Raw genomic sequence first — 56,768 nt, 5'->3', positions numbered from 1 at the left:
AAGACGAGGCGTTTGACTTGGTTCGGCGCAAATACTCGTGCTGCCTCGCGCACTGCCAACTCAAGATTCGTGCTCCCTGCATCATCCGACAATGACGATAACGGGGAATCAGCTTGCCCACTGATCGCCACTTCAACGGCTTCCAGATCGTCAAAGGCAACTGTCGAGGCACCGAAGGTCATAGCCTGCCAGTGATCGGGCTGGCCCTCAAGGGTCGACGCCGAGATCCACTGCGAGGCCGTTACAGCTGATGCTGGGGATACACTGGCCGACTGATCAAGTAAATAGACCACCGATAGCCAACGCCCGGAACGTTCCCATGTCGGTTGCATCAGAGCAAAAATAAGTAACAGTAATACGGTTGAGCGCACAACCGTCTGCAGAGCCCGTTGGTGCGCTGTGAATCCAGTGAACGATCGCCGCTGGACCCACCAGACTGTTGGTATTAGCACCAATAGAACGATCGGCCAGTAATACTCGACGGCAATATTCATGATTCACTCAGTGTTCAGGCTAACGGAGCTCATCCAAGCAGTATCACACGGTGATTCGTCGATGGTAAGTCCACCACTCAAAAACGACCAGAACCAAGGCAAGGCCGAGTAGATACTTCCACAGTTCACCTGATAGCCTCCACCCGGTCTCCCAAGCGATATTTTCTCGGCCCGTTAGAGTGACACCGTTGACGTCTGAAAGGCCTGCCGGTAAATTCACCGCCACGTAAGTGCGGGCTGCGCCGGCTGACGCCACGTAGAGTCCAGGCACAGGTGCCTCAAATGACGTGCTATCAAGCCTTGACCAGGTCGTGAGATCCACTCCGTTGATTGTCGCGACCGTCGCATCTGATAGCGGCACATCCACTGTACCGACCGATCGCCGAAGTGGTAGCCTGTCCCCCATAAACCAAGTCAACACATTCTGCATAAAAATCGGGAAACTTGGATGCATTGGGAAGTCCGAATCGTCGAGTGCAAAGTTGACCGCAACCCACTTTGGCACAGCCGAGTTGACAACAACCAGAGGTGTCTGGCCACCCGACGCCAGAATCCGAGTGGTTGGAGAGGTCGAAGCGAATTCGAGGTGTCGTGCGTCGGTAATCCGCACATCAAGCATGGAGACATGTTCCAAAATTGGATGGGCTTCATCCCAATTCGTCACCTCTATCGCCGACGCACGAAGCGGCGGCGTAAGGTCGGATGCAGCTAGCCACGGCCGTCCAGGCGGGCGAAACAACAAAGCAGGGTGCCTCGGCTGGATACTTGGCGCGAATTCGTCAAAGACGTAGAGGTCGACCGCCTCGTTACCGTTGTAAACATCAGGGCTGATCACACGAAGATCGACTCGCCCATCAAGTCCGAGTAGCGTTTCGAGAAATTCATTACCCGCGGTAACCAAGGCAACGGTTGTATCTCGCAGTGGTGGAAGGTAATCAATCGCTTCATCGTCGACAGAAAGCACATCCTCATCAGTCGTGACTCTGGCGCGGATTACACCCACCGGATTTCCGCTCAACGCAACCGTGCGCATAATCGTATCTCGTCCGTTGACCGTAACATTCTCGATGAAGCCTACTTCGCTACTATCCTCAATCGTCAGACGGATGAACTTCGATTCCAGAGAGTGATTCGCAATAACAAACCGCCCATCATAGCCCTCGCGCTCACCGGCACGCGCGACCACCGTGAAGTCGGCGATCGCTACATTGTCAGCTGGCTCAAAGACAGACAACACACGGGCTGTCCGCGGTAAATCAAGTGTAGCGATTCCGTCGGAGACAACGATCACTTCACGACCTGACACGTCCACCTGAGGAAAGACGGGCCTGATGGCTAACGGCGTCATTCGTTCAAGCGCGGCACCGAGCTGCACCCTGTCAGCGGTCATCGCCGTTGCCACCCGGCCGGACGTATCGGCCAACAGGAAACGGTCGTTCCCACCGGCACTCTCGATCAGTCGTGTTGCTGCATCACGAGCATGGTCCCAGCGAGACTGGTTGTCAGCGGTTCGAGCGGCCATTGTGATTGACGTATCCAATACGATTACAGCCTCGCGCGGTGCTCCGGTGATTGCACCCGCCTCGGGCCGACCGAGCGCTAGAGCAATGAGTAACGCGATGGTCAGCGCCAGCAACAGCGAGAGCAAGCGTCTCAGACGTTCAAGCAGTGAGCGATGCTGCCTGTCCTGAAGGACCCTCTCCCACAATAGCAATGACGCCACAGCGACCCGTGGATGCCTGAGCTTCAGGAAGAACAATACGATCACGGTGGCAGCCGTTAGACCACAGAGCAACGCCACCTGCAACGAGGTCAGCGCTAAGAACGTCACGTTAGGAACCTGTTCTGACGGAATACCTGCAGAATCACGTCCTCAAACGGTACTTCAGTCTGGGTGCGCACATAGCCGAACTGATACTTGGCACAGAATCCTTCGACTTCGCCGCAGAACTCCGCGTAGATATGTTGATAAGCGTTAAGTAGGGAGGGAGTAGCTGCGATGTCGTGCGTTGAACCAGTCTCAACATCCACCAATTGCAAATCACCCCTCAATTCAGGCTCGCTGTCGGCTTGGCTGACAACATGAATAGCGAAAATGTCGTGGTGCGAGAAGCGTAGCAGGTTTAGTCCAGTTTCAAAGCCGTGCGGATCGAGAAAATCCGAGATAACAACGCTAATGCCACGCGGCCGCTTGCTGCGACAGAATTTCTCAAACGCAGCCTTCGCGTCGGTCGTGCCACCTGATGCGAGCTGCCCAAGAAATTTGAACACCTTGAAAATCTGACCCTTGCCGCGTTGCGACGACAGTTCTCGACCCAGGTGATCTGTATAGGGAGTCAAGGTGACGCGGTCGAGATGAGCCAGCCCGATATAGCAAAGTGCGGCCGCTACCTGACAGGCGTAGGCTAGTTTGGTCGGCCGGCCATCGGCCATCGATCGGCTGCAGTCAATGAATAGATAAATTGGAAGGTCCTGCTCCTCTTCGAAGAGCCTAAGTAGGAGCTTCTCGAGACGCTGGTAGGCACGCCAGTCAACCCGTCGGAAATCGTCACCGGGCGAATACGCTCGGTGGTCAGCGAACTCGAGACCCGAACCGCGTTTCTTGGCACGGCGCTCTGCGCGGAACTGGCCAGCAAATGCCCGCTTGGACACGATGTGCAAGTATTCGAGTTTCTTTAGAAACTCGCCGTCGAATAATTCGTCTTCCGTAGCCATCGAAGACTCCTGTTGGAGTCCGTTCCGGTGCCCTTATGGGGAATTCGGTACGACCAGCAGCCGACGCGTCATTCAGTCGGCTCTGGCGTGTTCGTGAGCACTTCCTCGAGGATTGTGTCCGGGTCGATTTGCTCGGCTTCACCTTCGAAATTCAAGAGTACGCGGTGGCGCAGTGCCGGCAGTAACATGGCACGGATGTCCTCACACGACACGTGGACGCGGTCGGCTAACAGTGCTCGGATCTTGCCTCCAACAACGAGCGCTTGTGCACCCCGCGGGCTGGCACCGTAGCGGACGTAACGGTTGACAATCGGCTGCGCGTAGGGTGATTCAGGGTGTGTCGCCAACGTCAGTCGGATCGCATAGTCCTGAATCGGCCTGGCAATCGGCACCTCACGCGAAGTCCGTCGCATCTCCATCAATTGATCGCCAGTCAGTACGCGTTCCACATCGGGTTCGTCGAACTGGGTAGTGCGATTGAGGATTTCGTGAAGGCTTTCCGTGTCTGGATACCCGACCCTCAACTTCATAAAGAAGCGGTCGAGTTGTGCTTCGGGAAGAGGATAGGTTCCTTCCATCTCAAGAGGGTTCTGGGTTGCAAGCACGAAGAAGGGCAATACCAGTTTGTAGGTCTGCCTTCCGACTGACACGCTCTTCTCTTGCATCGCCTCAAGCAGCGCGGACTGGGTCTTCGGTGTTGCCCTGTTGATCTCGTCAGCTAGCACGATGTTGGCAAATAGTGGGCCCTGTTGAAACTCGAGGAACTTCTCACCCTGCTCGCCCTCCTGCACGACGTTGGTACCGATGATGTCGGCTGGCATCAGGTCAGGGGTAAACTGAACACGAGAGAACTTTAGGTGCAACACATCACTTAGCGTATGCACTAGTTTCGTCTTGCCCAGACCAGGGATCCCTTCAAGTAGGACGTGACCGTCCGCCAGTAAACTAATGAGGGTTCCCTGAACGATTTCCTCATAGCCCACGATCCGCTTACCGATTTCTTCAGTAGCGAGCGCAAAGTTTTGCTGGAACTGTGCAATTTGCTGGTCGATTTCAGTAATCATGTCGTCCGCGTGGCCCGACGGCCTGAAAATAACGTTTGACGAGTTCTCGGTATGACGGTGGGATTGTATCCGCATTGAGCAGATCGGCCTCACCGTAAGTGACATCTGGCTCGACAGGTTCGTATTCCAGACTAGACTCTTCTGCCTGACTCGGCTCGTCAATCAGCTGCTCACCCGGGTCGTCACCTGACTGGGGCGCAAGCTCCATGACTTCGGGTAGAAGCTCAACTTCCAGTGTAGTCGGCGTACCGTACTCGATTTCGTCGCCCATACCGGGGGCCGACAGGTCACCCTGGCCCTGCTCGGCCGATTGTGCCCCACCTTCGGCAGCCTGCATCGACAGTGAATCCGGATCTTGGGTTCCCGGTTGCGGCATTCCAGCTGCGGCCTGATCCCCAGAAGCCATTTCATCTGTGGCAGCCTGAAGCTGGTTCGAATCATCACTGAGCGCCTGCTGCAACTGTTCGAGGCCTTGGGCCGCAGCTTCGCGAATCTCTTGGCCCTGCTGCTGTTGAGCAAGTTGCTCTAACTCCTGCGCAAGGTTCTCCATCGCCTGCTGGGCCTGCTCTTCGTCACCTTTCGCCAGTTGCTCGGCCACATCGGCGAGATTCTCAGCCAGTTCCTCGAATTCGTCTTCCGCCTGCTCGGCTATTTGTTTAAGCACGGCCTGAAGTTGCTCCCGCTCTGCGTCGGACATTTCAGCAGACAAGTTACGTAATTCTTCAGCCACACGATCTAAATCTCGATCAGACAGCGCATCAATGAGCGACTCCGCATCGGTCGACGTGAGCGCTTCGGCCATGCTGTCTATCAAGTCGTTCAGCTCGGTTGAGTCGAGCGTATCGAGCATTGTCTCGAGTTTTTCAAGTTCAGCCAGCGCTTGTTCCCGCGTGAGCAACCCCCGCTGAAGCTCGGCGAGAGCCTCTCGCATCTCGGATGGAAGCTCCGCATCCTGTAAAGCTGCAGCTTCAGCTAGCATCCGTTCGACCTCTGTCAGTAACATCTGGTCAGCGTCGGTGAACTCCACCACGGGAGGTGGTCCTGCCTCCAACCAGCTTCGTGTCCACGACAAGGGCAGCAGGTTAAGCACCATGAGCAGCGCCAGTAATCCAACCGTTGTTCGCACGCGAGGCGGCATCGACCAGGCATACAGTTGATCAACCTTGAGGTCATCCGCTGTGACAGCAGCGCGGTGTAGCTGCAAATTAATCCAACCTGAGGACCGGCCCTCACGATGAAACCAGTATGCCGTCGTCAACTCATCGTGCAAGTCAGCCTGACGGTCTACAGACTCGGCGGCGCCCAGTAAAGTACCCTTCCGAAGAATCACTGTGACACCGTAGACCGCCACCCCGAGCAACCACAGTCCTACGAGTACAGCCACAGTCATCCAGCTCATTGCAACGAAACGGTAAATCACGCTGACCGAGACCGGAAGGATGAGTGACAAGGTAAACCCATGAAGAAGCTCACGCATCACTCGGGCTTGACGTAGCCGCCTAGCGATGCGAGTCAACGCATGAACAACGCGCTCTCGGTCGGCGACCTGGCTATGATTATCGGACATCAAAGGGCTACCTAACGATACTCGATCTCGACCCGACCGGAAACGGAGCCGTTTACCTCGACGGGGTCGCCAGCCGATTGTTCATGGCACATAGGCGATGACGTCGATTTCCACTTTCATGTCTGGCACCGGTAAAGCCGCGACTTGGACGGTTGTCCGAGCAGGTCGGTGGCAACCAAACATTCGCTCATAGCCAGCGTTCATCTTTTTGAACTCGCTAATATCCGTTAAGTAGACACCGCATCGAAGGACGTAATCCAAACCGGATCCTGACGCCTCTAAAATCGCCTGAACGTTCTTGAGCACCTGTTCGGTCTGCATTTCAGTGTCAGCTGACGCGATCTTTCCCGCCGCCGGGTCCACGGCACCTTGTCCAGACACGAACACGAGCCGCTCAAAGCTAACACCAGGCGAGTACGGACCGGCCGGCTTAGGAAAATGCTCACCGGTGATCAGAGTGTGAGTGCAACGGTCGCCCGTCATTATTCCTCCTCCCTCCCTCGTTGTTTCTTTATTCGCATGATTCATAGTCGGTTAGCGGCAACTGACTCATCGGCACCTCCGGCAGAACTGGTCCCCAAGCCTGCCGATAGGCTTCGAACGATAGCAAGCTCTTAACGTCTCTTTGGTCAAACCAGAGACGATTGATGGCAAGGTGCTGTGTTCGGTGAGCTCGAAGCGCCGCTACCTTCCGGTCGCGCCATCGGGCGATGTCAAACAGGAAATCAATACCGGGGTTCCGTGCAAGGTCGGCCTGTCGTGCTAACTCCCACGGTGGCACAGGCGGCGTCCACAGTAAACGATCCACAGAATGTGGCTGCCCATTACTCGGCCACCTGGCATCAGCGGCAGCAGCGATCGCGTCGGAAGTGAAGCGGCTGATTGCAACGTGGTCGGGGTGTTGGTTTAAGCCGTTCGGATCGAAAGTGATGACGATGTGTGGGCGGAACGCCCTCAGCAACGCCACAAGATCGGCACGGATCAGTTCCGGCGCCACTTCGGCAAGTGCCTTGTCCTGGTAATCCAAGACGCTGACTTCATGAATGCCAAGAATCTCGGCCGCTGCACGGAGTTCACGCTCGCGGGTTGCCGGAAGCTCATCACGCGTGCAGACAGGTGGCTCACCCATCTTCCCAGCTTGGCCACGGGTCGCGGTCACTAGTGCTAGGCGAGCACCTGCCTCCGCACACTGACACGCGACACCCGCTCCGGTGAAGGTCTCGTCATCGGGATGTGCAAAGCTAAATAGGACCCGTGCAGCGCTCATGGCGAACCAAAGGATGGCTTGCGCGCGACAACCGCTGCAACCATCCGACCATCGCGCTCACCCTCATACTTCCGGAGAATCTCTAGTGGTCTCACAAGCTTCTGTAGTTCGTTAGGCTTCAGAAGGAACTCTGGATTCTTCGGATGTCCTCGCTCAGCCTGGTCAATAGTGAAAGTCTCATAGAGAAGTATTCCCCCAGGCTTAAGCGCGTCACAGATTGCGGGAAAAAGTGGGCGATGTAAGTAACGGGTAACCACGATGAGGTTATAGACCGTATTACCCAAGTCAACCGAACCACTCTCTAGGTCAACTACTTCTACATTGACCTGAAGACCTAGACACCTCGCGACTCCCCGAAGATGCTCAATCACCTCTGCGTTCCGATCGATGCCACGGACTTGCCACCCAGCGGCTGCCAGCGTCAGCACGTGCCGTCCACGCCCGCAGGCTAGGTCGAGGGCAAGTCCGCCTCCATGCAGGAAATCGCTATTCTCGAGTAGCCATTCTGACGGCCCAGCAATCGGCTGCAAATCGTACGCACGCCTACCACGCCACGTGGACATGCCGCCAGATAAGTTGAGTACCTGTTTATATCCGCACCGCAATAACACCTGCGCGGCGTGTTGACTCCGAACGCCGTGCTCACAATAGACCAGGACGGGTTTGTCATCGTGCGGCACGACAGCCGGTGCCGCCGCGACGAGTTCTACGGGGAGAAGCAAAGCCTCGGGAATATGTCCGAGCGATGTGAATTCCTGTGGTGTGCGAACATCAAGGAGATGGATCTCACCCTCACTGATCAACTGCTCGGCCTCAGCAGCGTCGACGTGGCGCGGACCTGACGTTGTCGACTTAGGCTCGTCGGGCATTGTCATCCTTCAATCACCCAGCATATCTCACGCCAACCAGCTAGACGAAGGCCGGCGCGATCATCCTAAATTGACGCTTCGTCGGGTTCTCTCCCGATAATTTTTCAGTTATTGCACACACTCATATCGCTTGTTAATCTCATCGGTATGCGCGTCGAGATAACGCTCTTGTTTGGACTGATCGGTCTGACCATCACCACGATTGGTGCCCAGCAGCAGGTACCGCTGTTCAGGTCAGGCACCAACATTGTGCCTTTGTACGTAACGGTCACCGATGGCAACGACCGACTAGTAGCCAACCTCGTAAAAGAGGACTTTGAGATCTACGACAACGAGGTTCGACAGGAAATCGTCGTGTTTCGTAACGACGTTCAACCCATCTCGGTTGTCGTTATGCTCGACACAAGTGCCAGCATGACCGGCAAGCTCAAGCTGCTGATGGCAGGTGCGGAGCAATTCTTCATCCGAATGTTACCGGGCGACCGAGGACGGGTCGGAGCGTTCAACGACAAAGTAGAACTTACCTCGGAGTTTACCGGTGACCGCGATCATCTCATTGCCGAATTAGACACACTCGACTTTGGAAACCCAACCCGCCTGTACGACGCCATCGCCACCAGCCTCGACGCACTGCAAGGAATTCAAGGACGCCGCGTCATTCTTGTTTTCACCGACGGCGACGACACAAGCAGCACCGCTGATTCCGATGACGTGCTCGAGCGCGCAGTCGTGGAAGAAGTGATGGTCTATGCTATCGGTCTCAGGGTGGAATATTTTAATGGTAGACGCATGGTGCGTAGCCGACCCGATCGCAACTTGAGGAAGTACGCTCAAGAAACAGGCGGTGGCTACTTCGAGTTGCGCAGCGATGACGACCTCGGCTCCACATTTACACGTGTCGCTCAAGAGTTACACAGCCAGTATGTAATCGGCTTCACGCCAGCCGAGCTTGACGGTAGGCCGCACATGCTTGAAGTGCGCCTTGGACGACCCGGTCTGACAGCGCGCGCGCGCCGGAGTTATATCGCCAGCGCCGAAGATCTCTCTGGAACGCCCTAGGTAAACATCTGGCGTTGGCTCGTCATGACGAACGGTGTACTGGCGTCCGCGCCCTATGGTCTCCCGCCCGAGAGGGCGAGGATAATCTCAACCACATCGCCGTTGGTAAGAACCCGTTCCTCGACACGGTGTAACACTACCTCGTCATTCACCGAAAAATTCAGCATCGAATCGTCCCACTGGGCGGGGAAACCAGGCAGCTGTCGTCTGAGAACCAGGACAAGTTCCGCAATGTTTTCTACTGGCTCGGTGATGGTGAGCCTGTCTTGTCCGCTCGTCTGTAACGTCGTCGGTAGACGTACTGTGATCGACATCACTACGCTGGACCAGAAAGCACTGATTCCAACTCTTGCCGCCATGCCTTAGCTGGCACACCCTCGTCACTGAGACCCGATATCGCGTAAAAGCGCGATAGCATGGCATCGAATTCCAGTCGGTCGATTTTTTCGGTCTTGTACGCGCCCACTGTAATCTCTTCGTCGAACCATCGATCGGGCAGCGTATCATCGCTCCGCCGCACGCCGAGCCGATGGTTAATAAGCCGCTCAACGCCCATGATGTTGAGACCAACACGGTCAAGTGCACCAGCGTCAAATTCCAGTCCGGTCACGTTGGCGATCTGACTAGAAAATTCCTCAAGACCGGGTAGCGACGGGCTATTGAAGAGTTTCGTAGTGAATCGGCACATCCCGACAGCATCCCCCACACCATAGACGTTCTCGCACACCCGAACTGCCCATTCCTTCGTCTCGTAGCTGTTCGGCTTGGCCGAGACCGGCCCGCCGTAAAGCTTCGCTTTGTAGCCAGAGTCGTCGTTAATGCGAGCGTTAATCTCTAAAGTGACCCTGTTCCGGAGGTGATCCATGCCACGGGTCGAAACCGCCAGACCCAGTGCGAATGCTTTTAAAATCCGCGCATCGTGTGGGTCAGATTGCATCAGCCCTTTAACCGCCATTCGATACCTGCCCGCTTCAGTTGAATAGTGCCCGCGCTCGATGGCGCGCGTGCTATCAGCGAGCACGTTTCCAAAGCCCTCACGGTGTGACATGGCAAAGAGTAGGCGTTCCACAAGTTCGGCGTCGCCCCACGTGAGCTCAAGACCACCGGTATCACTCTTGGAAACGATCCCGCGCTGATACAGTTCCATCGCCCAAGCAATGGCTGATCCGGTCGAAGCCGTGTCCAACCCAAGGTCGTTGCAAATATTGTTGAGCCGGATCACCGGCTCGACCTGGTCGATACCAACATTTGGTCCGAATTTACCCAGCGTCACGTACTCAGGACCGTCACCCCGCCCGTACCGATCGGTATTGTCATCGTTGAGTTGGTTCAGCGGGCGGCAGTTGACCGGACAGCGGAAGCAGCCAGCCATACCAGGACGGAACGGAGTGATGTTTTCGGCGTCGAGACGATCGGTCCAGGTTGTTTCTTGATTATTTTTCGTCCCCATCGCCCCAAGAACCCGACTGGGTCGATAAAGAAACGGCGTTCCAATCGTCCGCAGCGCGTTCTTGACAACCGACGTGTCCAGTAGCTTGGTCGCAATCTCCTTGTTGTATTGCTTGTAAGGCTGTGCTGTTTCAAAATCGTGGGTCTGCCCCTGAACAACAACTGCCTTCATCTTGAGCGAGCCCATCTTCGCGCCTGGACCACCACGAGCGTAGCAAGCCTTCGGTCCAGCCATAATCGCGCTGGTCAGTGCCTGATTCTCGCCAGCTCGGGTGATATTTGCCATCGCAAGGTCCCGCGTCCAAGTGCCGTCAAAATCAGCAGCGATGCGATCACGCATGTCGATATTGTCGAGTCCAAGATATGGCGTTGCATCGCGGAACTCTACACGCCCGTCACCAAGCCAGAGCACGGTCCATGCGTCCGCCCGGCCATAGATAACAAGATGGTCAATCCCGTTCATCTTCAAGAAAGACGGAAAGTAATCGCCCGCGTTGCTGTCCATCAACACGCCTGATTCGGGAGACCATGACGTTACGTTCCCCCTGGCCGCGCTTGGCACAATCCCGGTCAAAACACCCGAACCGAAGATGAGTGGCACCGACGGGTCACTGGGGTCGAGCGACTCATCAAGCAAGCGATACAGATAGAACATGTTGGCACCGCGCCCCGCGAGGAATGTCTCGATAATTCGCCTCGGTGTATACGCCTGCCTTACCTGTCGCCGCGCCAAGTCAACAAAAAGGGTCGCGCCCTGGGTAGGAAACTGTGGGTTCGGTGGTAGCTCAGTTAAGAGCCGCGCGACGCGATCTTCAATGGGCACTAGGCCGTACGGTAGCACACTTCGCCAACCGAAATTGTGTGCCAACGACACGAGCGAAATCAGAGAAGAAAGCCCTCTCTTAGCGGGTCTTCGTCGTCGATTAGGAAGGTATGCTCACCCGTGATCCAAGCTTCGCCTTCGATCTCAGGCACGATGGCAGAATGGTCACCGACCTGTGAACGCCCCACGATTCGGCCCTGGAATTGCGTGCCGAGGAGACTCTCGTGCGTGAAGGGTCGGTCGGCCGCAAGTAGTTGCATGGCGTCAAGCACCGCCATCACGGCGCAGGTGCCACTGCCGCAAGGCGAACGATCAACTTGGGCGTCGGCAAAGACCGTCACATTACGCAAGTCAGCCCCTGGAGCGTCCGCCATACCGGTGAAGATCGTCCCATAAATTCCCGTTAATCCTTCATCGACCGGATGCACAATGACCGCCTGGGATTCAACTGAGCGCTTAATTAACATGCCAACGTCCCGCAACGAGCCTAAGTCACCAGCACCGATTCTTAGACCGGCCGCCTCGGCATCCACGATGGCATAGAAAGCGCCACCGAAAGCAACATCGACGGGCACTTCGCGGTTTCCAAGCTTTACAGTCAACCCTGGGTGTAAGACAAACGATGGCACGTTGACGAACGTGACCCGCTCAACGCGCGGAACGCCGTCACGTTCAGTCACGGCCGCACGCGCCCGGATAGGCCCAGCCGGTGAGTCGAGCACAACCTCTGTTTTGCTGTCAGGTAAGTGCAGGAGCCCACGTTCAAGCGCGATCGTAACAACGGCTAGAATACCGTGGCCGCACATCGTGCTGTAACCCTCGTTGTGCATGAAGAGAACACCAGCATGTGAGCCGGAGGTTACCGGTTCGGTAAGTACGGCGCCGTACATGTCGAGGTGCCCACGGGGCTCGAACATGAGTGCACGTCGGAGCGCGTCATGATGTTCCATAACCCAGGATCGCTTCTCAAGCATCGTCCGACCAACAGGGCTCGGATATCCTTCGACGATTAAACGCAGTGGCTCACCTGCGGCGTGGGCGTCGATCGTACGGAGGCGATGGATCATCTCGCTATTAAAGTGGCTTCGGTTGCGGCTAGCAGTAAGACGATTATAAGCTCCCACATGACACTACTCGCACCGATGCCACTAATTCTCAATAGTTCTGACGTCCGCGCCCTTGTCACAATCCCCGACCTGGTGCCACTAATGGAGCGGACCTTGGCCCAATTCTCGCAGGGCAAGGTTGAACAACCGCTCCGCAACGTATTTAGCATCGGTCCTGACAAGGCCTATTGCGGCGTGATGCCAGCGGCCCTCTCGAACCCAGCTGCGGTGGGCACCAAACTGGTCACGATCTTCGAGCACAATCACCTGCACGGCCTTCCCTCACACCTCGCCACCGTCGTGCTGCTCAACCCTGAGACCGGTGCACTTCTGGCCGTGCTAGACGGAACCTACATCACTGAGGCGCGGACTGCGGCTGCCTCGGCAATGGCCGCGCAGCATCTCGAAGTTCCAACCGACGGACACAAGCTGGCAATCGTCGGATCCGGGGTGCAGGCACGGAGTCATCTCGACGCGTTCGTCCACGCGCTCTCCGTTAGAGACGTACGGGTTTGGAGTCCGACCGAAAGCCACCGCCGGCGATTCGTGAACACGATGTCTACATCCACGGACGTCCCGCTTGCGGCAACATCCTCCGCTGAAGAAGCGATTCGTGGCGCAACCTTAATCGTTCTTGCCACGTCGTCTACCGAGTCTGTCGTCGAAAACGACTGGGTGGCGGACGGTGCCCACGTAACCTCCATTGGCGCTCCAATCCCTCATCAGCGGGAGATGGACCCACGACTGGTCGCGCGTGCACGGGTTATCGTTGATTCCAGAATCGGAGCTCTCGCTGAGTCCGGCGATATCGTTCAAGGAATTGCAGACGGATTCTTTAGTGAGAACCACCTTGTGGCCGAGATTGGCGAGGTCGTAAGCGGACAGAATCAGGGTCGGACCCACCCCGGAGAAGTGACCATTTTCAAGTCACTAGGCATGGCCGTCGAGGACGTCGCCACAGCCCACCTCGCCTACACCCGTGCCGTCGAACAAGGACGGGGAACGGTCATAAAGTTGTAGAGCAACCCTTTTCGTGCTTACTCCACAGTTCGAACGGAACTTCGCGATGATTGACGTTTACAGCCGCCGGTCGGGCATGATCATCGTTCGCCACATGTGAGACGACGGACTGTTATCCCATCCGAGACCTTCCTTCGGCTGCTTAAAGTGGCGTCCCATGACGTCGATGAACGGTTCGATCGACACCTTGGCATTCGGATCAAACGCATAGAGATCGTTCACGGTTACGAGCCGCGATAGTGTTTTCCTCTCGAGAAACGCGCCCACAATTGAACCAAATCACATCGAAGACGATTGCGCCATCCCGTTTTCCTGGGTTACGCGACCAGCCGACCTCGGAGACAGCCACGATTTTCGTTCCGCACTACTATCTACTGGACCGCACCATCGCGCCGCCACCGGACACTACAGCACCATACACATTACCCGCAGCATCCACAGCCACCCCCTCAGGGTTCGATCCATCGGAGTACCTGTCGTGGCCTTCGATTGCTCCGTCGATGAAATAGCTGACCGAGCCGTCTTCTAAGCTACCGACTCTAATACCCGGGGTCCAACCTGGATTCCGCACCTCGTCGAACGCGGACTCAGAGTCAGCTACGTAGACCATCCCATCAGGGCCGAAATGTACGTCGCTCGGCCGGCTGAATTGATTGAACTCCTCAACAGCATTGCCCTCTTCATCGAAAATCTGCAACCGGTTATTCCCACGGTCGGCAACAACAAGACGGCCCAGCGAGTCAAACGCTAGCGCGTGGGGTGTTTTAAGTTCGCCCGGCTCGGAACCCCACCGCCCCCAAGAGGCAATGAACTCTCCATCAGCCGAGAATTTTGCTATGCGAGCCACGGTGTTCGGGTCATCCGTGTTCTGCCCCTCGTGGCCATCACCAACATAAACGCTACCATCCGGACCAACGGCCACGTCGCACGGTGTGTTCAGCGCAGCACCCGTGCCATCACCAGCCACTCCGCCCTCACCCAGCGTCAGCAGAACTTCACCTTCCGGACTGAATTTGATGACCACGTGGCCCTTGCCGGCTTGGCTTGGGTCCTCCCCGTCAGGCCCTCGCGCATCGCTAATCCACACGTTACCCACTGGGTCGACATGAATGCCGTGCGGAAAGAGCATCAGCCCTCCGCCGAAGCTAGCGACCACGTTCCCTGTAGGGTCGATCTTGAGGATCGGATCTAGATCGGAGGTAGCACAGGAATTCGAACCACAGCGATCAATTGCCCAGATGTGTTCCCCATCGGGATCGATGTCGACCCCAGCCGTTGAACCCCACTCACGCGCGTCTGGCAGCATCACCCATCCATCCTCTGTGGTATAGGGATTAGGTAGCTCATTAATCGGCTCAATTACCGTTGGCTCCGGTTCGACCTCCGCCGTCGGAGCCTCCGGCTGGCCACAGGCCACCAAGCCAATCATCACAAGCGCCGATGCAGCACCAACCAGTATTCCTCTCAGGCGATCTCGATTAGGCATAGTCCCCCCTAAAATTCCCAGAACATCATCTCAACCGTATCCAGCCTTGTCCATCTAGCAGACTCCCCTGTCAGAACCAGCGCTTCCGGACAGACGGAAACTTCAGCACAAATACCGAGAGCCTTTGCCGTCACTACTACCTGATGAAAACCGCCGTAGTGAAGACAGAGCAATAGAGCCAGTGGACCCTCGGCCAATCGACCGGTCTAAATGAGCAGCAGCTACGTGGCTAGCAGGCGCTCTACCTGTGCCGATAGCTCCTCGTACGAAAGTGTCCCCGGGTTGTATAGCTCAACGACCCCTTCACGGTCGATGATGACTAGTGTCGGCGTTGTGCTGACGCCAAAGTCGAGAAAGCTCTGCTGACTCACGGGCACACTCATCCATTCCGGGACCGGAAATTGCTCCTGATAGGCGCCTCGCAAATACTCGAGTTCTTCCGCCGGCGTAGCGTTTTGTCCACGGGCTATATAGCCATACAGTTGCGTCGGGCCGATGATAGCGAGATCGCGCTCACCGTATTGCTCGTACAACTGATCCAAGATCGGCAATTGCTGTTTGCAGTCCGGACACCAGTGGGCCCAGAAATATGCCACAACAACCTTTCCCTTCAAGCTATCAGGCGACAACACTCGTTCACCGAGGTAATGCTCGACATCAATCACCGGGAAAGGCAGTCCTTCCAGACTAAGAAGCAAGATGTTCTTCTGAAGACGGGTCTCAATTGAGGTTCCCATATAAGTCTCATGTTGCGCACGTAAGAACTCCACCGCTCCGCTTCGGTCACCACGCGCATCTTGAACGCGTCCGAGCACTTCAATTCCAGCACCCAGTGCAGTTGGAAGTTGCCGTTCCAAGTCCACTTCTCGATCGTTGAGAAGTGCAGAGCTACCATCGTACGCCTCACGCGCATATTGCTCGGCTACATCCCAGCGCTGGGCAAAACTCGCGCCGCGACCGAGCCAGGATGCCGCGACCAGCCACTCAGGTGATGTCTGGTCATGGTGCCCACGTTGCTGCTGTAGAAGCGTCTGCGCCGCATCAACCTCTTCGGCCCAAGCCATGTCACGCATCTGGTTTACCAACTCCGAGATCTCCATCGGCGAACTTTTCGGCGCTGGGGACCCACAAGCCAAGCTCAAAACTACCGTTGCCAAGAACGTAAGCTTCGCGATTCTCTTTAACACCATCCTAGAATCTTCCTATAGTTGATGAACGCGCGCGTTCCTCTTTTTCGCTTCCCTCGTTATTGGTTAGGTGGGCTCGTAACACTGCCAGGCCACAGTATAGCGTCTTCGTTCAATACCAGTCGACCGCTTACGGGATCCACGGTGCCAACAGACACGAAGTCCACGGTGTTGCCATCATCTTTGTAACCATGACTGTTGACGATCTGAATCGGCATGTTCGCCCGATCGTTGGTGCCCGGCACTAGCGCGACATGACCCGTCGCTCCATCAAAATCCATTCTTCTGAGATATGCCAACATGTTCTGGCTGGTCACACGCTCACCCGCCTCTTGAATATCACGAATGGCGTAGCCCACCGCCAACATGTGGTCGTAGCTTAAGGCTCCATAGAAAAAGGCTTTTGAACTCGGGTCGACAGGCCTGCCTAATCGTTTTTCAAGCGCGTCCCGGAATTGTGACAACTTCGGTGATGGCATGAGCTCGACCATGGGCGCGAAATAGCCGAGGCTGCCCGCAACCGCCTCGGGAGCCTCATCCGCCGAAACCATCTCGGCGGCATAGAACGAATAGCCCGGCTCATTCATCTCAAGCTCATGGAGCGCACGAAATATCCTCACTGTGTCCGGCGTTGGACTCGTATTCACAATATGCCTAATGCCGGCCTGTTTAACCTTGGTCATATACAACCTGATCTCGTCGTAGGACGTGTCTCGCGGATAACTGTATTCCTGCACGATATTGATATTCCGTTGCAGTGTAGATTCGTGAATGACGTCTCTGGCTCCGAGACCCCATGCATCCGTCGTATAAAAATACGCAATCTCTTCGACACCAAAGTGCTCAGCAACATTAATCAAATAACCTTCATACTGTTCACTCGGACTGACCACGCGTACGAAATAAGGAAACTCCTCGACTGACGACAGCATGGACGCGTTGGAGCCATTCGAGACAACTGGGATTTTGTACTTCTCAGCGACGCGGGCAATGTCGACGGCAGGCCCACTGCAATCCGCTCCGGTGAGCACAAGAATGCCCTTCTTCATGAGTGTCTCCGCCATAAGCGCCGCGTTCTCTGGCCAGCAGTGGTAGTCGATCGTGTTCTCGTCCGTCATGCGAATGAGTGCGTCCCCCAACATGCCGGATTCGTTAATTTCCGCAATAGCAATCCGAGAACCGTGCAGGCTGAAATCACCCCAGTCGGAGTACCGACCATCTCTGTAGTGGTAGGTATACATACCGCCGAGATCGTAGATTTGGGCGAAGCTTACGGAGGAGGTGGCTGCTATCAGACACAGCACCAGCACGAATGGATGTTTCAAGAAGGGCTCCTTAATCTTAAAACGATTCAGCTGAACTCACGCCCAAGGACCGAGTTCGTTTAACAAACAACGAATCCCATCCTTGAAACCAGCTTTCAATTACGCTCCACGATTCATCTCGGGCGAAGAGACGACCCACCGCGGGACGGCTGATGTTGCCCAAAGGTTCCAGAAGGCGTAGGCCCGCACCCTCTGAAGAGTTCTCGCTACGCTTTCCCGGAGAAGCAGAAACACCGTCGATCCACTTCTCTCGGAGGCGTTCGAACTCGCCGTTGAGCGCCATACGGTGAACCCACAGGTTTACCCAGTTCAAGAAAGCGGGGGCATCTCGCGGGAGCATGTAACTGAGTTCGTCACGACTCAACGGAGAGCTTGGCTGGACGGCGAAGAGACGCGGGTCCTCGTTCGCGACTAGCACGGCTTCGACGTTGTCAGTCAGCATCACGTCGACTCGTCCTTCAGCAACGGCATCGGGGATGGAGAGATTGTCCTCAATAACGACAACGTCAGCCGTGTTGATACGTTCTCTCACGAAACTCTCGTTTGTTCCACCAGGATTAACACCGATACGAACACCGAGGCGATCGATGGCCCTAAGGTCCGTGAAACGCGCACGGTCTGCTCTTCGAATAAGAAGACACTTTCCGATCGAGAGATAGGGGTCCGACAGCGAGACGATTTTCTGGCGCTCGAGATTACGTGTAATCCCAGACATTGCGATGTCGTAGCGTCCTGCGCGAAGCCCCTCCACGAGTTGGGGCCAACTCGTGGAAACGAAACGCACCTTGACTCCCAGATCCGCACCAAGTCGGCGCGCAGCGTCGATATCAAAACCCTCAAATGTCCCATCAGGGCGCTGATAAGTAAAAGGGCGATAATCGCCGGTCGTGCCAATGAGAATCTCGCCCCGCTCCAAAACGGTGTCAAGGTGAGAAATGGGAAGACCGACGATAAGCGCGGTTAGGACGAGCGCTCGCATATTAGAAAACCATAGCTTGGTAGCGGTACGGGGATTCGAACCCCGGTCTCGTGGCTGAGAACCACGCATCCTGACCCCTAGACGATACCGCCACGGGCCGACCGAAACTTTGGATTCTAGCAACTGGCGAGCAAGTGGGTCAATGAACCGATGTGTCGAACCAGCATCAAATTTCAGGGGAGACAGGTGATTTGCGTTGAACTCTATGCTCCCCAAGTCCGATACCAAAGGTCGAGGGATTCGCGACCACGAACGGGATGGGAGGAAACAACCAATGTCACTATTCTCAAAAGTGCTGCTAGTGATCGTACTCGCGGCTTTCTCCGTGGTTGGAGCGTATCGTTGGGCCGGACGGGCTCTCGGTCCCACGGTCGAGGTCAATAATCCGGAGCGCTATGTCGGGCGGACCAGCGTGCTCGACTTTTCGGTTGAGACTCCCGGAGGGACAATTGCCGGAGTTGATGCTGTTCTCGAGCAAGGTGACACGCGGATCTCACTCTTCTCACTCGCGGCTCCACGCGAAGCCAGGGTCGAGCAAGAAACTCACGAGCGAATTCGCATCGTGCGAACCTTCGACCTGAACGACCTTCCAGGGGCAACTGAAGGACCGGCACACCTCATAGTGACCGCAGTCCGTCCGGTGCTCTACGGTCTTCGCCAAGCCTCGACCTCGAGAACCCATTCACTTGAACTACGATTCGAACCCCCACGGCTGACCGTGCTATCAACTCAGCATTATGTAAACCACGGTGGCACTGAGATGATCGTGTACCGGGTGACTCCAAACGACGTCGAGTCTGGCGTTATTGTGGACAATCAAATTTATCCGGGGTTCCCCGCTGCCGGAGCAGGTATTACAGGGGCGAACGAGGCGATGCGTGTCGCGTTCTTTGCCCTTTTACACGACCAAGAGTTGAATGCACCGATGCAGCTCTTCGCTCGTGACCCAGCGGGTAACGAAGTGCGGGCCGACTTCAATCGCCGGACGTTCCCGAAGGTCTTCCGCCGGCGTCAAATCACGGTGGGAAACAATTTCATACAGCGTGTCGTTCCAGCAATTGCTGAGCAATCGGATGCTGCGCGGGTGTTACTCGAAGGTATACCGAAGGATGACCTAGTTGCCCAGTACAGCCGCATTAACGCCGACCTCCGGCAAGAAAATGCAACCTACCTACTGGCGCTCGCAAAACAAACTCAGCCGCGCTTATTGTGGCAGGGTTCGTTTCGCCAACTCGGTAACTCTCAGGTTGAATCAAGCTTTGCCGATCACCGGACCTACCTGTACAACGGTCAGGCGATCGATCAACAAGTGCACCTTGGATTTGACCTTGCTGCCACCGCCAATGTAGCAATTCTGGCGTCAAACCACGGTATCGTTGTCCATGCTGACTTCCTAGGTATCTATGGCAATTGCGTGGTGATCGACCATGGCATGGGACTCCAGTCCCTCTACGCCCATCTCTCATCCATCGGTGTCCAGGTCGGAGATGCTGTTCAACAGGGGCAGGAAATTGGCCGTAGCGGGAGAACCGGCCTAGCCGGCGGCGACCATTTGCACTTCACGACGCTGCTGCACGGCCACCCGGTCACACCGATCGAATGGTGGGACCCGCACTGGATAGGGGACCGAATTACTCGAAAAATTGCTCGTGCCAGCGCGCGGTAACTGACATTGCGTTCGCACATAGGCTAGATAAGCTCCGCTAAAGTGTTTCAACCATTTACTGCGGTCGGTGCGTGTGATATTGATCTGGTTTTGGAGGTTGCCGCGAGACGACGAACTGAGCGGCCTGCGGTGTTTTTCCCCTTACTTCGTGTCAGGAGAGTTTCAATGGATGTACGAAAGTCGTGGCTGCTGGTTTCGATAATGGCGTTGGTCCTAACAGTGGCGTGTGGTGGTGGCTCGGAAGCCCCGGCCGAATCTGAACCTGAAGCGCCGGTTGCGTCTGCGGTCGACAGCGCTGCTGAAGGCAACATAACCGGCACGGTCATGCTTGAAGGCACACCCCCTGAGGCCGAAACTATTCGGATGAATTCTGATCCTGTTTGCGCACAGGAGTCTGGCAACAACACCAGTACGGAATACTACGTCGTCGGGGAGGACGGTTCACTCAATAACGTGTTTGTCTACGTTAAGGAAGGTCTTGGTAGCCGGTCGTTTCCTACTCCCTCTGAACCCGTTATGCTTGACCAAAATGGTTGCCGCTATACGCCGCATGTCTTCGGGATCCAGGCGGGCCAGACCCTGACAGTGAGCAACGGTGACCCAACGCTGCACAACATTCACGCAATGCCAGCAAATAACCGTGAATTCAACACCGGCCAACCGATCGAAGGCATGACCTACGACACCGCATTCGAAACAGTTGAGGTTATGGTGCCGTTTAAGTGCGACGTGCACGGTTGGATGAACGCCTATGTGGGCGTGTTGGATCACCCGTACTTCGGCGTGAGCGGTAACGGTGGTGCGTTTGCATTGAACACACTACCCCCGGGCGACTACACGATCGAGGCTTGGCATGAAATGTTAGGTACTCAGACTCAGAACGTCACCGTGGTTGAGAACGAAACCGTTGAGGTCTCGTTTACCTTTACGGTTAGCTAGCATTTTAAGTGGGCGCGGCGGAGGGAGGATCCCTCCGTCGTTTTCACATCCCGCCTGTTTAACGACGTATGGCCTCGCTCCATAGGTTCACAATTTTCGTCGCCACAGCTACGTTGCTACTCATCACGGCCGGCGCCTTGGTCACTAGCACAGACTCTGGGCTGGCGGTCCCAGACTGGCCAAATACTTATGGTTACTTCATGTTCAGCTTCCCGCTGTCGAAGATGGTAGGCGGGATCTTGTACGAGCATGGACACCGGCTAATCGCGAGTGCTGTAGGAATCCTGATGATCGGATTGGCTGTGTGGTTCTCACGTGTTGATGGTCGTCGCTGGGTGCGATATCTAGCTTGGGTTGCTCTCGGCGCGGTTATACTGCAGGGCACGCTCGGAGGTGTCACGGTGCTCTACTTTTTACCAACACCCATCTCCGTCGCACACGCTGGGCTCGCTCAGCTTGTCTTCTGCCTGACAGTGGCCCTCGCATTGTTCACGTCACCACGTTGGCACACCGGGACGGCCGCACCCATTGCCGATCGGATGCTAGCGCGGTTGACCATCGGAACGGTGGCTGTGGTCTACGTGCAGGTCCTTGTCGGGGCCATAATGCGACACACCGGCGCCGGATTGGCGATTCCAGATTTTCCCTTAGCTTTTGGGCATCTTGTCCCACCTGAATGGAGTTGGCCAATCGCCATTCACTTCGGGCATCGGATTGGTGCCGTCCTTGTAACATTGGCGGTCGTAGCAACAGCGGGGCACGTGCTGGTGCATCACCGGCACCGATTGGAACTACGGCGACTGGCCTGGCTGCTCATTGGGCTCGTGACGGTTCAGTTCACGCTGGGTGCTCTCACTGTGCTTTCAGAACGTCAAGTGGGTATCAACACGGCACATGTCGCGACTGGAGCGGCACTTCTGGCAACGGTTGTCCTCTTGACACTCTTGGTGCACCGCCACCGACTCTCGGATATGCCCTTAAGCAACACCTCAGTAGCACTGCCCGAGACGTCGTCAGCAGGGGTAGTTAGGTGAAAATCAGTGCGGTGGCAATAGCTGTTCCGGGAAGTCGCATCGCCGACTTCATTGCACTTACGAAGCCACGTTTGAACTCCCTCGTCTTAGTTACAACGACCGTCTGTTTCTATCTGGCGGCCCCTGACGCCGGTGTAGTGTGGCTTATCGGACCAACGATAATTGGAACAGCGCTGGTCGCCGGTGGTGCCTCCGCACTCAACCAGGTTTACGAGAGGAAGGCAGACGGCCTGATGCTTAGGACCCGGCATCGGCCGCTACCTAGCGGTCGACTGTTACCAGCGGAGGCGCGGGGATTTGGCATCGCACTTTCTCTGATCGGATTGGCTGTCCTGACCTATACGCGTCCACTTGCCGCCGGCCTCGCTCTAGCGACAATAGTCACTTACGTTCTGATTTACACACCACTGAAGTGCCGCACTCCTTTCGCCACCGTGGTTGGTGCTGTGCCTGGCGCTTTACCGGCTGCGCTAGGCTGGGTGGCAGCAAATGGCTCGATGACTCTTGAGGCGTGGGTGTTATTCGGCATCGTCTTCCTCTGGCAGATCCCACACTTTCTCGCAATCGCGTGGATCTACCGTGAGGATTTCGCTCGTGCGGGATTTCAGGTTTTGCCAGTCGTTGAACCAAGCGGACGGCGTACAGCTAGGCACGTGCTTCTTTTTCTCGCCGGCCTGTTGCCAGTTAGTCTCGCTCCGGTGTGGGTCGGTATGGCTGGCACCCCATATTTGCTTGGTACGGCCTTTCTCGGCTTCGGCTTCGCCGCGCTCTCTGTACGGTTCGCCTGGCACCGGTCCACGCAGAACGCCCGCAATCTTTTCTTCGGATCGCTCGTCTATCTGCCCCTCCTGTGGGTGCTCCTGATTTCCTCGCGGTTGTTAGGTGGCTGAACCGATTTCGCCTACCCCGGCGTCCCGTCCAGGCCTTCAATCGGCATTAAACGTCATCGGCCTGAATCACCGCTACGGTGACCGTCAAGTGCTCCAATCGGTCAGCTTCGATGTAGCGCCTGGCGAAAGTTTTGGACTTCTGGGTCCGAACGGGGGTGGCAAGACGACTTTCTTTCGGATTGCTGCCACACTGCTGACCCCTATCAACGGAACGGTCCGCGTATTCGGACACGACGTAGCTACCAACCCCGACGCTGTGCGTCGTTGCATCGGTATGACCTTCCAGTCACCGGCGCTCGACGATCGCCTCCGTGTTGTTGAAAATCTCTATTACCACGGCCATTTATATGGCCTGTACGGTAAATCACTCAACCAAAGAATTGACGAGGTGCTCTCGCTCGTCAACCTAACCGACCGCGCGAGCGACCTGGTGAGCACCTTGTCCGGCGGACTGCAACGGCGTGTGGAATTGGCTAAGACGCTACTCACCAAACCACTACTTCTTCTCCTTGATGAGCCGAGTAATGGTCTCGACCCTGGTGCACGGCACGAGGTCTGGGAGCATCTACGACATCTGCGCCAGACTGAGTCGACGACTATTATCGTGGCCACGCACTTGATGGACGAAGCCGCGCAGTGCGACCGTGTAGGAATTTTTCATAAAGGTCGATTAGTCGCATCAGGTACTCCGGAAGCGCTGGTATCAGAGATCGGGGGCGATATGATTCTCGTCACCGGTAAGGACCTCTCGTCACTAGCGCAGAAAGTTACCCAACGCTTTGACCAGCACGTAGAGATCATCGATGAAGCTCTCCGGTTGGAACGCGCGCAAGCGCATGAATTTGTCCCGGAGCTCGTCGAAGCATTTCCCGGTGAGATTGATACGATCACCTTCGGCAAACCAACGCTTGAAGACGTGTTCATTCACTACACCGGCGAGCAATTGCATTAAGCCAACGCAATGCTACTTGCCACCTATAGCTTGTGGGCCCGCGACATTATCCGATTCTACCGGCAGCGCAGTCGAGTTATCGGCGCACTCGGTACCCCGGTCGTCTTCTGGCTGCTGCTGGGTTCCGGACTAGGGTCGTCATTTCGCGTCAACGCCGACGCACCAGTGAACTATCTGCAATACTTCTTTCCAGGCACGCTTGCGCTCATTGTGCTCTTCACCGCCATTTTCTCAACGATTTCAGTCATTGAAGACCGACGTGAAGGCTTTTTACAAGGAGTGCTGGTGGCGCCGGTGCCGAGGACAACCATCGTCGTGGGTAAAATTCTCAGCGGCACCACGCTCGCTGTAATACAAGCGATGCTTTTTCTGTTGCTCGCACCTGCCACTGGCATTGATCTCCGAGCCGACTTGATACTGCCCCTCGTCGTGGCACTACTCACGCTGGCTTTCGCACTGACCGGTTTAGGCTTTCTGGTTGCGTGGCAGCTTGATTCTACGCAGGGTTTTCACGCCGTCATGAATCTAGTGCTGGTACCGATGTGGCTCTTGTCGGGAGCAGTCTTTCCTGCAGAGGGCGCCTCATGGTGGATCCGCGCAATCATGTGGGCCAATCCAATGACTTACGGAGTCACGGCATTACGGGTAGTTCTGACAGGAGGGACCTCCGTAACAGGGGGAGGGCTACCGTCATTCGCGATGTCTTTGATCGTAGTCTTCGTGTTTGGTTGCGCAACAGCTGCAATAGGCATTCTGTTCGTGCGCAGCAAACGAGGCCGCTAATCTGTAGAGGAAACCATCGATGTTAGAGATTTCAGATCTCCCGTTGCTCAACGCCACGTTGAACGCCCTCGCGGGGATACTGCTGGTCTCTGCTTATGTCATGATCCGTAAGGGTAATGTCGTCAGGCATCGCGCCCTAATGTTAGCCGCCTTCTCAATGTCAGTGCTGTTCTTGGTCTCATACGTCATCTACCACGTGAACATAGGATCTCGGGCATTCACGGGTACCGGGATAATTCGTGTCGTGTATTTTGTTATTCTGGCAACCCACGTTGTCCTAGCCATCGCCGTCGTGCCGATGGCGGTCGTGACTCTACGCCGCGGCCTCCGGCGCGATGATATAGGTCACAAAGCGATCGCGCGCTGGACGTTTCCGATCTGGCTTTACGTTTCGGTTACCGGGGTCGTCGTTTATGGAATGCTATACATGCTACCGACCTAAGCCGCCGTGCTCCAGGCACCCTTCTTTGCTGTTGTTCCAAGACCGATACTTGATTCCAAGAGTAGGTACCAAGCTACTAGCAGCTCAGTAATACAGTAGATACGGCGCTCGTAGTCGGCGCCAGGCGGCTTCGTCAGCGACCCAACTTTGCGCGATAGCCGAAAGGTCTTCATTGGCCTTAACACGGTTTAGCGTGTCACGCGATCCAAAGAGACGGGCAGCTGCGTCAATTTCAAAAATGTCACCATAGCGTTGGTACAGTGCGGCTGCCACTTCGAGACCCACACGTACAGGCCGCAGCAGGTCTCGATTCGTAACAATCATGTAAATACCGCCGCACTGTTGGTCGGCGTACTTACTACTCTCTGGCGTGAACGCCACAGGATAGAAACGGATGCCCGAGAGACTCCGTGCGTTGAGATGTTCTGCTAGTTCAACACCGTCAATCCAGGGCGCACCGATTTGCTCAAAGGGCGCATCTGTGCCGCGTCCTACCGAGACGTTCGTGCCTTCGATCGCACCAATACCCGGATAGAGTGCCGCCTGATTTAGGTTACGCATGTTCGGTGATGGGTTCACCCATCGCAAGCCGGTCCAATCGAACCAAGCGTCCCGCATCCAGCCCGTCATTTCAATAACAGTCAGCTCGGCACCGATCTCTAGCTGCTCGTTGAAGAGACGAGCTAGTTCACCGAGTGTTAGTCCGTGACGGATGGGCATTGGAAAATAACCGGTGAAACCCACCGCCGTATCGTCCTGAATAGGCCCTTCGATCGCCACGCCGCCAATTGGATTAGGCCGGTCCAATACGACGATCGTCAGATTATGTAGAGCCGCAGCCTCCATGACATAAGCCATTGTGGTCATGTAGGTGTAGAACCTGGCACCAATGCCCTGGATATCAACAACGATGGTGTCGAGATCTTCGAGCATCCTTGACAGCGGTCGCCGCGTCTCACCATAAAGCGAGTGGATCGCCAGTCCGGTACGCTTGTCACGGCCAGAGGCCACGGCCGAATCTTCTACCCCCCGGATACCATGTTCAGGGCTGAATAACGCTACGAGCTCGACTTTGTCAGCACCATGTAAGAGATCAATCGTCGTGGTCCCGTCTTGCGCAAGACCTGTGTGGTTCGTCAGTAGACCGACCCGTTGGCCTTGTAACGCAGCGAAGCCGTCGGCACGAAGCACGTCAATACCTGACATCACCGACCGCGGTGTCGACGAAGGAGGGCCTCCGGACGCACCAAAGTCGACGCCGGTCATGCCACCCCCTTGGAAGCCTATGGTTGGGGGCACATCGGTGAGTGCGGCCGCGACTGCCGTAGCCACGCGAGCACGGAGAGCAACAACATTGCCCTTGCCATCTGGATGCACGCGGTTCGACAGGAAGATGATGTAGGTATCGGTCGTGGGATCAAGCCAGAGTGATGTCCCAGTGAAGCCGGTGTGACCAAACGAACCGACGGGTAAGAGTTCTCCTCGGTTCGATGCGAAAACCGAGTCGATGTCCCAACCAAGGCCCCTCCGGTTCCGTTCGTGCTGCGGGGTCGCGACAGTGGTCATCTTTGCCAGGGTAAGTGGTGCGAGTAAACGCGTACCGCCAATCGCGACCCTGCCTAGCAACATGCGGCAAAAAATAGCTAAATCGTGTGCAGTACTGAAGAGACCCGCGTGTCCAGCTACGCCCCCCATCCGGCGGGCTGTCGGATCGTGCACTATTCCACGTAGCATCACCGAACTGGGTCCGTTGCAAGGCCACCCGAGGGGTGGGCAGGCTTCAGTCGGTGCAATCCTCGGCACGACGTCAACTGGTGGGTTAAACATCGTGTCAACCATTCCGAGCGGTACGAAGATCCGTTCTCGTACGTACTGGTCAAGTGGTAGTCCGGAAACTCGCGCAACAATCTCTCCAAGTAGAAAAAAGTTTATGTCGCTGTAAACGAACTGTCTGCCCGGCGGCGCCAACAGCACTTCTTCGGTGGCGCGATGAATCGCCTCGTCGTAACCCTCAAACTCATCTGCCAAATCGAGGTCTGGCCTCAAACCAGACATGTGCGTTAGAAGGTGTCTAATGGTGACACCCTCTTTGCCATACCGTGAAAACTCTGGAATAAACGTCCCGACGCGATCGGTCAGGCGGATTTGGCCCGCTTCGACCAACTGCATTACGCTAGTCGTCGTGGCAACGACCTTGGTAAGTGAAGCGAGATCGAAGATGGTGTTACGCGTCAACTGCTCGCGGGCCGGCACTAGGGCACGATCGCCGAACGCTTCGAAATAGACGACCTCGTCCCCACGGCCGACCAAAACAACCGCGCCGGGGAGTTGTCCCGCATCGATGGCCTCGCGCACGAGTACACCGACTCGTGCCAGCCTGGCTTCGTCAGTACGCTGGCCAGCAATAAGCTCAGATGTGTTCAGCAGTACACCGAGCAGAAGTCCGATCACAACACCACGTTGGTTCATAGCAATACTCGGGTGCCGACAGGCACCAGAGTTCTGGATTATACTGGCAGACACGATGCCTTGAGTGAAACCGCCCGACGGGTTGGGGTCGGATATCCAATATCATCAAGGTGTTATATGCAAACCATAGCGAATTTCTGTTTGTTCTCTGTATGCGTGGCCTTCTGGCTTACCACTAGCACGGTAGCTTTTGGGCAAACACGAGTCGTTGGCACAGTGCGCGACGAGAGCAATAGACCGATCCAAGGCGCATCAGTCACCGCTGAGAACGGTAACCGTAGCTTCACTGCTACAACTGATTCCGGGGGGAATTTTGGCTTTGTTACCCTGCGGCCAGGCAATTGGATGTTCACTGCGAAAGCGCTTGGCTTCACACCAGCACAACTGCATCGGCGCGTCAGAGAGATAGCCCGTAACCCCGAGATAAATTTGTTCCTAGCCCGCGGCGCTTATGGTGAGCGGTTCGGGGCCTTAGCAAATGTAAAGTCGACCGATCTGCAGGAACAGTTGCAACAGGCCGAGGAGCTATATTCTGCTGAGCGCTACCTGGAAGCAGTTGCCGCCTACGAGAAATTGTCCGTAATGGTCCCGGCACTCACAACACTTAAGCTAATAATTGGTGATTCTTACCTCAACATCGCGCAGTACGCCGAGGCACAAGAAGCCTATCAGGGCGTGCTTGCGGCTGAGCTAGACCTTGACCTTAGCCTGAACCGTGAGTTGCTTTACAACTTCGGCGAAACACAATTAGCCTTAGAGGGCGCCGAACGTGCGGTCGGCTGGTACTGGCGCGCCCACGAGACCGATCCAGCATGGAGCAAACCTCTTCTCAAGCTGGGCGAGATCGCACTCGCCGCAGGTGACCAGTCTGAAGGGCGGCGATACCTGCAAATGGCCATCGAGGCCGAACCAGGCTCCAAAGAGCAGTCCGTCGCAACCGCGATGCTCAAGCAATTGTCTCAGCCTTAGCAATGACTAGAGGGTCAACCACCGCACCCTGGAGTGCGGCCGTGCTTATTGCGGTGAGCGCCTGTAGTGCTCCTCCACCGGATGATCTGTCCTACGTCGACACACTCCTCGCATCGCGGACAGCCAAGGACCAGGCGTTTGAAAATAGTGCGGATTCCCCAGTCCCTGTTTCTCGCCGTCAAGACCTTCTTCCACTAAGTTACTTCTTACCTGATGTCGATTACCGAATCCCTGCATCGCTCCGCGTTGACAGTGAACAAACAATCTTCGAAATCCCCACATCGACGGGCAAGCGGAGGTCAATGCGCCGCGTGGGAGTCCTAGAATTTCAACTCGAGGGAAATCCTGTCACGCTGTCAGCTTTTGTCGAAGTCTTAGCATCCAACAACAACAGCCTGTTCGTGCCATTTGGCGATCTGACGAATGGCAGGGAGACTTATCCTGCTGGACGTTACCTTGACCTGGTGGTGACACCAACGGGAATCTACGACCTCGACTTCAATACCGCCTATCACCCATTTTGCTACTATGACGTGCGCTTCGACTGCCCGTTCCCGCCACTCGAGAACCAGTTGGCATTAGCGGTCCTCGCTGGGGAGCGGCTCCCGGGAGAATGGGATAATTAAAGAAATGCATGGACTTCGAATCAGATGATCAATGTTGATAAGCTGGCGCGCGAGTTTGCTGACACGGTCAGCGGCCAAGCTCCAGACCTCGCACGCGCAGCACTGCTCATCGCCAGGCTCGAACACCCGCACCTCAACCCCACGCCATCCCTCGAGTGTCTTGACCGCATGGGTAGCGAGGCACGGAAGCGGCTAGCGGACGGAGATGGCAAAACTCAGCAAGCGCAGTTCGAAATCCTCAGCCGTTACCTGTTTCGGGAGCGGGGCTTTACTAGCAACCCTGCAGACAACGAAGATCCCAGAAACAGTTGTCTGAATCAGGTGCTCGATCGACGGACAGGCATTCCGGTAACACTAGGGATTGTCTTCCTTGAAGTGGCTCAACGAGCTGGAGTTCGTGCGGCGGGAGTCAATTTTCCAAGTCACTTCCTAGTACGATTACAAGCGGAATCATCGGAGTGGAAACAGATGCCACTTGTCATCGACCCATCCAATAACGGCAGGATAATGGCCGAGGGTGACTGCCGTGAACTACTCCACCAACATCTCGGTGACGACGCCGAATTCGACCTTCGACTTCTCAAGCCGGCAAGTGATAAACAGATCATCGTCCGAGTCCTCGAAAACTTGAAACGAATGTACGTCAGGTTACGTTCTTTCCCACAGGCGCGTGACGTGACTGAATTACTCCTCGCCATTAAACCATCTGGCGCCGTCGATCTTCGCGACCGTGGCTTGCTGGCCTATCACCTGCGAGACTTCTCGGGCGCCCTGAGAGACCTCGAAGCATACCTGCACATTACGGGGCGAACCAGAAACGGTGACGTCCCAGTGGATCGCCAGACGGAACACGAGCAGATCTGGGAACACATCAAGATGTTGCGAAGGCGAGTGGCAAGTTTGAACTAACTACCACTGCGGTTAGTGTAGCGAACCTTGCCACCATTCTCTCCGAGAAACGTTTGTCTCGGCGCTGCTGTTAGATTGAGGTTGCATCTTCGCCTTCGACCCTACTTAGAATAACTAAAGGGTTATAGAAGGTATATTGGCTCTTCTTAGTCGCTGCAGGTCGATACCTTTGACCATCAGCACAGGCCTTGCTTCATAACCTATCGACTGGTGTCATCCACCACCCGATTCCGCGGTTGCCGCGTGACCAGTTAGCTGGCCAATCTCATCGTACAAACAAGCTGAGGCAATGATGCCGTTAAAAAAATTACCGAGATCCAATCTTTCATTTGGCGCGTGTGCATTTTCGTCTGGTAGGCCAATCCCAAACAGCACCGATGGTAGATCAAGCACCTCCTGGAAAGTCGCCACGACCGGAATCGAACCACCTTCACGGTTAAACACAGGTTGTTGTCCGAAGCCTCGCTCGACCGCACGGGCGGCGGCCTGCACATAAGGATTGTCAAATTCGGTCATCCAAGGCCTCCCACCATGCATGCGTGTAACGGCTAACGTAACCGTCTTCGGCGTAACTTTGCGAAGATAGTCCTCAAACTGTTCGGCGATCGTATCAGGCTCCTGATCCGGCACAAGCCGCATACTTACCTTCGCCGTCGCGGTCGCCGGAATAACAGTCTTAGCTCCATCACCAGTGAAGCCCGACTGAAGACCATTGACTTCGAACGTCGGCCTAGCCCATACACGTTCGAGCGTTGTGTAATCCCTCTCGCCAAACAATTTGGGTGCCCCTATTTCCTTGCGGTAATGCTTTTCGTTGAACGGTAGTTTCTTGAATTCGGCACGCTCTTCCTCTCGCAACGGACGTACAGCATCATAGAAGCCTGGGACCTTCACCCGACCGCCGCGGTCTTTCATCTGTGCGAGCACCTGGCTCAATACGAAAGCCGGATTGGCAACCGCACCACCGAACGAGCCAGAGTGTAAGTCGCTCGCCGTACCACGGAGGTCAATCTGGAAATACGTGAGTCCTCGGAGACCGTAACAAATGGACGGTACGCCGCGATCGAACATCGGGGAATCGGAAATTACGACCACGTCGGCGGACAACTCATCACGCCGATCGCGGATGAAGGCATCAAGGTTCTCGCTACCAACCTCCTCTTCACCCTCTAGAACGATCTTCATGTTCACCGGCAACCTAGAGGTTTGTCTCAGGTGCGCCTCGATCGCCTTAAGGTGCATGAACACCTGGCCTTTGTCGTCGGCTGCGCCACGCGCATAGATCTCGCCACTTCGCACCGTGGCTTCAAAAGGCGGCGATTCCCAAAGCTCTAGCGGGTCGACTGGTTGGACGTCGTAGTGTCCGTAATAAAGAATGGTGGGCGCACCCTCAGCCTTCAACCATTCTCCGCAAACGATCGGATTGCCGGGTGTCTCGTAAAGCTGAACGTGATCCAAGCCGACCCGTTGCATTTCTTCCGCCGTCCATTCTGCACAGCGTCTTACGTCCGCAGCGTGCTCGGGTAACGCGCTGATACTTGGAATCGCTAGGTAGGCTTTCAACTCGTCAATGTAACGATCTCGGTTCGTGTGAATAAAATCGATGATGGTGTTCATATAGACCTTCGTGATGCCGTTCAGTCAACAGCGGACAAACAACCTTAGGTCGATGTCCAACGGTTCGCGTCGGTTTGGATTCGATCTTCGACGCGGAGCTTCTTTAGATGTGCCAAAACGCTTTCATGAGCTGCCGGAATGAGTTGCGGCTCCAGAAACCCATAGACACGCGACACTAGCCCGTCCACTGTGTCAATACCGGCTCGGATTGCCGCCAAGATTTGATCTTCACGCGATTGGCGATGATCAAGGTAGTGCCGCACAAGAGTTACTGGATCGTCAATTGCGGGCCCATGCGCCGGGAGCAGCCGGGTTGGCTTGAGCGAAAGCACGCGCTGAAGTGACGCGAGATATGCGACTAGGTCGCCCCCGGAACTTCCTGGAATCATCACGGTACTTCCGCTAACCACAAGGTCGCCAGTAAATAAAACCCTGGAAGTGCTATCCAAGAAGCACAGATGGTCTGGCGCATGACCTGGCGTGTGCACAGCCTGGAGTGTTGTATCACCGGCTGGGATCAAATCACCGTCGGCGATTGGAGTCCAGAACACCGAATAGCGATCGTCGCGTTCCGGCCAAGGCATCTTAGCGGCCACAACCTCTGGCCACCTTGTCATGAGTGCGCTAATGCCGGAAGCGTGGTCGGCGTGCCCATGAGTCACGAGAACCTTCGTTAGCGAAGTGCTCGGCGACTGCACTAACGCGTCGGCGACGCCTGTAACATGCCGAGAATCACCGGTGCCCGCATCAATCAGCACAGGTGATTTTCCGTTAAGGAGATAGGTATTGTTACCAGACCCGGTGTAGGACCCGGGGTTGTGCGCAGGAATCAGCTCATAGTGCATACCACCTCGTCATGAAACAAACCGGGATTCACTAGCACAGAATGGAAGTGGAACCCCGAGCTTATGAAGCAGAATGAGATGACTGAGAAGAGTAACGACGTAGGCGGAAGAACTAATGCTGAGTGAACAGGGTAAACGACGACGCCTTGCGGATCGAAAAAATGCGACTGAAGAACAAAAGCGCCTGACTCCCAACTGAGGATAATTACGACGGTCCGAGATTCCGAGCGGCAATTATCGTGCCGCGCGCGCCAGCTGTCAATCTTGACTGACAGAGACACGCACCGTTTAATCCCTTCGGCGCCCAATAATAAAGCTGCCACCGGCAGCCATCATACCCCTCATGTGCCGCCAAATCCTGTCGTGACCGTGTCATTCTCAACAATCACTGGAACCTTACGTCGACCGCCAGTGTACTCCAGCATGCGACGCAACCCGTCAGCGTCCTCCTTAACGTTGACATAATCGACCTCAATGTTCCGCTTGGCATAGTCCTCACGGGCAGCAGTGGTATAAGGTCACGTGTCTTTGCCGAAGATGTAGACGATCTGATTCATGCTACTCATTCCTCTCTTGCGGAATCACCGTAACGTTTCCTCGAGTACAACGCGTAATGCATTGGGAATGGGGACCGGCCGTTTGGCTACGGCGTCGTAGGACACCTGCACGGATTTCGCTGTTGCTATCAGTCGGCTGCTCGATTTTTCGATGACCTCGTATTCGTAACTGAAACTCGAACGCCCAACTGCGGAAACCTTCACCAACACATCAAGGACGTCACCATACTTAGCCTCCGATCGGAAGTCACATTCGGCGTGCGCCAGGATCGTTCCCGGCTGCTTCGGCACTCTGTCGCTATCGGTCAAGCCGTGATCGCGGGACCGGCCCTGCAAGTGGCGTAAAAACACCCAGCGTGCTTCTTCGAGGTAAGTGAAGTAAACCGCGTTGTTCACGTGGCCAAACTCATCACAATCTCGAAACCTGACGTCGATTGAGTGATGAAAGCTACTACCCATGACCTAGCGCGGGGAGGAAGGAAGGTTGACGGAACCTCGCACCGCCCGACTATTATACGGCGTGCCCGACGAACGCCCATCTGCCGAATCATTCACCCCAGAGGAACGACGGCTCCTCGAACCGTATTTCACGAATCTCGAGGGACCAGTGTTCGCGCTGACAAATTTACCGGACGTCGTCAAGGGAGCACTCTTTGCCCGATACTCGCGATCCGCAAAATCGCTGCGTCGACTGTTTCTCGATGAATTCACCGACAAAGTTTCCGGAGCCGACCGTCAGGCGCCAGATGTTGGCGTCGAGCGTGCCGAGCGACTCTACACACGCGTTTTCCACGAGTACGGCGATGACTCGGTCGCTCAGTTGGGCGGGGCGCACATCGCCTGTGAGGGTGCCTCAAACCTCCTAACGAAGGTGCTGGAGCGGGGTAGGCTCGCAGCGTATCTCGAACAATCAACACGCTACATACCCTACACCGACCGCCCGCAAGGCCACTGGAAATACTTAATCCCGGAAGAACTTAACGGGACGACACTGCGCGCTCAGTACGTCCGGACCCTCGATCGCGCTTTCGAAATTTATAACCGGTGGATCGAACCGATGCAGGATTACTACAAGGCCAAGCATCCGAAGGATCCAGAGGATTCGGACGGTGTCTACCGGGCAGCGATCCGTGCGAAGGCCCTTGATACATTACGTGGCCTCTTACCGGCGGCAACGCAATCCAACGTGGGCATTTTCGGGTCTGGGCAGGCATATGAAAGATTGCTTCTACAAATGCGCGCACATCCACTGACCGAGATGCAGCGATATGCGGAGATGATGCTAATTGAACTGCGCAAGGTGATCCCTGCGTTCCTGACACGTGTTGACCTGCCCAACCGAGGCGTTCTGTGGAGCGACTATCTAAGCACTACGCAGACTGACCTAAAACAAACATCAATGACCGTATTGGCTGACATCGACCCCCAACTACGAGATGAGGTGTCGTTGGTCGATTTTGATCCAGACGGCGAGGTCAAAGTGGTCGCTGCCGCACTCTATGCGGTGTCAAACCTGCCAGATTCTCAGCTACTCGCCATGGCGAGGCAGATGTCGGCCAGCGAGCGGGCGTCAATCTTAAAAGCCTACATCGGCGCCAGGACAAACCGCCGCCATAAGCCGGGCCGCGCATTTGAGCGCACTGGTTACCGTTTCGATGTGCTATCGGACTACGGCGCATTTCGCGATCTCCAAAGACATCGTTTGCTCAGCATTGAATGGCAGGATCTGACAACCGACCACGGCTTCAACGAACCAGCAGCAATCGAAGAAGCCGGTGCCCTTGCCGACTGGCGGCAGGTCATGGAGTCATCGGTTGAGCTACACGAAGCTCTGCAGAAGGCGACCCTCGGCGCGGTGGCACCGTATGCAGTCGCCATGGCATACCGTATCCGCTTTTACATGCACATGAACGCGCGAGAAGCCATGCACGTGATTGAGCTCAGGAGTGCCCCGCAGGGACATCCAGCGTATCGACGTGTCTGTCAAGCAATGCATCGACTAATTGCCGAAAAGGCAGGTCACCGGGCTATCGCGGCCGCGATGCGATTCGCTGATCATTCGGCCGTGGACCTCGAACGTCTCCAAGCTGAACGGGCTTCAGAGAAAAAGCGGCTCCGGTCCTAGAATTATTTTTGGTCCAGAAGCCAAGAAGCAGGAAAGTGGTGATTAGTCTCTCTCTGTGTTCCAAAATCGAGAGAACTCATTGAGATGAGTGAGCGAGTCGAAGGATTGCATTCGATCAACAAACAGCACGCCGTTAAGATGGTCGGTCTCGTGCTGGATAACACGCGCGGCGAGGCCGTGAGCGGTAAGTTGCATTGGTTCACCATAACGGTCGAGTGCACGCAATTCCACTTCAGGCGCGCGTGGTACCCGTCCCCGTAGATCCGGAATGCTCAAGCAACCCTCCCAGTCCTCGACGGTCGGACTACCAAGCAACGTAAGGACAGGATTAACGACAACTATGAGAGGCATCGGGTCGTCGCCATTCTCAATACCAGCAACGAAGATTTGCCGCTGCTCGTGCACTTGTGGTCCGGCTAATCCAATCCCTTGGTACTCAACCATCGTCTGGATCATGTCATCGATTAACTTCTGTATGACTGGTGTCAACAACTCCGAACGTTCAACGGGCCGAGCTTTCTCACGAAGCACGGGGTTGCCCATACGCGCAACATTGAGGATAGACATTCCCTCGATTATACGTGAGCAATAGGTGAGACACTGAGACGATGACTCCGTCACAAGAACACGCCTACCGTTACTGCCCTCTGTGCAGCAGTGTGCTTACAGCGAAACTAATAAAGGCCGGTGAACCGGAACGACTCGTTTGCGGGGAGTGCGAACACGTGGTCTACCTCGATCCGAAGGTGGCGGTCGGCACGATCATTAGGATGGAAGATGACCGAATCATACTCGTGCGCCGCGCGATCGAGCCAGGCTTTGGAAAATGGGTGTTTCCGGGTGGCTACGTAGATCGTGGTGAGGAGATGACGGCCGCCGCCACTCGGGAGGCGCTCGAGGAAACGAATCTCAATGTGCGGCTCGTCGGATTAATTAATATCTATTCTTACACCGGCCGCACGCCTGTCATCATCGTCTACGCTGCCACAGTGGTCAGCGGCGTTCTACGCCATTGCGAGGAGTCGCTCGAAATCGGCCGCTTCTCACGGAACGAGATCCCATGGCACAATTTGGCATTTCGCAGTACCCAAGAAGCACTGCGCGATTATTTCGATGGGCATCTCTATCGCCACGGATTTGATGAAAAATAGGTTGAGCGCATCCCTAAGGTTGTTTCGACGGAAAGCTCAGATGTTCAACCATCGCTTCAGCAATAGCACTCTCGACAATCTCATCGATCGGTAGAGTAGCTTCCGCAGCCTCAGTCTCTACCACTGTAGCCCGGGTCGCTGGGTGCTTTGGTGTGAAAAGTTGACAGCAATCCTGGTCAGGTATGATTGAGATTGGGTATGTGCCAAGAGACCGTGCCTCGTCCGTGATCTCGTTCTTATCGAGGCCAACTAGCGGTCGGAGTACGGGCAAGCGAGTCACTGCGTTGATCACCGCTAAGTTCTCAAGAGTCTGTGACGCAACCTGCCCTACAACCTCGCCAGTCACGATTGCGCGAGCGCGTGTCTTATGCGCCAAGCGATCCGCAATACGTAACATCAGACGACGATAGATGATCACCCGTAGAGGAGGCGGGACGGTAAGAACGACCTGCCGTTGGATTTCTCCGAAGGCAACCATGGTGAGGCGGGATCGCAACTGCGACCGCGTGAACAGCCTAGCGATTTCACGCACCTTGTCCTGCGATGCCTTCGAAAGAATCGGATAGCTGTGAAAGTGGATGAAATGAACTTCACAGCCACGCTTCATCATGCGGTAGGCCGCGACGGGTGAATCAATGCCGCCTGAAAGAAGGCACGCGACGCGACCACTCACGCCACTCGGAAGCCCCCCTGCGCCCTGCTGCTTGCCGAACGAGTAGTACACTTCGTCAGTCAGCATTTCCAGATATACTGTCAGGTCTGGCGCCGACAGATTTACCGTCCAACCCTTCGCTTCCTTGATCCTGCCCCCAACTTCTCGCTCGATCTGCGGCGAGGTGAGCGGATACCGCTTGTCAGCACGGCGCGCCGATACTCTAAACGACCCGGGTTGCCGATCGCCCAGGTCGGCCACTACTGCATCCGCAATCTTGTCCAGGTCACCCCCCAGCACGTGCCCAGCTTGGGCAAAGTTGGCAATCCCGAATACTAAGCGCAACTGTTCAGCTAACGGTTCCCACTCGGCTGTCGGACCGAGTTCCAGCTTGATACGACCCATAAGGGACCGCACTTTCGTGACTCCTAAATCGGCTGTGAGTGCACGGAGATTGCGCACCAGTCGTGCAATGAACCAAGGACGGTTGCCGCCCTTGAGTGCAATTTCCTGGTAGTGAATAATGACTGACTTCATTGAAATGTTTACCTGATTCATACAAATCGTAACTGGCTACTCAATAAGTAACAAACGCTATCCGGTCGCCCACTGCCGATCGTTGTCAACACAAGTAAATCATGGGAAACTCAGGCACGGCTTTCTCCCTTGTGTGCAGCCGTGTCCCAAATGCCACAATCTGCTTCATCCTCCTCAACGTGGGACGCTGACGCCGTCGTGGTTGGCGCTGGACCGGCCGGCAGCGGCACGGCGGCAGCGCTCGCCCAGTTGGGACACAGGGTCCTCTTACTCGAGGCAGGACGGTTTCCTCGTGACAAAGTCTGCGGTGACGTTCTACTTCCAGAAGTTGCCACAGCGATGACGATGCTGGGCACGAGTCTAGACGAACTGGCCCCAGACGCGTTCACCATCGAGGGGTGCAACTTCACTACGGGTAGCGGGCTTCGAGTAGGTGCTGATTTTGTTGATTTACACGGACGGAAACACCTGTGGCGAATCCTGCCCCGGCGCATCCTTGATGAACGCCTAGCTCGATACGCTGAGCGCTGTGGGGCTCAACTACGAGAGAATCAACTCCTAGAGCGGGTCGACTGGGACTCCACCAAGCAACTGAACGTGCTGCAGGTGAAGCAGCGTGGCCATCGTGTTACCTATTGTGCTCCCGTTGTCGTTGGCGCAGATGGTGCCTTTAGTCGAGTCGCGGCAAGTCGGGGTCTCGCGCCCATGTTCGGCACACAGCCCCGCTATAGCGTTGCGCTGCGCGCCTACACCGACCACACAGCGTCAGCACCTCGGTTCGAAGTGATTACCAACGGCCAGTTCGAGCGCGGTTGCTGTTGGATCGTGCCAGTGTCGACACATCGCGCTAACGTTGGCGTCGGGCTCTTCGACGCACGCCACCGTCCGACCCGTGGTGAGCTAATTCAGCATCTGACCCGGATGATTGGTTCCCGAATTAGCCTTTCTTGTACCCAAGAGCTAAAGGGTTGGCAATTGCCATCGGCCAGCCTGAGGCGTCGAACTGTAGCCGATGGAGTTCTGCTCGTCGGTGACGCGGCGGGATTCGTCGATCCGTTTACCGGGCATGGGATTCATAACGCACTTACCAGCGGGCTTCTAGCTGCCCGCGCGGTTCATGATGCAATCACTAGAGCTGATTGGCGTGCGACGAGCCAGGCACTACGTGGTTACGAGCTGGCGTGGCGGCGACGATTCATGGTTGACTTCGGAACCGGCAGACTCCTGCAGCATGTCCACGGAAATCAGCGACTACTGGAGAACCTAGTTGCGCGCGCCAAGCATGATAGCCGCTGGGCTGGACAACTCATGGGGCTTATCGGCCACGCCGGTCCAAGAAATCACCTGTTAAATCCAAGATTTCTTTGGCAACTGCTCCAGTCGAGTTTCGGACGGCCTGACGCGTTACCTGCGTGGAGTGATCCTGCATGACCAGAATCCCTCAACAGTTCTGGCGCCCGGGTTCGCTGACCGGTACGGACAGTATCGCCGAGACGATCGCCGCCAAGGACCTTAACAACCTCTATCGGGCAAGCTGTTTCTTCACCGAGATCGAACGTTACCGAGCGTTCTGTGCACTTTACGCGGTGATGAGACTCGTCGACGATTGCGTCGATGCAGTCCTTTCCGAGGGCCTGAATAGCAATGCTGTGCCTCATACACAGCGGATTCTTCTCGCATGGGAGGACACGGTCTCTGCGGCGCTAACCGATCGGCCACCAAACCGTGCCGCGCTCCAGGCGACCAAAGAGCCGCGTGCAGCTGATGTTCTAGACGCTTTCGGGCGGGGCATCGCACGGTTCCCAGTAGAACCTTCGCTTTGGAGTGCTTTTTTCGATGCTATGAAGAGGGATCTCGAGCGTGACAGATTTCAAACCTTTGAGGAATTCTTACGTTATGCCCGTGGCGCGACGGTGGCACCGACAACCATTTACCTCTACCTGATCACAGCGGAACAGGGCACTGATGGAGTCTTTCGCATCCCGGCAGACTTCGACCTACAGGGCTGCGGCTACAATCTCGGGCTGTTCGCGTATGTGAGCCATGTACTGCGAGATCTCCGCCAAGACTTAACCACTGGTAAGCGAGGGCTAGTCTATCTGGCCGGCGACGACATGGCGACGCACCGCGTGACCGAGGCAACACTGCTAGAAGACCTAGGACGGGAACATGCTAGCCCGGCCCTTAAGGCGTTAGTCGAGGACCTGGCGGGACGGGCAGACTCATGGCGACGTGCGGGTGAAGCACAACTTACACCTCTCAAAGGACAACTGCCTGCCGACCGAATGTTTGTGCTGCAGTTGATTATCCGGCTCTACATGGCAACACTGGAAAAGATCGCGGTGTGTGATTTTGATCCCATGACCGAACATCACCTTTTAACCGATGCCGACAAAGAGCGGCTCGGGCTGACGGTTGCGGCCGAGACCAGTGCGGCAGAAATTTAAATCTACGGCAAACATTGATGCGAGATCTCATTGCCGCCGCTTTCGCCGCACTGCTGCTCGTCACCGCAGTGAGCCTCGGCTCAACACTCCACATGTTGCGTAAACGCCGTCAGGCGCAACGCCGGCGCGAGCACCAGCACGGCCGGCGCGTTGTTGCTGAACTTCCATCCGGCACCGACATGACGCTCTTCAGTGAAGATGACAATGCCTTTTTCTACCGCGATGCAACGATCGACAAACGACGCACTACGGCTGTGCGCATGCTGATTAACGGATCTCCGATCGCGGCCTACGAATCTAAACGGTTTCAATCGTCGCTGAAGGCAATGCCGACTGCCTTTGAGGACCGCTCTGAGGGTATCGCGCATGATCGATGGGACGTAGCCATCGAGACAATCGGTGAGACAACGCTTGTAGAATGCGGCGCAATCCGAGAACGGATTTCTCAAGAGTTAGCCCGACGAATTTTCGATTGCGTGAAGCTGGATCTCGTGGAGCGGGATGACGCAACCGGGCCCGTTTGAACGCTTACCACTCGATCTCCTGCATCTTCGCACGTGTGTTCACGGCCCGGGCGAGCATGAAGAGAAGGTCGGACAGTCGGTTAATGTAGACCCGTACCGCTCGCTCGACAACATCGCTTCCCAATGCAACAATCCGGCGCTCTACTCTGCGGCATACGGAGCGCGCCAAGTGCAGTGCTGCTCCAGCCGGCGTGCCGCCAGGCAGAATGAATTGCCGCATCTCAGGCAATTCTTCGTCGAAACGATCAATCCACGACTCCAGCCGTTCCACGGCTCGACCATCCAAATCGACCTTCGTAATCCGCTCGGCTATCCGGCGTCGCGGGTCGGCCAATCGCGCACCAATCGCAAAAAGGTCGCGCTGCACATGCGTGGTGATCTCAATCAGGTCTGGCTCAGTCAGGTGGGCGAGCACCAGCCCAAGTACTGCGTCCAACTCGTCAACCTCCCCGCAGGCCTCAATCCGCGGATCGGACTTCGACAGACGGGCACCATCAAAAAGACCGGTCTCTCCGTCATCACCGCTACGGGTGTAGATCGACACAGCGCAATTATAGTGCCAGCGTTGGCACATCGACCGGCCACCGAAAACGATGACCAGTGAGCGTAGCCTCTTGCGTTTGACCTTGCCGGCCCCAGTGGACCGACAGAAGTTCCGGCGTCAGCTTCTCACATGGTACTGGAAACACGGCCGCGACCTGCCCTGGCGTCGAACGCGCGATCCGTATCGCATTCTCGTATCGGAGATCATGCTGCAGCAGACGCAAGTCGACCGAGTGATGCCGAAGTATAAGGAGTGGCTCAAGAAATATCCGACGCTTAAAGCACTCGCGGCGGCAAGACCCCGGGACGTAATCCGCACTTGGTATCCACTCGGATATAACATTCGGCCCAGGCGGTTGCACGCTATCGCACGGGAATCGGTGCTACGGTACGGAGGTGCCCTGCCCGATGACGAGACGACGCTTCGATCTTTCAAAGGGATAGGTGCCTACACAACCGGCGCGATCCTAAGTTTCGCCTTCGGCCGCCGGGCGGCGATTCTTGACACCAACGTGGCGCGCGTCCTGTACCGGTTCTTTGTCGGCACGGGCGACCTGCGTGCCCATGCCTTGCAGCGCCATCTCTGGAGTCTGGCTAGGGTGCTGCTACCTCGGCGACACGTATTCGATTTCAACCAGGGCCTTATGGATTTTGGCGCAACAGTGTGTACAGCGCGACGGCCTCGATGCCGTTCCTGCCCCATGGCCACCGCATGTCGTACCGGGCCAATCGACAGTCGTCCTGCGGGACAACGCAAGAAATGAGTAGCGTACCCCTTGATGTGGTAGCGGCGGTTGTTGAACAACGTGATCACTTCCTGGTTACGCAACGTGCGGCGGGCGATCATCTAGGGGGGTGTTGGGAGTTTCCTGGCGGAAAACTGGAATCTGGAGAATCGCTCACAGATGCACTGCGACGGGAAATGCGCGAGGAGCTAGGCGTTGAGGTTGAGATTGGCAAAAAAATCGACTGCGTGGAACACGCCTATCCCGACAGGACCGTATGTCTACACTTTTACCATTGCCAACTAAAGGGGAAACCACGTTCGATGCTGAAGCAGCGGATCCGTTGGGTCAAACGACGTGAACTAGCCACACTGGAGTTTCCACTCGCCGATAAAGCATTAATCGTCAGGCTAACGAAGGTGGGAACGGAAGTTCCGTAACCTCAGCAGCGACCCGACGCTCACCGTCCGCTACCTCGACACGTGCACCCGGCGCCGTGTACGCACGCTGAACATAAGCTAAGGCAATCTGTCGACCGAGTCGCGGCGACGAGATTGCGCTCCTCACTCGACCAATTGTTTCATGACCGTCGTAGACGGACTGGCCCGACAAGGATTCCGTCGTGTGGTCCTGTGAGAATATCAGGCCGACTAGACGTCGTGCGACGCGTCCTTTGCCACGATGCAGGATTCGAATGATAACCTCCTGACCGACATAGCAGCCCTTCGTTTCACTGATGGCCCGTGCCTCAATACCGGCCTCAAGCGGAATCGTGTCTTGGTCCATATCGGCGCCGAACCGAGGCGTGCCGGCCTCGACCCGGAGCGCCTCCACTGCGCCAGCACTCCCCCACTCAAGACCTAAACCCTCAAGCTGCGCATTTATTTGCCCGCTGTAAGCACTTGAAACACCGAGGTCAATGCCAGGAATACCCAACTCATCGTTGCTCACGGCCAGCACTGGCTTTCCGTCGAGCACCCACCATCCGTTGTCGAGACCTTGATAGGCCGTTACAGCCTTCTTTCCTGACAGGGTTCCCTCCGGCCGTAAAATTGGCTCCAGGCAAGCTGCCGCACCCGGCCCACGCACACCAACCCAATACCAAGTTGAAGATTCGTCGTTGACTTGGACATCCTCAGAAAAAACCAGCATTGAGAACCGAGAGGTCAGGGTGTCAGACATCGCAGAATCAACGTCCAGCAGTAACCGATCTCCGAGATTCAGAACCCTCATGTCGGCGATCATGCGCCCCTGCGGCGTGAGGTAAGCAGCGTAACAACCTGCGCCAGTTGTCAGCCCCGAGATGTCGTTCGTAAGAAGCCCCTGCAAGTACGAAGCACAGTCGCTGCCCTTCATATTTATCGCGCCCCGATTACTGAGACTCACGAGCCCAGCCGTTTCACGGAGCTTTTCGTAGGACTGGATTAGCGTTGCGCTGACCATGTAACCAACCAGTTCGCACACACAGGATGGTATGCTGGGAAGTGATGCGTGTGCCGGCCTATTGTACCGTCGCCTTCCTGGCGACGGCAATGTGTTCACTCGCGGCTGCTGACCAGTCAGTTCCCAGACCAACCCCAGGTCAGTCTACGTTCAATATCTTTTTTCAGCTCACTCTCGTGGGAACCGAGGAGATCCGGGTGGAGGAGACCGAGTCAGGCTGGACAATCAACTCAACGGGCCGAGTGTCGGGTCCGCTCGACCTAGCCATTCGACAGTTTGAGATTCGTTACGACGATTTGTGGCGGCCGGAGACTCTGTTCATTGATGCCACGCTTGCCGGTGAGCCTTACAGGGTGCAGACAACATTCACGGAAACCAGTGCGACGAGCGATATACTCGTAGGTAGCGAGACCAGCAGTAAAGTAGACGCTTTATCAGCCGGGACTATCGTCCTCCCAACGAACTTTTTTGCGTCGTACGAAGCCCTCGCGGCACGCCTATCAGTAGCCGAGGTTGGCACCGCTATTCCTGCCTATATCGCACCACAAGCTGAGATTACTATCCGATTAAACCGAACGAGTGAGCAGCGGATCACCACAAGTGCCGGCACGGTCGAAGCACAGCGGCATCATGTGACCTTTCTCAACAGTCGTAATCCCTTTGATGCCGAAATTTGGTCTGATGCTGGGCATCGATTACTACGTATCAGTATGCCAACGATCGGGCTCGACATTGCGAGGCAGGAAATCGTCTCGCTATCAGCTCGGCAGGAAACCGTGCGAAATGAAGGGGACGAAGACCTGTACATCCCCGCTTCGGGTTTCAATCTAGCAGCGACACTCACCAGGCCACAGCTCTCTCCCGCGGCCTCGCCTGAAACCGATAACGACCGTGAGTGGCCCGCCGTTGTCCTTGTGCCAGGACCCAATTCAACCGATAGGGACGAAACATCTTCGGGCGTGCCAATCTATGGCAACTTGGCGGGCGGCCTCTCCGACGCCGGTTTCATCGTCGTCCGTTACGATAAACGAGGGGTCGGCCAGAGCGGCGGCCGGATCGAAAGCATCACACTCGCGGAATACGCTGAAGATGTTAGGTCGGTGATTCGTCATCTTCGTGACCGGGCTGACGTAGACGAGCGTCGAATTGCCGTAGTGGGCTACGGTGAAAGCGGTTGGGTCGCCATGCTAACCGCAGCGAAGGAGCGCAGGATTACTGCCCTCGGATTGGTGGCGGTTCCGTCGACACGCGGTGTGGAGTTCGTCCTCGAACAGCAGCGACAAACGCTCGTACGCATGGAGATCAGCGACGAGGAGCGACTGAGTAAGATGGAGCTACAGCGACGGATTCACGATGCGGTCCTGACGGGCGATGGCTGGGATGATATTCCGCCTGACATGCGCAAGCAGGCTGACACGCCGTGGTTTTCGAGTTACCTCAACTTCTGGCCGGCCGACGTCATTCAGGACCTACGCCAGCCAATGGTGGTCATTCACGGCGGTCTCGACCGGCAAATCGTTCCAGGACACGCAGACCGCCTGCTCGAGATGGGCCTAGCACGGGACCGGAGGGTAGCAACTGAATTGGTCCGCTTCGACGCCCTAAACCACCTTTTGGTCCCAGCCGTGACGGGTGAGGTTAACGGATATCCAACGCTTGAGACACGGTCGGTCAGTGCTGAGTTAATTGCCGCCCTCGGTGAGAAGTTACACAAGGTCATGCCCTCTCGCCGTTGACGCGTAGGCGACGAACGAGTGGCCCTCGGGATTGGAAGGCGCGTATAATGCTTGGTTGAAGTTGGTCGCATCTTTAACGTATGAGATCACAAATTCATGATCGTCGGAATCCCTAAAGAAACGTTTCCTGGCGAACGGCGTGTTGCCATCGTTCCCTCAGTCATTCCCTCACTCACAAAAGCTGGCCTTCACATCCTTACTGAGGCCTCCGCCGGCGACGAGGCAGGATTTCCTGATGCAGCGTTCCTTGACAAGGGCGCACAGCTAGCAAGTGATCGCGGCCAGCTGTTCGCCGATGCCGACATCGTGCTCCAGGTTCGTACTCTGGGTGCAAACCCAGAAGCAGGCCGAGTAGACCTCGATCTGTTGCGGCAGGGTCAAGTCATCATCGGACTCTCGGAGCCACTCACCGCACTTGACTCGGCCCAGGCACTCGCTGAGCGTCAGGTAACGGCATTTTCGCTCGAGTTGATCCCGCGCATCACGCGTGCCCAAAGCATGGATGTGCTGTCATCGATGGCTACGGTGAGCGGTTACAAAGCCGTGTTGCTCGCAGCAGATACAGCACCTCGCATGTTCCCGATGCTGATGACTGCTGCCGGTACAGTCAAACCAGCACGGGTCCTTATTCTCGGCGCGGGTGTAGCTGGCTTACAGGCAATCGCCACCGCCCGGCGGCTCGGAGCCAACGTCGAGGCGTATGACGTTCGTCCGGCAGTCAAGGAACAGGTCGAGAGCCTTGGCGCAAAATTCGTCGAACTTGATCTTAAGACTGCGGATAGCGAGGACAAACGCGGCTACGCTAAAACTCAGGACAAAGCGTTCTATCAACGCCAGCAAGAGGCAATGGCTGCAGTGGTCGCTGGTGCTGATGTGGTGGTTACCACTGCGCTAGTCCCGGGGAAAAAAGCTCCCATCCTCATCACTAGGGAGATGGTCGATGGAATGGCACCCGGGTCTGTCGTTGTCGACCTCGCAGCCGAGCAAGGTGGCAACTGTGAACTGACCAAGGCTGGCCAACCGACGGTGCACCGCGGTGTGACCTTACTCGGTCCGACGAATGTGGCTGCCAGCGTGCCGTATCACGCTAGTCAGATGTATGCAAAAAACATCACGTCCTTTCTGCTTCACTTAATCGACGACGGAAAGTTCGTCTTGGACCTGGAGGATCAAATTACCAAGGAGACGCTGGTGTCGCGCGATGGCGAGGTTGTCAACTCAAGACTGCGTGAACTCCTCGGCACTATCACTCCCGCGATTGACAACGAAAGGACCGGCGCCTGATGGACGCTTTCATTCCGCTCCTTACCATCTTCCTGCTCGCGGTTTTTGTCGGCTTCGAGATCATTACGAAGGTGCCTCCGCTACTTCACACGCCGCTAATGTCTGGTTCTAACGCGATCTCGGGCATCACGATTATCGGCGCGATGATCGCTGCTACAACACCAAACACGCTAACGACCGCCCTCGGCTTCTGCGCACTCGTGCTGGCCGCCACGAATGTCGTCGGCGGTTTCCTCGTCACCCACCGTATGCTTGAAATGTTTAAGAAGAAGGATTGACGCTTTGGATTCGTCTGTTATTAACCTGACATACCTCGCCGCGTCGGTTCTGTTCATCCTTGGCATCAAAGGGTTAACCCACCCGCGCACCGCCGTTCGTGGGAATCTTTACGGCGCGACTGGCATGTTGCTGGCAATAATCGCCACACTGGCAACCCGCGATGTTTTTGGGAGCGGTCTCCAGGGGATTGGCGTAATCCTCACTGGTATCGTCATCGGTGGTGGGATCGGCGCCACGCTCGCGTTAAAGATTCAGATGACCGCGATGCCACAAATGGTCGCACTGTTGAACGGGTTTGGGGGCGGCGCCTCGGTCTTCGTCGCTGGCGCGGCGCTCTTTGACGCAACCGAACCAACCACCCAAATGACGGTTGCAACGGTCGCTTGCGGGATCATTGGCGGCATTACTTTCTTCGGCAGTCTCGTCGCATTCGACAAACTGCAGGAGTTGGTACTGCCCGGTAAGCCGATGCACTTCCCTGGTCAGCAGTTTGTGAACCTATTGCTTGGAATTGGCGCACTCACCGTAGGCGTCCTGATCGTGAACAACCCGGCGATGACGAATCTCTATTGGGTGCTTGTCGCGCTTGCCTCGGTCGGTGGGATACTGCTCACTATTCCAATCGGCGGTGCTGACATGCCGGTTGCGATCGCGTTGCTCAACTCTTACTCCGGGTTAGCGGCAGCCTCGACCGGTTTCGTCCTCGATAATAACGTGCTCATCATTACGGGATCGCTCGTTGGCGCGTCTGGTCTAATTCTCACGCGGATCATGTGCAAAGCAATGAATCGATCCCTAACCAACGTCCTCACAGGCGCAATCGGGCCAGAAGTCGAAGGCGGCGGCACCTCGGCAGATGAAGTCTACGCGGGCCGGGTCAAGTCGGCGTCACCCGAGGAAGTCGCGATGTTGTTTGACTCAGCACGGCGGGTGGTGATCGTCCCCGGGTACGGTCTTGCGGTCTCACAGGCCCAGCATGCCATTCGCGATCTCGCGAATCTACTCGAGTCGCAAGGTGCCGAGGTGGAGTTCGCGATTCATCCAGTGGCTGGTCGGATGCCCGGTCACATGAACGTCCTGTTAGCCGAAGCCGACGTCGCTTACGACAAACTTCGTGAAATGGATGACGTCAACCCTACCTTCGCTGAGACTGATGTTGTTATCGTCATCGGAGCCAACGATGTAGTCAATCCGGTCGCGAACACCGACCCAGCTAGCCCAATCGCTGGAATGCCGATTCTCGAAGTAGACAAGGCGCGTACTGTGGTTGTCATCAAGCGTAGCCTTAGCCCTGGCTTCGCTGGTATTCCAAATCCACTCTTCGCTGCTGACAAGACACTCATGCTCTTTTCTGACGGTAAGAAAGCAGCTTTGGATCTAATCTCGGCCATTAAGGAGGCCTGAGCGGGTTCAGTCGATGTGGTTACTGAAAGTCAAAGTGGAGTTGCTGTCAGAAATCACAACAACCACTCCTGCCACCTTGCGGGTCATGCCCGGCGCGATGAAGACAATCGGCCGCGCCCCAACAGCAGACTTTACGCTCGACTGCACTCTTGTATCTCGTTTGCACTGCCGGCTCATCAGCACGAACGACCGTCTTGAAGTCGAAGACCTCGACAGCACAAACGGCACCTTCGTCAACGAGCAGCAGGTTAAACGTAAGATGCTTACCTCGGGTGACACGCTGCGCATCGGCCAAGTTGAGCTAACAATATCTGAGGAATCGGCACCTTAGGGCTTCTTGGTCTATTACTACTAATCAGTCATCAACAACGAGTCTAAAGACTGAGAAACGTCAGGTCCTACTAACGAGAAATGGATTCGTCTGGCGTTCGTGCCCGATGGTCGTCTTCGGGCCGTGACCTGGGTAGACTTCAGCTTCATCGCCAAACGGCAGCAACACTTCTCTAATCGTCCTGAGCAGGAGCGCGTGATCGCCTCCAGGCAGGTCGGTCCGGCCAATTGACCCAGCGAAAAGAGTGTCGCCAACAAACAACATCTGCCCTGACGTGCCGGCCTCTCCCACCTGCAGGCAGACTCCGCCGGGACAGTGACCCGGCGTGTGATGCACGACCGCCTCGTACCGGCCAAAGCGGAAGGGACCGACCTCGTCGTAATAGTGGTCAATCGGAGGCAGCGGGTCGACCCGTAGACCAAACAGAGCACCCTGCTGCACGGCTCCGTTGTACAAAAACAGGTCGTCTCGATGCAGACAGACTGGAGCATCAAGCATTTCCTTGCACTTCGCAACCCCAGTGACGTGGTCGACGTGAGCGTGAGTCAGTAGGATGTATTTAATAGCCAACTGGGTTCGCTCAACAATAGCCAATAGATCATTTACTTCATCGCCGGGATCGATGATGACGCCTTCCTGGGAGGTTTCACATCCCAGCACGAACCCGTTCTTAAAGAACGGCTCAACAGTCCGGCTTTCCAGTAGCATAAGTCACTCCGCGCGCGCGCATCTTTAGAGTATAGAATTGCGGCACTTTCATGTCGATTTCACTCGATGACATTACGGCGGCGAGAAATCGAATCGTTAAATATATCCGGCGAACACCGTTGGCCCAATCACCATGGCTCTCGGAAATAACCGGTGGGCGAATTCTGCTTAAAGTCGAATCGTTACAAACGACTGGCTCCTTCAAGCTGCGCGGTGCGGTCAACGCACTCGCGTCGCTACTCGAACATTCTGACGCGGTGGCACCGCGTGTCGTGACGGCATCAGCCGGGAACCATGGACGAGCTATGGCATGGGCAGCTGAGCGCCTCGGCGTCGCATTAACGGTGTTTACCTCAAACGACGCCCCCAAAACCAAGCGTGATGGAATTCGTCACCACGGTGCCGACCTACGCGATACGGCGCCGACCTACGACGATGCGGAACGGCTAGCCAAGACATTCGCTATAGAGAGCGGCGCTACTTACATCTCTCCCTATAGTCATCCCGACATCATCGCGGGTGCTGGAACGGTCGTGCTGGAAATCCTCGAAGAGGTCCCGAACATACATTCGATTCTGGTGCCAACTGGCGGGGGCGGACTCCTGAGCGGAATCGCCATCGCCATCAAGGCAGCGGCACCCGAGACACAGGTGGTTGGCGTCGAACTCGAAGTATCGCACCCCTTTCGTACCAGCCTGAAAGCTGGTCGGATTACTGAGATTACCGTTGGCGAGACAATCGCCGACGGCCTAAGTGGCAATCTAGACCCAACCACAATTACATTCGCACTTGTGAAGAAACTCGTCGACAACACGGTTGTCGTGAGTGAGGAGGGATTGCGTAGGGGCATCTACGGTCTTGTCGCGAATGAGCAACTGATCGCTGAGGGTGCAGGCATTGCGGCTGTGGCCGCTTTGCTTGAAGGCGCAGTCAAGCCCGTCGGTAAAACCGTGGTTGCGATTGTGTCGGGTGCTAATATCGACGTTGAGCAGTTCACGGAGATTTTATTGGAAGGGCGAAACTATAACGCAGGGCTGAAGTAACTAGGAACCGAGGTCAACTGCAATAACTCAATGCCCCCTGTTCGTCCATGTTGTGCCTCAGGAACTCATTTCTTGGGCTTCGAAGGTCGCATCTCTACCCTGCTAGCCAGCGTCCGCCGATTAATGGACACAATATCGAGCACCACTTCAGCAACGTCTTCGGCTGTCATCTTCCATTCAGAGCCTGCATGCGCCCGTCCTCCGTCGAAAGCCGTTGTCACCGAACCAGGCATTACATAACTGACTCGAATATCGTCGTACCGAACCTCCTGCATCAACACTTCGCTGAACATATTGAGGGCGGCTTTCGAGGAGCAGTAAGCGCCCCCCATGGGAAACGCGTTCTTACCTGCAAGACTACTAATGTTGATAATGAACCCGCCACCGCGTCGCCTGAGATGTGGAATGGCTGAGCGGCAACAGTGAAAGACACCGGATAGATTGGTGTCGATGATGCTACGCCATTCCTCCAGTGACTGATCGACGATCTTCGTATAGCCACCAACACCCGCGTTGTTGATTAGGATATCGAGGCCTCCGAAATGCTTGACCGCCTGCGTTATAAAGTCTTCGACCTGACGGGGGTCGCGTACATCCAATGCCGCACCACACACGCGGTCCGTGCCCATCGACAGGTCCTGTATCGCCCGTTCGACCCTCGCTTCGTCCCGTGCGCCGATCATGACGCTTGCGCCACAAGCTTGAAACGCCGCTGCAATGGCCAAGCCGATACCACTCGAACCACCCGTGACGATAGCGACCTTGTCGGTCAGTTGCGGTGTGTCAGTCATTTCACTAGATTACAGCCTCCAACTCTCTCTCTATACTCATCTTAGCCATCATCGGCACTAATGCACACTCGGAGGCCAGATTGGATAACAGACGGTATACGGACCAGTAAACTCACGGCGTTTGGATCATCATACAAGGGCGGTTGTGCGGACCGCTCGACCGAAGACCTCGCTGAAGCTGGTCACGACCGCAGCTTCAACATCAGCGAGAACTAACTCTTGGTCGAGCAGTGCAGAAAGCGACGTCACACTCTTATCAACGATCCCACACGGCACAATCATTTCGAATCGAGACAGGTCTGGAGAGACATTGAAAGCAAAACCGTGACTAGTGATCCAGCGTGAGATCCGGACACCAATGGCACCAAGCTTCGCTTCGCCCACCCACACACCAGTGAGACCGTTAACCCGCCCCGCAACAATACCGAACGCAGCCGCCGTGCGGATCATGACTTCCTCGAGATCTCGGACGTAGCGCCGCACGTCGCATCGGTCGGGCTTGAGGTCGAGAATCGGGTAACCAATAAGTTGCCCGGGACCATGATAGGTGACGTCGCCGCCACGACCTGTATCGACAATATCGATAGCCTCAGCATCCAGCGCAGACCGATCGACTAAGACATGATCATTGGACTCGCGCGCGCCAGCGCCGCGCGTAATGACATGCGGATGCTCGAGTAGCAACAACAGGTCAGAGACTCGACCGTGGCGTCGTTCCTCTACTAGAGCGTGTTGCAACGTGAGCGCATCACAATAGCCAACGGTGCCGAGGGACCGCACCTCAAGTTGTCTCATGGGTGATGAGTACAAAGCGGAGTCGGATCTGTGAGCCACAACCATTCGACAGAAACAGTGGGGTCCGACCCAGATGCGATAGGGCTACCGGACCAAGTTTCAATGCTGCTCAAACAAAGGTCGAGGCTAGGCTGGACGTAGTGAGGACGCGAGTGCGCCGCGGCCCCCAACCAGCTCAAGACCCTTAAAAAGCGGCTGAAATGGGGGGGGGGTCGCGGTGGATCCTAGCGCTCGCCCGGTTATTTCTTTCCCGGCAGAACGGAGTCTTTCAACTGCTTCGCAATGCGAGCCTTAACAACGGTCTTCGCGGGAATCTGGATGGTCTCGCCCGTGGCGGGATTACGTCCCTGTCGGGCCTTCCGGTTCTGCACCACCAACTTGCACATCCCAGGTAGCACAAACTCATTCGCTCGCTTTAGTTCAGACTCAGCGAGTGAATTTAACTCATCAAAAAACTCACGAGCCTGCGCTCGCTTGATCTCGAACTTTTCCGCAAAATGCGAGAAGAGCTCAGACTTACCCATCCTTCGGGCATCGGCCATCGGCGTCCCCCTGACTCAAGCGCGCGAAGAGCACCCAACGACCGTCGCGCGCGCGAGCGACTGTCGCAGCCAAAACCAAAAACCGTGGCATCCTAGCCTGTGGTTCTCTCAGTGTCAATGATGACATGATTTTGCCATCACGGACCATCTGGCACGACAATGCTAAAATCTCTTGACATGCCAGCTGCCACGATCGATACATTTCCTAACCCACGCTCTGAGCGCAATTACGAAATCGCCATTCACTGTCCAGAGTTTACGTCAATATGTCCCAAGACAGGGCTACCAGACTTTGGCGAAATCAGGATCACCTACGTGCCGGACAAGCTGTGTGTTGAACTCAAAGCGCTGAAATACTATCTCATCGAGTACCGGAACCGCGGGATTTTTTACGAAGCGGCGACCAATCAGATCCTCGACGATCTCGTTGCGGCCTGCCACCCAAGACGGATGACGGTGGTCGGAAATTTCTCGGTGCGCGGGGGGATCACAACGTCGGTCACCACTATCTACGACCCGTCCAGCGAACGGTCTGATGCGACGTAACACCTCCGGAGACAGATATTTCATCGACCGCCCCGGAGCCCTCAAACTGGCGCATCCTGTGCCGATCGAGGGCACTCTCGACCTCCATCCGTTCGAGCCACGAGACATCTGCGCTGTCGTAAACGAGTATGTTCGGGAATCGTATAAGGCCGGTTTTGAGGAAATTAGGCTTATTCACGGCCGTGGTACAGGCAAACAACGAGGCGCTGTCCAGGCGACTTTGGAACGGCACCCTCTGGTCGATACCTTTAGAGACGCACCGGAAAGCCACCTCGGAGCAACTATCGCCACATTACGCGGATCTCGACCACGAACGCCATAACCCCACAGCCACCCCGGTGCCCTTCAACCTCCAAGAGGTGCCTAGAACCAAGTAGTTAAATTGGCCTTCGGTGTTTAATCGAAAAGTGGAATCACGCTCTCTCTTACGTCGTCCACGCTTTCACCAACGTCGCGATCGCACCGAGATAAATGATACCGGCCACCACTCGCTTGAGTGGCCGCTCGGGAATAAGCATCGTGCACTTGGCACCGAGAACGGAGCCGGCCGCCGAGCCGACCACCAGCAATCCCAGAAGGTTCCAGTCAACCCCAACAACGGCGAAGTGCGTAAGCCAAGCGGGAATGCCAATGATAATTGCGATGACAATGTTCGAACCCACCACCTGCTGAGCGGGCATACGAAAAAGGTAGAGCATGGAGAGAATCACGATACTCCCTGCGCCCACAGAAGTCGCTCCAAGCAGAACTCCGGCAAAGGACTGCACCACAGCGACCGCCAGCACGCCCCGAGTTTTGATGTTGAAAGGTGAAAACGGCTTTCGTCGACCGCTCGGACTGCTCTCTCCAGACTCCCAAATAATCAACGAGGCCACCAGCATCAACAAGCCGCTCATAACAAAGGGGAAGACCTGCTGGATAGAGTCGTCGGTCCAGTGGACAATGCGCGCACCTAGAATGGCGCCGGGAATCCCTAGGCCTCCGTAGAGTAATGTAAGCCGCCAGAGCACCGTTCCCTGGCGCACATGCTGCACGGCACCAAAAACTTTCGTGATAGAGGCATAAATGAGAGTGACGGAAACAGCTGCCTGGTAGCTCAACCCCAAGACCGCATACAGTGCTGGAGCGAGCAGGGCACCGCCACCGACGCCAGTCAGACCGATGAGAAAGCCAAGAATAAAACCGATGGAAATGATACCCACTACACGCTCATCCGCATGCCGAAGCTCCTCCGGCATGCGGCCTTAGTTCCGCATACAGTGCCGCGATGATTGGCGTCGCGATACCCAAAGCTTGACCCCGGCGGACGATCGTCCCCTGAAGCGCTTCTAGTTCGATCCGCTTGCCTTGGGATAGGTCGATAAGCATTGACGAGCGAGTCTCCGGTGGGAGTGAATCCATATATTCACGAACCTCCTCTGTGACCGTTGCACTCACATTCACACCTTCGGCCCGCGCTACAGCCTCAACCTCGGCGACAGCCGCCATGAAACGCGCCTGTGTGTCCAAATCGTTCCACAACACTCCAATCGGTGACCGCGCCGCGCCGGTGAAAGCCGCAAAGGGACAAAGGTAGATGAGTTTTTCCCACAACTGTTGTCGCGCATCAACCACTGTCTCGACCTCGATGTCAGCAGGCTCCATAAGGCGCCCAAGGGCTACCACACGGTCCGACACGCGCGACCGTTGGCCGAACACTTCGCCAAAAACGATTTTCCGGTGTGTCCCAGTTTGCTCAATGAGTCCAGGTTGGGCGAGTCCGGTAGCGATATATGTTGCTCCACCAAGAACATGGGATTCGCCCACAACTGCAGCGACCTCATCCGCACTGTCGATACCATTTTGCAGTGTGAGCACGACCGTTCGGTCTCCGACAAGCGGCACGAGCATCGGCAGTGCCGTGTCGTTGTCATAGCTCTTTACGGTGAAGAGGACCACGTCGACCGAACCAACCAGTGATGGATCGTCGGTGGCCTCAACCGGCACTGTGAAGTCGCCTAAAGGGCTACGAATCTGCAGGCCGCCTTCACGCATAGCCGCAAGATGAGCACCACGAGCGAGAAAACTCACGCGGTGCCCGACTCGTGTCAGTTTTGCGCCGTAGTAGCCACCTACGGCTCCCGATCCAAGAATTGCAAAGTGTTTTGTTTGGGGTGTGTTCATCATCGGCGAATGATCTTACCCCGGCTCCCGCATTTCGTGGAAAGATTGAACAATGACGAAGAAGACGACTCCAACGTTTCTCCCGCTCACCCACTATCGCGAAACCCCAGAGCCTGAGATGCGCTCCCGCGCCCAAGAATTCTACGATGACGTCAGGCGGCGACGAACAGTACGTGAGTATTCTGATCGTCCAGTGGATCGACAAGTTATCGAGAACTGTCTCCGTGCTGCGGGCACAGCGCCTAGCGGGGCAAACCTACAGCCGTGGCATTTCGTTGTTGTCTCAGACCCGGCCGTGAAGAGCCAAATCCGGAAAAGTGCGGAGGAAGAGGAGCGCGCCTTTTACGGTGGACGTGCGCCTCAGGAGTGGCTGGAAGCCCTTGCCCCGTTGGGCACCGACTACCAGAAGCCATTCTTGGAAACAGCACCCATTCTGATAGCCATTTTCGGTGAAACCTACGGAGTATTGCCTGATGGCCGCAAGGTGAAGCACTACTACGTTCAGGAATCAGTAGGAATCGCAACCGGAATGCTCATTACCGCACTACATCACGCCGGACTGGTATCGCTCACGCATACACCGAGCCCGATGGGTTTCTTGAACGAGATCCTTGGCCGTCCGTCGCACGAGCGGCCGTTTCTGTTACTTGTGGTGGGCTATCCGGCCAGTGACGCCAAGGTCCCCGAGATCACGAAAAAATCACTCGAAGAGTTCATTAGCTTTGTGTAGAAAACTGGTGCTGACCCTAACGAGCGCCAGGCACACTGAGTGACTGTAGGGTGGGTGGGTAAGCCTCCTCGCCGACTGAGTTCAGAAACGGATGCGAATTACGGTTGGGGAGCCTTGCTCCCGGGGTACTACGATGAATAAATTGTCGTATTCGTCGCTGCCGATCGGAACCGCTTCCGGATGACCAAGTGCAGTGAGTAAGGCCGGCACCGTGTTCGAATGTCCAACCACGAGAACATGGTCTGCGCCATGCTGGACATCCAGTTGCGCAGCAAGACTTTCAACGTATCGGCTCACGGCTGGGTCTGAATTCATCATCGTGCTTATGTCATGGGTCGGCCCGGTCTGTATCTCAAGGCCGAGCACCTCAGCCAGCGGCGCAGCGGTGCCAAGGGTGCGCTGGTAGGTCGTCGAGTAGATAGCGTCGATTCCAACATCCCTCAGATGCCGAGCTAATATCTCCGCCCGCGCTTCACCTTCCACCGACAGCGCCGCATCGGGCGATCCATCAACACGCTCGGCATGCCGGACGACAAAAATCGCTTCCTGGGCACTGGCTGGCGAAGGCATAGCCACGACCACTAAACACACAACGGACACACAGCGTAGTACGAAAATCATCTAGTTACCTCCAACACAACTCTTCCCACTTACGAGATTACTCCGAGCCACGATTCCACGTTACCGCTGATTCGTGAGATACCGTCTGCTGTGCGCCCGGCCCGCCGTTAATACGGTCGTTCCACAAGAACACAATCATCCCTACGGCCAACGCTAAAGCACCACCCATCAACTGTTCGCGCGATGCGCCAACGAGAATTACAAGTGACACCACAATGGCAAGGACGGGGACAAGTGGGCCTACCGGTGTGCGGAAAGTCGGCGAACGAACACTCCCCTGAAATTCCTGGCGTCGTAGACGCAGGGTGGCGGCCGCCACCCCCGTATAGGTAATGAGCCTAGCTACCGCACTGGCCGTTGCCAGCGCCACGAACGAGCCCGATAGTGCCAGCGTCATAGCAATCCCCGTGGAGACCAGAATCGAGACTGACGGTGTGCGATAGCGAGGGTGTACATACGCAACCTGCGGTGGTAGCTCGCCGTGTTCGGCTAAGGCGAACAGCATCCGAGACGAGGTGAGCACCTGGCCGGCGTTATTGC

The 56,768-nt window shown here is 56.0% G+C and carries 61 protein-coding genes and 1 tRNA gene (2 of these 62 running past the window's edge); 28 read left to right on the top strand and 34 right to left on the bottom strand.

Annotated elements, in window-relative coordinates; all coding sequences use genetic code 11:
• The 8 genes from QGH09_02340 to QGH09_02305 form a co-directional block, all read right to left on the bottom strand.
• Positions 1-494, bottom strand: the start of a protein-coding gene (locus QGH09_02340; GenBank protein ID HJO17024.1) for a VWA domain-containing protein. It extends 2,074 nt beyond the left edge of the window; only the first 494 of its 2,568 coding nucleotides appear in the window; it begins with the start codon at positions 492-494; its stop codon lies beyond the left edge, outside the window.
• Between the two features lie 43 nt (positions 495-537).
• Positions 538-2,325 carry a BatA domain-containing protein gene (locus QGH09_02335; GenBank protein HJO17023.1) on the bottom strand — a complete coding sequence of 596 codons (1,788 nt, stop codon included), beginning with the start codon at positions 2,323-2,325 and terminating at the stop codon, positions 538-540.
• Positions 2,322-3,209: a DUF58 domain-containing protein gene (locus QGH09_02330; GenBank protein HJO17022.1), complete on the bottom strand. Its 888-nt coding sequence runs from the start codon at positions 3,207-3,209 to the stop codon at positions 2,322-2,324. Before QGH09_02330 ends, QGH09_02335 begins: the two co-directional genes overlap by 4 nt.
• A 68-nt stretch (positions 3,210-3,277) precedes the next feature.
• The gene (locus tag QGH09_02325) at positions 3,278-4,273 is read right to left on the bottom strand and encodes a MoxR family ATPase (GenBank protein HJO17021.1); all 996 of its coding nucleotides are present in this window, start codon (positions 4,271-4,273) and stop codon (positions 3,278-3,280) included.
• Complete coding sequence (locus QGH09_02320; protein ID HJO17020.1) at positions 4,263-5,840, bottom strand: hypothetical protein; 1,578 nt, start codon at positions 5,838-5,840, stop codon at positions 4,263-4,265. The genes QGH09_02325 and QGH09_02320 overlap by 11 nt, the downstream gene beginning before the upstream one ends.
• A gap of 81 nt (positions 5,841-5,921) precedes the next feature.
• Complete coding sequence (locus QGH09_02315) at positions 5,922-6,323, bottom strand: Rid family detoxifying hydrolase (protein ID HJO17019.1); 402 nt, start codon at positions 6,321-6,323, stop codon at positions 5,922-5,924.
• Between the two features lie 28 nt (positions 6,324-6,351).
• The gene (locus QGH09_02310; GenBank protein HJO17018.1) at positions 6,352-7,107 is read right to left on the bottom strand and encodes a PIG-L deacetylase family protein; all 756 of its coding nucleotides are present in this window, start codon (positions 7,105-7,107) and stop codon (positions 6,352-6,354) included.
• On the bottom strand, positions 7,104-7,976 hold the full coding sequence (locus QGH09_02305) for a rhodanese-like domain-containing protein (protein ID HJO17017.1): 873 nt from the start codon (positions 7,974-7,976) through the stop codon (positions 7,104-7,106). The genes QGH09_02310 and QGH09_02305 overlap by 4 nt, the downstream gene beginning before the upstream one ends.
• A gap of 147 nt (positions 7,977-8,123) precedes the next feature.
• On the opposite strand from QGH09_02305, the gene QGH09_02300 reads away from it, so the two are divergent.
• On the top strand, positions 8,124-9,035 hold the full coding sequence (locus tag QGH09_02300) for a VWA domain-containing protein (protein HJO17016.1): 912 nt from the start codon (positions 8,124-8,126) through the stop codon (positions 9,033-9,035).
• Between the two features lie 53 nt (positions 9,036-9,088).
• Here the strand turns inward: QGH09_02300 and QGH09_02295 are convergent, their stop codons facing one another.
• Genes QGH09_02295 through QGH09_02285 form a run of 3 tightly spaced genes read right to left on the bottom strand, consistent with a single transcriptional unit; the run spans position 9,089 to position 12,374 of the window.
• On the bottom strand, positions 9,089-9,349 hold the full coding sequence (locus QGH09_02295; GenBank protein ID HJO17015.1) for a MoaD/ThiS family protein: 261 nt from the start codon (positions 9,347-9,349) through the stop codon (positions 9,089-9,091).
• A 2-nt stretch (positions 9,350-9,351) separates the two neighbouring features.
• Complete coding sequence (locus QGH09_02290) at positions 9,352-11,307, bottom strand: aldehyde ferredoxin oxidoreductase C-terminal domain-containing protein (protein HJO17014.1); 1,956 nt, start codon at positions 11,305-11,307, stop codon at positions 9,352-9,354.
• A gap of 59 nt (positions 11,308-11,366) precedes the next feature.
• The gene (locus QGH09_02285; GenBank protein ID HJO17013.1) at positions 11,367-12,374 is read right to left on the bottom strand and encodes a proline racemase family protein; all 1,008 of its coding nucleotides are present in this window, start codon (positions 12,372-12,374) and stop codon (positions 11,367-11,369) included.
• 57 nt (positions 12,375-12,431) lie between these two features.
• Between QGH09_02285 and QGH09_02280 the strand changes: the two genes are divergently transcribed.
• Positions 12,432-13,433, top strand: a complete 1,002-nt coding sequence (locus QGH09_02280; protein ID HJO17012.1) for an ornithine cyclodeaminase family protein — start codon at positions 12,432-12,434, stop codon at positions 13,431-13,433.
• A gap of 57 nt (positions 13,434-13,490) precedes the next feature.
• Here QGH09_02280 and QGH09_02275 read toward each other — a convergent pair whose 3' ends face one another.
• The 6 genes from QGH09_02275 to QGH09_02250 all read right to left on the bottom strand — a co-directional run bounded on the left by QGH09_02275 (position 13,491) and on the right by QGH09_02250 (position 18,502).
• Positions 13,491-13,700, bottom strand: a complete 210-nt coding sequence (locus QGH09_02275) for a hypothetical protein (GenBank protein ID HJO17011.1) — start codon at positions 13,698-13,700, stop codon at positions 13,491-13,493.
• A gap of 100 nt (positions 13,701-13,800) precedes the next feature.
• Positions 13,801-14,919: a hypothetical protein gene (locus QGH09_02270; GenBank protein ID HJO17010.1), complete on the bottom strand. Its 1,119-nt coding sequence runs from the start codon at positions 14,917-14,919 to the stop codon at positions 13,801-13,803.
• 221 nt (positions 14,920-15,140) lie between these two features.
• Positions 15,141-16,109, bottom strand: coding sequence for a TlpA disulfide reductase family protein (locus tag QGH09_02265; protein HJO17009.1), 969 nt, complete (start codon positions 16,107-16,109; stop codon positions 15,141-15,143).
• 56 nt (positions 16,110-16,165) lie between these two features.
• Complete coding sequence (locus tag QGH09_02260) at positions 16,166-17,431, bottom strand: ABC transporter substrate-binding protein (protein HJO17008.1); 1,266 nt, start codon at positions 17,429-17,431, stop codon at positions 16,166-16,168.
• Between the two features lie 16 nt (positions 17,432-17,447).
• The gene (locus QGH09_02255) at positions 17,448-18,410 is read right to left on the bottom strand and encodes a transporter substrate-binding domain-containing protein (GenBank protein ID HJO17007.1); all 963 of its coding nucleotides are present in this window, start codon (positions 18,408-18,410) and stop codon (positions 17,448-17,450) included.
• Positions 18,411-18,427: 17 nt separating this feature from the next.
• Positions 18,428-18,502 (bottom strand) — tRNA-Glu (locus QGH09_02250).
• 182 nt (positions 18,503-18,684) lie between these two features.
• Between QGH09_02250 and QGH09_02245 the strand changes: the two genes are divergently transcribed.
• The 7 genes from QGH09_02245 (at position 18,685) to QGH09_02215 (ending at position 25,116) form a co-directional block, all read left to right on the top strand.
• On the top strand, positions 18,685-20,076 hold the full coding sequence (locus QGH09_02245; protein HJO17006.1) for a M23 family metallopeptidase: 1,392 nt from the start codon (positions 18,685-18,687) through the stop codon (positions 20,074-20,076).
• Between the two features lie 165 nt (positions 20,077-20,241).
• Positions 20,242-21,015 (top strand): carboxypeptidase regulatory-like domain-containing protein, encoded by a 774-nt coding sequence (locus tag QGH09_02240; protein HJO17005.1) that lies wholly within the window; start codon positions 20,242-20,244, stop codon positions 21,013-21,015.
• A 68-nt stretch (positions 21,016-21,083) separates the two neighbouring features.
• Positions 21,084-22,049, top strand: coding sequence for a COX15/CtaA family protein (locus QGH09_02235; GenBank protein HJO17004.1), 966 nt, complete (start codon positions 21,084-21,086; stop codon positions 22,047-22,049).
• The gene (gene cyoE, locus QGH09_02230) at positions 22,046-22,939 is read left to right on the top strand and encodes a heme o synthase (protein ID HJO17003.1); all 894 of its coding nucleotides are present in this window, start codon (positions 22,046-22,048) and stop codon (positions 22,937-22,939) included. The genes QGH09_02235 and cyoE overlap by 4 nt, the downstream gene beginning before the upstream one ends.
• A complete protein-coding gene (locus tag QGH09_02225; GenBank protein HJO17002.1) occupies positions 22,932-23,891 on the top strand; it encodes an ATP-binding cassette domain-containing protein in 960 nt (319 codons plus the stop codon). The genes cyoE and QGH09_02225 overlap by 8 nt, the downstream gene beginning before the upstream one ends.
• Before the next feature lie 9 nt (positions 23,892-23,900).
• The gene (locus QGH09_02220) at positions 23,901-24,674 is read left to right on the top strand and encodes an ABC transporter permease (protein HJO17001.1); all 774 of its coding nucleotides are present in this window, start codon (positions 23,901-23,903) and stop codon (positions 24,672-24,674) included.
• Between the two features lie 19 nt (positions 24,675-24,693).
• Complete coding sequence (locus QGH09_02215; GenBank protein ID HJO17000.1) at positions 24,694-25,116, top strand: DUF420 domain-containing protein; 423 nt, start codon at positions 24,694-24,696, stop codon at positions 25,114-25,116.
• Positions 25,117-25,200: 84 nt separating this feature from the next.
• Here QGH09_02215 and QGH09_02210 read toward each other — a convergent pair whose 3' ends face one another.
• Complete coding sequence (locus QGH09_02210) at positions 25,201-27,585, bottom strand: DUF1343 domain-containing protein (protein HJO16999.1); 2,385 nt, start codon at positions 27,583-27,585, stop codon at positions 25,201-25,203.
• A 216-nt stretch (positions 27,586-27,801) separates the two neighbouring features.
• On the opposite strand from QGH09_02210, the gene QGH09_02205 reads away from it, so the two are divergent.
• Genes QGH09_02205 through QGH09_02195 form a run of 3 tightly spaced genes read left to right on the top strand, consistent with a single transcriptional unit; the run spans position 27,802 to position 30,089 of the window.
• Entirely contained in the window at positions 27,802-28,554 is a 753-nt protein-coding gene (locus QGH09_02205; protein ID HJO16998.1) for a carboxypeptidase regulatory-like domain-containing protein, read from the top strand.
• Positions 28,555-28,595: 41 nt separating this feature from the next.
• Positions 28,596-29,180, top strand: coding sequence for a DUF1684 domain-containing protein (locus QGH09_02200; GenBank protein ID HJO16997.1), 585 nt, complete (start codon positions 28,596-28,598; stop codon positions 29,178-29,180).
• Positions 29,181-29,204: 24 nt separating this feature from the next.
• Complete coding sequence (locus QGH09_02195; protein ID HJO16996.1) at positions 29,205-30,089, top strand: transglutaminase-like domain-containing protein; 885 nt, start codon at positions 29,205-29,207, stop codon at positions 30,087-30,089.
• Between the two features lie 213 nt (positions 30,090-30,302).
• On the opposite strand, the gene QGH09_02190 is transcribed toward QGH09_02195, so the two are convergent.
• The 4 genes from QGH09_02190 to QGH09_02175 form a co-directional block, all read right to left on the bottom strand.
• Positions 30,303-31,706 (bottom strand): dipeptidase, encoded by a 1,404-nt coding sequence (locus QGH09_02190; protein ID HJO16995.1) that lies wholly within the window; start codon positions 31,704-31,706, stop codon positions 30,303-30,305.
• 44 nt (positions 31,707-31,750) lie between these two features.
• Entirely contained in the window at positions 31,751-32,551 is an 801-nt protein-coding gene (locus QGH09_02185) for an MBL fold metallo-hydrolase (GenBank protein HJO16994.1), read from the bottom strand.
• Between the two features lie 341 nt (positions 32,552-32,892).
• Entirely contained in the window at positions 32,893-33,108 is a 216-nt protein-coding gene (locus QGH09_02180; protein HJO16993.1) for a UXX-star (seleno)protein family 1, read from the bottom strand.
• A 24-nt stretch (positions 33,109-33,132) separates the two neighbouring features.
• Entirely contained in the window at positions 33,133-33,567 is a 435-nt protein-coding gene (locus tag QGH09_02175; protein ID HJO16992.1) for a thioesterase family protein, read from the bottom strand.
• Between the two features lie 61 nt (positions 33,568-33,628).
• On the opposite strand from QGH09_02175, the gene QGH09_02170 reads away from it, so the two are divergent.
• Positions 33,629-35,233: an FAD-dependent thymidylate synthase gene (locus tag QGH09_02170; GenBank protein HJO16991.1), complete on the top strand. Its 1,605-nt coding sequence runs from the start codon at positions 33,629-33,631 to the stop codon at positions 35,231-35,233.
• A gap of 42 nt (positions 35,234-35,275) precedes the next feature.
• Here the strand turns inward: QGH09_02170 and def are convergent, their stop codons facing one another.
• On the bottom strand, positions 35,276-35,800 hold the full coding sequence (gene def / locus QGH09_02165) for a peptide deformylase (GenBank protein ID HJO16990.1): 525 nt from the start codon (positions 35,798-35,800) through the stop codon (positions 35,276-35,278).
• A gap of 41 nt (positions 35,801-35,841) precedes the next feature.
• On the opposite strand from def, the gene QGH09_02160 reads away from it, so the two are divergent.
• Complete coding sequence (locus QGH09_02160) at positions 35,842-36,384, top strand: NUDIX hydrolase (protein HJO16989.1); 543 nt, start codon at positions 35,842-35,844, stop codon at positions 36,382-36,384.
• 13 nt (positions 36,385-36,397) lie between these two features.
• On the opposite strand, the gene thiI is transcribed toward QGH09_02160, so the two are convergent.
• Entirely contained in the window at positions 36,398-37,573 is a 1,176-nt protein-coding gene (gene thiI / locus QGH09_02155; GenBank protein HJO16988.1) for a tRNA uracil 4-sulfurtransferase ThiI, read from the bottom strand.
• A gap of 150 nt (positions 37,574-37,723) precedes the next feature.
• Here thiI and QGH09_02150 point away from each other — a divergent pair, with 150 nt between their 5' ends.
• From QGH09_02150 to QGH09_02140, 3 genes are read left to right on the top strand one after another with little or no spacing between them, the layout of a single operon-like run.
• Positions 37,724-39,004: an NAD(P)/FAD-dependent oxidoreductase gene (locus QGH09_02150; GenBank protein ID HJO16987.1), complete on the top strand. Its 1,281-nt coding sequence runs from the start codon at positions 37,724-37,726 to the stop codon at positions 39,002-39,004.
• Positions 39,001-40,020: a squalene/phytoene synthase family protein gene (locus QGH09_02145; protein ID HJO16986.1), complete on the top strand. Its 1,020-nt coding sequence runs from the start codon at positions 39,001-39,003 to the stop codon at positions 40,018-40,020. The genes QGH09_02150 and QGH09_02145 overlap by 4 nt, the downstream gene beginning before the upstream one ends.
• A gap of 17 nt (positions 40,021-40,037) precedes the next feature.
• Positions 40,038-40,544, top strand: coding sequence for a hypothetical protein (locus tag QGH09_02140; GenBank protein ID HJO16985.1), 507 nt, complete (start codon positions 40,038-40,040; stop codon positions 40,542-40,544).
• Between the two features lie 4 nt (positions 40,545-40,548).
• Here QGH09_02140 and QGH09_02135 read toward each other — a convergent pair whose 3' ends face one another.
• Positions 40,549-41,088, bottom strand: a complete 540-nt coding sequence (locus tag QGH09_02135) for a cob(I)yrinic acid a,c-diamide adenosyltransferase (protein ID HJO16984.1) — start codon at positions 41,086-41,088, stop codon at positions 40,549-40,551.
• 49 nt (positions 41,089-41,137) lie between these two features.
• Between QGH09_02135 and QGH09_02130 the strand changes: the two genes are divergently transcribed.
• Positions 41,138-41,851, top strand: coding sequence for an A/G-specific adenine glycosylase (locus QGH09_02130; protein HJO16983.1), 714 nt, complete (start codon positions 41,138-41,140; stop codon positions 41,849-41,851).
• Positions 41,848-42,252: a (deoxy)nucleoside triphosphate pyrophosphohydrolase gene (locus QGH09_02125; GenBank protein ID HJO16982.1), complete on the top strand. Its 405-nt coding sequence runs from the start codon at positions 41,848-41,850 to the stop codon at positions 42,250-42,252. Before QGH09_02130 ends, QGH09_02125 begins: the two co-directional genes overlap by 4 nt.
• Here QGH09_02125 and QGH09_02120 read toward each other — a convergent pair.
• Positions 42,218-43,255, bottom strand: coding sequence for a glycine cleavage T C-terminal barrel domain-containing protein (locus tag QGH09_02120; protein ID HJO16981.1), 1,038 nt, complete (start codon positions 43,253-43,255; stop codon positions 42,218-42,220). The genes QGH09_02125 and QGH09_02120 overlap by 35 nt on opposite strands.
• 89 nt (positions 43,256-43,344) lie before the next feature.
• Between QGH09_02120 and QGH09_02115 the strand changes: the two genes are divergently transcribed.
• From QGH09_02115 to QGH09_02095, 5 genes are all read left to right on the top strand, one after another.
• Complete coding sequence (locus QGH09_02115) at positions 43,345-44,991, top strand: alpha/beta hydrolase (protein HJO16980.1); 1,647 nt, start codon at positions 43,345-43,347, stop codon at positions 44,989-44,991.
• 96 nt (positions 44,992-45,087) lie between these two features.
• Positions 45,088-46,275 (top strand): Re/Si-specific NAD(P)(+) transhydrogenase subunit alpha, encoded by a 1,188-nt coding sequence (locus tag QGH09_02110; protein HJO16979.1) that lies wholly within the window; start codon positions 45,088-45,090, stop codon positions 46,273-46,275.
• Positions 46,275-46,553: an NAD(P) transhydrogenase subunit alpha gene (locus tag QGH09_02105; protein ID HJO16978.1), complete on the top strand. Its 279-nt coding sequence runs from the start codon at positions 46,275-46,277 to the stop codon at positions 46,551-46,553. Before QGH09_02110 ends, QGH09_02105 begins: the two co-directional genes overlap by 1 nt.
• A 4-nt stretch (positions 46,554-46,557) precedes the next feature.
• A complete protein-coding gene (locus tag QGH09_02100; protein ID HJO16977.1) occupies positions 46,558-47,958 on the top strand; it encodes an NAD(P)(+) transhydrogenase (Re/Si-specific) subunit beta in 1,401 nt (466 codons plus the stop codon).
• Positions 47,959-47,971: 13 nt separating this feature from the next.
• On the top strand, positions 47,972-48,289 hold the full coding sequence (locus QGH09_02095; protein HJO16976.1) for an FHA domain-containing protein: 318 nt from the start codon (positions 47,972-47,974) through the stop codon (positions 48,287-48,289).
• Between the two features lie 60 nt (positions 48,290-48,349).
• Here the strand turns inward: QGH09_02095 and QGH09_02090 are convergent, their stop codons facing one another.
• Positions 48,350-48,997, bottom strand: coding sequence for an MBL fold metallo-hydrolase (locus tag QGH09_02090; protein ID HJO16975.1), 648 nt, complete (start codon positions 48,995-48,997; stop codon positions 48,350-48,352).
• Positions 48,998-49,047: 50 nt separating this feature from the next.
• On the opposite strand from QGH09_02090, the gene QGH09_02085 reads away from it, so the two are divergent.
• A complete protein-coding gene (locus tag QGH09_02085; protein HJO16974.1) occupies positions 49,048-50,040 on the top strand; it encodes a threonine/serine dehydratase in 993 nt (330 codons plus the stop codon).
• A 65-nt stretch (positions 50,041-50,105) separates the two neighbouring features.
• On the opposite strand, the gene QGH09_02080 is transcribed toward QGH09_02085, so the two are convergent.
• From QGH09_02080 to QGH09_02070, 3 genes are all read right to left on the bottom strand, one after another.
• The gene (locus QGH09_02080; protein HJO16973.1) at positions 50,106-50,831 is read right to left on the bottom strand and encodes an SDR family oxidoreductase; all 726 of its coding nucleotides are present in this window, start codon (positions 50,829-50,831) and stop codon (positions 50,106-50,108) included.
• Between the two features lie 129 nt (positions 50,832-50,960).
• Entirely contained in the window at positions 50,961-51,626 is a 666-nt protein-coding gene (lipB, locus tag QGH09_02075) for a lipoyl(octanoyl) transferase LipB (protein HJO16972.1), read from the bottom strand.
• Between the two features lie 239 nt (positions 51,627-51,865).
• Positions 51,866-52,168 carry an HU family DNA-binding protein gene (locus QGH09_02070; GenBank protein HJO16971.1) on the bottom strand — a complete coding sequence of 101 codons (303 nt, stop codon included), beginning with the start codon at positions 52,166-52,168 and terminating at the stop codon, positions 51,866-51,868.
• A 177-nt stretch (positions 52,169-52,345) separates the two neighbouring features.
• Between QGH09_02070 and queF the strand changes: the two genes are divergently transcribed.
• Positions 52,346-52,714: a preQ(1) synthase gene (queF, locus tag QGH09_02065; GenBank protein HJO16970.1), complete on the top strand. Its 369-nt coding sequence runs from the start codon at positions 52,346-52,348 to the stop codon at positions 52,712-52,714.
• A complete protein-coding gene (locus QGH09_02060) occupies positions 52,704-53,036 on the top strand; it encodes a Smr/MutS family protein (protein HJO16969.1) in 333 nt (110 codons plus the stop codon). The genes queF and QGH09_02060 overlap by 11 nt, the downstream gene beginning before the upstream one ends.
• A 103-nt stretch (positions 53,037-53,139) precedes the next feature.
• Here QGH09_02060 and QGH09_02055 read toward each other — a convergent pair whose 3' ends face one another.
• Both QGH09_02055 and QGH09_02050 read right to left on the bottom strand, forming a co-directional pair.
• Positions 53,140-53,952, bottom strand: a complete 813-nt coding sequence (locus QGH09_02055; protein HJO16968.1) for a sulfite exporter TauE/SafE family protein — start codon at positions 53,950-53,952, stop codon at positions 53,140-53,142.
• Entirely contained in the window at positions 53,924-54,880 is a 957-nt protein-coding gene (locus QGH09_02050; protein HJO16967.1) for a ketopantoate reductase family protein, read from the bottom strand. The genes QGH09_02055 and QGH09_02050 overlap by 29 nt, the downstream gene beginning before the upstream one ends.
• Before the next feature lie 49 nt (positions 54,881-54,929).
• Between QGH09_02050 and QGH09_02045 the strand changes: the two genes are divergently transcribed.
• The gene (locus QGH09_02045) at positions 54,930-55,607 is read left to right on the top strand and encodes a nitroreductase family protein (GenBank protein HJO16966.1); all 678 of its coding nucleotides are present in this window, start codon (positions 54,930-54,932) and stop codon (positions 55,605-55,607) included.
• An 81-nt stretch (positions 55,608-55,688) separates the two neighbouring features.
• Here the strand turns inward: QGH09_02045 and QGH09_02040 are convergent, their stop codons facing one another.
• Entirely contained in the window at positions 55,689-56,228 is a 540-nt protein-coding gene (locus QGH09_02040; protein HJO16965.1) for a phosphoglycerate mutase family protein, read from the bottom strand.
• A gap of 37 nt (positions 56,229-56,265) precedes the next feature.
• Positions 56,266-56,768 carry the end of an APC family permease gene (locus QGH09_02035; GenBank protein ID HJO16964.1) on the bottom strand. The gene runs 850 nt beyond the window's last position, so 503 of the gene's 1,353 nt are visible here — the last part of the coding sequence; the start codon falls outside the window, past its right edge — the gene reads right to left on this strand; it ends in the stop codon at positions 56,266-56,268.

The sequence above is a fragment of the Vicinamibacterales bacterium genome, assembly GCA_036012125.1.
Lineage (GTDB): Bacteria > Acidobacteriota > Vicinamibacteria > Vicinamibacterales > UBA823 > UBA11600.
Note: the sequence above shows the minus strand (reverse complement) of the source record. Positions and strands in the feature narration are given on the sequence as shown.

Bases quoted from the DNA above. Each gene is read 5' to 3' on its own strand.
- QGH09_02110 (HJO16979.1), top strand. From the start codon at position 45,088: ATGATCGTCGGAATCCCTAAAGAAACGTTTCCTGGCGAACGGCGTGTT.
- QGH09_02120 (HJO16981.1), bottom strand. From the start codon at position 43,255: ATGGTCAGCGCAACGCTAATCCAGTCCTACGAAAAGCTCCGTGAAACG.
- QGH09_02220 (HJO17001.1), top strand. From the start codon at position 23,901: ATGCTACTTGCCACCTATAGCTTGTGGGCCCGCGACATTATCCGATTC.
- QGH09_02240 (HJO17005.1), top strand. From the start codon at position 20,242: ATGGATGTACGAAAGTCGTGGCTGCTGGTTTCGATAATGGCGTTGGTC.
- QGH09_02125 (HJO16982.1), top strand. From the start codon at position 41,848: ATGAGTAGCGTACCCCTTGATGTGGTAGCGGCGGTTGTTGAACAACGT.
- QGH09_02160 (HJO16989.1), top strand. From the start codon at position 35,842: ATGACTCCGTCACAAGAACACGCCTACCGTTACTGCCCTCTGTGCAGC.
- QGH09_02175 (HJO16992.1), bottom strand. From the start codon at position 33,567: ATGGGTAGTAGCTTTCATCACTCAATCGACGTCAGGTTTCGAGATTGT.
- QGH09_02245 (HJO17006.1), top strand. From the start codon at position 18,685: ATGTCACTATTCTCAAAAGTGCTGCTAGTGATCGTACTCGCGGCTTTC.
- QGH09_02330 (HJO17022.1), bottom strand. From the start codon at position 3,209: ATGGCTACGGAAGACGAATTATTCGACGGCGAGTTTCTAAAGAAACTC.
- QGH09_02090 (HJO16975.1), bottom strand. From the start codon at position 48,997: ATGCTACTGGAAAGCCGGACTGTTGAGCCGTTCTTTAAGAACGGGTTC.
- thiI (HJO16988.1), bottom strand. From the start codon at position 37,573: ATGAAGTCAGTCATTATTCACTACCAGGAAATTGCACTCAAGGGCGGC.
- QGH09_02060 (HJO16969.1), top strand. From the start codon at position 52,704: ATGCGACGTAACACCTCCGGAGACAGATATTTCATCGACCGCCCCGGA.
- QGH09_02140 (HJO16985.1), top strand. From the start codon at position 40,038: ATGCGAGATCTCATTGCCGCCGCTTTCGCCGCACTGCTGCTCGTCACC.
- QGH09_02195 (HJO16996.1), top strand. From the start codon at position 29,205: ATGATCAATGTTGATAAGCTGGCGCGCGAGTTTGCTGACACGGTCAGC.
- QGH09_02265 (HJO17009.1), bottom strand. From the start codon at position 16,109: ATGGTGTTAAAGAGAATCGCGAAGCTTACGTTCTTGGCAACGGTAGTT.
- QGH09_02285 (HJO17013.1), bottom strand. From the start codon at position 12,374: ATGATCCATCGCCTCCGTACGATCGACGCCCACGCCGCAGGTGAGCCA.
- QGH09_02280 (HJO17012.1), top strand. From the start codon at position 12,432: ATGACACTACTCGCACCGATGCCACTAATTCTCAATAGTTCTGACGTC.
- QGH09_02320 (HJO17020.1), bottom strand. From the start codon at position 5,840: ATGTCCGATAATCATAGCCAGGTCGCCGACCGAGAGCGCGTTGTTCAT.
- QGH09_02255 (HJO17007.1), bottom strand. From the start codon at position 18,410: ATGCGAGCGCTCGTCCTAACCGCGCTTATCGTCGGTCTTCCCATTTCT.
- lipB (HJO16972.1), bottom strand. From the start codon at position 51,626: ATGAGACAACTTGAGGTGCGGTCCCTCGGCACCGTTGGCTATTGTGAT.
- QGH09_02300 (HJO17016.1), top strand. From the start codon at position 8,124: ATGCGCGTCGAGATAACGCTCTTGTTTGGACTGATCGGTCTGACCATC.
- QGH09_02325 (HJO17021.1), bottom strand. From the start codon at position 4,273: ATGATTACTGAAATCGACCAGCAAATTGCACAGTTCCAGCAAAACTTT.
- QGH09_02315 (HJO17019.1), bottom strand. From the start codon at position 6,323: ATGACGGGCGACCGTTGCACTCACACTCTGATCACCGGTGAGCATTTT.
- QGH09_02050 (HJO16967.1), bottom strand. From the start codon at position 54,880: ATGATGAACACACCCCAAACAAAACACTTTGCAATTCTTGGATCGGGA.
- QGH09_02070 (HJO16971.1), bottom strand. From the start codon at position 52,168: ATGGCCGATGCCCGAAGGATGGGTAAGTCTGAGCTCTTCTCGCATTTT.
- QGH09_02115 (HJO16980.1), top strand. From the start codon at position 43,345: ATGTGTTCACTCGCGGCTGCTGACCAGTCAGTTCCCAGACCAACCCCA.
- QGH09_02145 (HJO16986.1), top strand. From the start codon at position 39,001: ATGACCAGAATCCCTCAACAGTTCTGGCGCCCGGGTTCGCTGACCGGT.
- QGH09_02085 (HJO16974.1), top strand. From the start codon at position 49,048: ATGTCGATTTCACTCGATGACATTACGGCGGCGAGAAATCGAATCGTT.
- queF (HJO16970.1), top strand. From the start codon at position 52,346: ATGCCAGCTGCCACGATCGATACATTTCCTAACCCACGCTCTGAGCGC.
- QGH09_02270 (HJO17010.1), bottom strand. From the start codon at position 14,919: ATGCCTAATCGAGATCGCCTGAGAGGAATACTGGTTGGTGCTGCATCG.
- QGH09_02040 (HJO16965.1), bottom strand. From the start codon at position 56,228: ATGATTTTCGTACTACGCTGTGTGTCCGTTGTGTGTTTAGTGGTCGTG.
- QGH09_02080 (HJO16973.1), bottom strand. From the start codon at position 50,831: ATGACTGACACACCGCAACTGACCGACAAGGTCGCTATCGTCACGGGT.
- QGH09_02295 (HJO17015.1), bottom strand. From the start codon at position 9,349: ATGTCGATCACAGTACGTCTACCGACGACGTTACAGACGAGCGGACAA.
- QGH09_02045 (HJO16966.1), top strand. From the start codon at position 54,930: ATGACGAAGAAGACGACTCCAACGTTTCTCCCGCTCACCCACTATCGC.
- QGH09_02150 (HJO16987.1), top strand. From the start codon at position 37,724: ATGCCACAATCTGCTTCATCCTCCTCAACGTGGGACGCTGACGCCGTC.
- QGH09_02185 (HJO16994.1), bottom strand. From the start codon at position 32,551: ATGCACTATGAGCTGATTCCTGCGCACAACCCCGGGTCCTACACCGGG.
- QGH09_02310 (HJO17018.1), bottom strand. From the start codon at position 7,107: ATGAGCGCTGCACGGGTCCTATTTAGCTTTGCACATCCCGATGACGAG.
- QGH09_02190 (HJO16995.1), bottom strand. From the start codon at position 31,706: ATGAACACCATCATCGATTTTATTCACACGAACCGAGATCGTTACATT.
- QGH09_02215 (HJO17000.1), top strand. From the start codon at position 24,694: ATGTTAGAGATTTCAGATCTCCCGTTGCTCAACGCCACGTTGAACGCC.
- def (HJO16990.1), bottom strand. From the start codon at position 35,800: ATGTCTATCCTCAATGTTGCGCGTATGGGCAACCCCGTGCTTCGTGAG.
- QGH09_02210 (HJO16999.1), bottom strand. From the start codon at position 27,585: ATGAACCAACGTGGTGTTGTGATCGGACTTCTGCTCGGTGTACTGCTG.
- QGH09_02235 (HJO17004.1), top strand. From the start codon at position 21,084: ATGGCCTCGCTCCATAGGTTCACAATTTTCGTCGCCACAGCTACGTTG.
- QGH09_02130 (HJO16983.1), top strand. From the start codon at position 41,138: ATGACCAGTGAGCGTAGCCTCTTGCGTTTGACCTTGCCGGCCCCAGTG.
- QGH09_02055 (HJO16968.1), bottom strand. From the start codon at position 53,952: ATGCCGGAGGAGCTTCGGCATGCGGATGAGCGTGTAGTGGGTATCATT.
- QGH09_02305 (HJO17017.1), bottom strand. From the start codon at position 7,976: ATGCCCGACGAGCCTAAGTCGACAACGTCAGGTCCGCGCCACGTCGAC.
- QGH09_02105 (HJO16978.1), top strand. From the start codon at position 46,275: ATGGACGCTTTCATTCCGCTCCTTACCATCTTCCTGCTCGCGGTTTTT.
- QGH09_02095 (HJO16976.1), top strand. From the start codon at position 47,972: ATGTGGTTACTGAAAGTCAAAGTGGAGTTGCTGTCAGAAATCACAACA.